45 protein-coding genes and 1 tRNA gene (1 of these 46 running past the window's edge) are annotated in these 57,671 nt (G+C 34.7%); 19 read left to right on the top strand and 27 right to left on the bottom strand.

Annotation, left to right across the window (positions count from 1 at the left end):
* The 4 genes from radA to panC form a co-directional block, all read right to left on the bottom strand.
* Positions 1-688, bottom strand: the 5' portion of a protein-coding gene (radA, locus tag FNW38_RS03795) for a DNA repair protein RadA (protein ID WP_143387142.1). It extends 674 nt beyond the left edge of the window; the window shows 688 of its 1,362 coding nt (coding positions 1-688); the start codon lies at positions 686-688; its stop codon lies beyond the left edge, outside the window.
* Positions 688-1,836: an alpha/beta hydrolase gene (locus FNW38_RS03790; RefSeq protein WP_143387144.1), complete on the bottom strand. Its 1,149-nt coding sequence runs from the start codon at positions 1,834-1,836 to the stop codon at positions 688-690. Before FNW38_RS03790 ends, radA begins: the two co-directional genes overlap by 1 nt.
* A gap of 285 nt (positions 1,837-2,121) precedes the next feature.
* Positions 2,122-2,472, bottom strand: coding sequence for an aspartate 1-decarboxylase (gene panD, locus FNW38_RS03785; protein ID WP_143387146.1), 351 nt, complete (start codon positions 2,470-2,472; stop codon positions 2,122-2,124).
* 14 nt (positions 2,473-2,486) lie between these two features.
* Complete coding sequence (gene panC / locus FNW38_RS03780; protein WP_144064477.1) at positions 2,487-3,365, bottom strand: pantoate--beta-alanine ligase; 879 nt, start codon at positions 3,363-3,365, stop codon at positions 2,487-2,489.
* A 78-nt stretch (positions 3,366-3,443) separates the two neighbouring features.
* Between panC and FNW38_RS03775 the strand changes: the two genes are divergently transcribed.
* From FNW38_RS03775 to FNW38_RS03745, 7 genes are all read left to right on the top strand, one after another.
* Positions 3,444-4,250: a glycogen/starch synthase gene (locus tag FNW38_RS03775; RefSeq protein ID WP_143387150.1), complete on the top strand. Its 807-nt coding sequence runs from the start codon at positions 3,444-3,446 to the stop codon at positions 4,248-4,250.
* Positions 4,251-4,271: 21 nt separating this feature from the next.
* A complete protein-coding gene (locus FNW38_RS03770; protein WP_144064476.1) occupies positions 4,272-5,918 on the top strand; it encodes a DUF4270 domain-containing protein in 1,647 nt (548 codons plus the stop codon).
* 9 nt (positions 5,919-5,927) lie between these two features.
* Entirely contained in the window at positions 5,928-7,775 is a 1,848-nt protein-coding gene (glmS, locus tag FNW38_RS03765; RefSeq protein ID WP_143387153.1) for a glutamine--fructose-6-phosphate transaminase (isomerizing), read from the top strand.
* Between the two features lie 356 nt (positions 7,776-8,131).
* Positions 8,132-10,966, top strand: coding sequence for a TonB-dependent receptor domain-containing protein (locus tag FNW38_RS03760; protein WP_144064475.1), 2,835 nt, complete (start codon positions 8,132-8,134; stop codon positions 10,964-10,966).
* Between the two features lie 30 nt (positions 10,967-10,996).
* Positions 10,997-12,568: an SGNH/GDSL hydrolase family protein gene (locus tag FNW38_RS03755; protein ID WP_143387156.1), complete on the top strand. Its 1,572-nt coding sequence runs from the start codon at positions 10,997-10,999 to the stop codon at positions 12,566-12,568.
* 253 nt (positions 12,569-12,821) lie between these two features.
* Complete coding sequence (gene atpD / locus FNW38_RS03750; protein WP_073204939.1) at positions 12,822-14,333, top strand: F0F1 ATP synthase subunit beta; 1,512 nt, start codon at positions 12,822-12,824, stop codon at positions 14,331-14,333.
* Between the two features lie 69 nt (positions 14,334-14,402).
* Complete coding sequence (locus FNW38_RS03745; RefSeq protein ID WP_143387158.1) at positions 14,403-14,684, top strand: FoF1 ATP synthase subunit delta/epsilon; 282 nt, start codon at positions 14,403-14,405, stop codon at positions 14,682-14,684.
* 51 nt (positions 14,685-14,735) lie between these two features.
* Here FNW38_RS03745 and FNW38_RS03740 read toward each other — a convergent pair whose 3' ends face one another.
* The 10 genes from FNW38_RS03740 to FNW38_RS03695 all read right to left on the bottom strand — a co-directional run bounded on the left by FNW38_RS03740 (position 14,736) and on the right by FNW38_RS03695 (position 26,805).
* Complete coding sequence (locus tag FNW38_RS03740) at positions 14,736-15,278, bottom strand: GNAT family N-acetyltransferase (RefSeq protein ID WP_143387159.1); 543 nt, start codon at positions 15,276-15,278, stop codon at positions 14,736-14,738.
* Between the two features lie 95 nt (positions 15,279-15,373).
* Positions 15,374-15,796, bottom strand: a complete 423-nt coding sequence (locus FNW38_RS03735) for a DoxX family membrane protein (protein ID WP_235890143.1) — start codon at positions 15,794-15,796, stop codon at positions 15,374-15,376.
* A 154-nt stretch (positions 15,797-15,950) separates the two neighbouring features.
* On the bottom strand, positions 15,951-18,134 hold the full coding sequence (locus FNW38_RS03730; protein WP_144064474.1) for a TonB-dependent receptor family protein: 2,184 nt from the start codon (positions 18,132-18,134) through the stop codon (positions 15,951-15,953).
* 155 nt (positions 18,135-18,289) lie between these two features.
* The gene (locus FNW38_RS03725) at positions 18,290-18,961 is read right to left on the bottom strand and encodes a transposase (RefSeq protein ID WP_262710395.1); all 672 of its coding nucleotides are present in this window, start codon (positions 18,959-18,961) and stop codon (positions 18,290-18,292) included.
* Positions 18,962-19,190: 229 nt separating this feature from the next.
* Positions 19,191-19,574, bottom strand: coding sequence for a hypothetical protein (locus FNW38_RS03720; RefSeq protein WP_185963073.1), 384 nt, complete (start codon positions 19,572-19,574; stop codon positions 19,191-19,193).
* 184 nt (positions 19,575-19,758) lie between these two features.
* Entirely contained in the window at positions 19,759-21,315 is a 1,557-nt protein-coding gene (locus FNW38_RS03715) for a phosphatase PAP2 family protein (RefSeq protein ID WP_143387242.1), read from the bottom strand.
* The gene (locus tag FNW38_RS03710; RefSeq protein ID WP_143387241.1) at positions 21,305-22,228 is read right to left on the bottom strand and encodes a hypothetical protein; all 924 of its coding nucleotides are present in this window, start codon (positions 22,226-22,228) and stop codon (positions 21,305-21,307) included. The genes FNW38_RS03715 and FNW38_RS03710 overlap by 11 nt, the downstream gene beginning before the upstream one ends.
* Positions 22,229-22,303: 75 nt before the next feature.
* Entirely contained in the window at positions 22,304-24,532 is a 2,229-nt protein-coding gene (locus tag FNW38_RS03705; RefSeq protein WP_144064991.1) for an FG-GAP-like repeat-containing protein, read from the bottom strand.
* A gap of 40 nt (positions 24,533-24,572) precedes the next feature.
* Positions 24,573-25,778, bottom strand: a complete 1,206-nt coding sequence (locus FNW38_RS03700; RefSeq protein ID WP_144064990.1) for a hypothetical protein — start codon at positions 25,776-25,778, stop codon at positions 24,573-24,575.
* A 487-nt stretch (positions 25,779-26,265) separates the two neighbouring features.
* Complete coding sequence (locus FNW38_RS03695) at positions 26,266-26,805, bottom strand: hypothetical protein (RefSeq protein WP_143387238.1); 540 nt, start codon at positions 26,803-26,805, stop codon at positions 26,266-26,268.
* A 297-nt stretch (positions 26,806-27,102) separates the two neighbouring features.
* Here FNW38_RS03695 and FNW38_RS03690 point away from each other — a divergent pair, with 297 nt between their 5' ends.
* The 5 genes from FNW38_RS03690 (at position 27,103) to FNW38_RS03670 (ending at position 32,049) form a co-directional block, all read left to right on the top strand.
* Positions 27,103-28,248, top strand: a complete 1,146-nt coding sequence (locus FNW38_RS03690) for an aminotransferase class I/II-fold pyridoxal phosphate-dependent enzyme (protein ID WP_143387237.1) — start codon at positions 27,103-27,105, stop codon at positions 28,246-28,248.
* Between the two features lie 123 nt (positions 28,249-28,371).
* The gene (locus tag FNW38_RS03685; RefSeq protein ID WP_143387236.1) at positions 28,372-28,767 is read left to right on the top strand and encodes a GxxExxY protein; all 396 of its coding nucleotides are present in this window, start codon (positions 28,372-28,374) and stop codon (positions 28,765-28,767) included.
* A 53-nt stretch (positions 28,768-28,820) separates the two neighbouring features.
* Positions 28,821-29,438 (top strand): dethiobiotin synthase, encoded by a 618-nt coding sequence (gene bioD, locus FNW38_RS03680; protein WP_143387235.1) that lies wholly within the window; start codon positions 28,821-28,823, stop codon positions 29,436-29,438.
* An 86-nt stretch (positions 29,439-29,524) separates the two neighbouring features.
* A complete protein-coding gene (gene bioA / locus FNW38_RS03675; protein WP_143387234.1) occupies positions 29,525-30,796 on the top strand; it encodes an adenosylmethionine--8-amino-7-oxononanoate transaminase in 1,272 nt (423 codons plus the stop codon).
* Between the two features lie 98 nt (positions 30,797-30,894).
* Positions 30,895-32,049 carry a beta-ketoacyl synthase N-terminal-like domain-containing protein gene (locus FNW38_RS03670; RefSeq protein ID WP_144064989.1) on the top strand — a complete coding sequence of 385 codons (1,155 nt, stop codon included), beginning with the start codon at positions 30,895-30,897 and terminating at the stop codon, positions 32,047-32,049.
* Between the two features lie 87 nt (positions 32,050-32,136).
* On the opposite strand, the gene FNW38_RS03665 is transcribed toward FNW38_RS03670, so the two are convergent.
* On the bottom strand, positions 32,137-32,604 hold the full coding sequence (locus FNW38_RS03665) for a regulatory protein RecX (RefSeq protein WP_143387232.1): 468 nt from the start codon (positions 32,602-32,604) through the stop codon (positions 32,137-32,139).
* Positions 32,605-32,906: 302 nt separating this feature from the next.
* Here FNW38_RS03665 and FNW38_RS03660 point away from each other — a divergent pair, with 302 nt between their 5' ends.
* Entirely contained in the window at positions 32,907-35,570 is a 2,664-nt protein-coding gene (locus FNW38_RS03660; protein WP_144064988.1) for a T9SS sorting signal type C domain-containing protein, read from the top strand.
* A gap of 196 nt (positions 35,571-35,766) precedes the next feature.
* Here FNW38_RS03660 and FNW38_RS03655 read toward each other — a convergent pair whose 3' ends face one another.
* On the bottom strand, positions 35,767-36,144 hold the full coding sequence (locus FNW38_RS03655; RefSeq protein WP_317130174.1) for a regulatory protein RecX: 378 nt from the start codon (positions 36,142-36,144) through the stop codon (positions 35,767-35,769).
* Between the two features lie 298 nt (positions 36,145-36,442).
* On the opposite strand from FNW38_RS03655, the gene FNW38_RS03650 reads away from it, so the two are divergent.
* The 4 genes from FNW38_RS03650 to FNW38_RS03635 all read left to right on the top strand — a co-directional run bounded on the left by FNW38_RS03650 (position 36,443) and on the right by FNW38_RS03635 (position 44,011).
* Positions 36,443-39,175, top strand: coding sequence for a T9SS sorting signal type C domain-containing protein (locus FNW38_RS03650; protein WP_144064987.1), 2,733 nt, complete (start codon positions 36,443-36,445; stop codon positions 39,173-39,175).
* A gap of 58 nt (positions 39,176-39,233) precedes the next feature.
* Entirely contained in the window at positions 39,234-39,536 is a 303-nt protein-coding gene (locus FNW38_RS03645; RefSeq protein ID WP_143387228.1) for a hypothetical protein, read from the top strand.
* Positions 39,511-39,744: a T9SS sorting signal type C domain-containing protein gene (locus tag FNW38_RS03640; RefSeq protein ID WP_143387227.1), complete on the top strand. Its 234-nt coding sequence runs from the start codon at positions 39,511-39,513 to the stop codon at positions 39,742-39,744. The genes FNW38_RS03645 and FNW38_RS03640 overlap by 26 nt, the downstream gene beginning before the upstream one ends.
* A gap of 457 nt (positions 39,745-40,201) precedes the next feature.
* Positions 40,202-44,011, top strand: a complete 3,810-nt coding sequence (locus tag FNW38_RS03635; RefSeq protein WP_144064986.1) for a T9SS sorting signal type C domain-containing protein — start codon at positions 40,202-40,204, stop codon at positions 44,009-44,011.
* A 67-nt stretch (positions 44,012-44,078) separates the two neighbouring features.
* Here the strand turns inward: FNW38_RS03635 and bioB are convergent, their stop codons facing one another.
* The 4 genes from bioB to FNW38_RS03615 all read right to left on the bottom strand — a co-directional run bounded on the left by bioB (position 44,079) and on the right by FNW38_RS03615 (position 47,303).
* Entirely contained in the window at positions 44,079-45,164 is a 1,086-nt protein-coding gene (gene bioB / locus FNW38_RS03630) for a biotin synthase BioB (RefSeq protein WP_143387225.1), read from the bottom strand.
* 98 nt (positions 45,165-45,262) lie between these two features.
* Positions 45,263-45,697: a hypothetical protein gene (locus tag FNW38_RS03625; protein WP_143387224.1), complete on the bottom strand. Its 435-nt coding sequence runs from the start codon at positions 45,695-45,697 to the stop codon at positions 45,263-45,265.
* A 104-nt stretch (positions 45,698-45,801) separates the two neighbouring features.
* On the bottom strand, positions 45,802-46,251 hold the full coding sequence (locus FNW38_RS03620; RefSeq protein ID WP_143387223.1) for a hypothetical protein: 450 nt from the start codon (positions 46,249-46,251) through the stop codon (positions 45,802-45,804).
* Between the two features lie 122 nt (positions 46,252-46,373).
* Positions 46,374-47,303 carry a bifunctional riboflavin kinase/FAD synthetase gene (locus FNW38_RS03615; protein WP_143387247.1) on the bottom strand — a complete coding sequence of 310 codons (930 nt, stop codon included), beginning with the start codon at positions 47,301-47,303 and terminating at the stop codon, positions 46,374-46,376.
* Between the two features lie 161 nt (positions 47,304-47,464).
* Here FNW38_RS03615 and FNW38_RS03610 point away from each other — a divergent pair, with 161 nt between their 5' ends.
* Complete coding sequence (locus FNW38_RS03610; protein ID WP_235890145.1) at positions 47,465-50,200, top strand: zinc-dependent metalloprotease; 2,736 nt, start codon at positions 47,465-47,467, stop codon at positions 50,198-50,200.
* Positions 50,201-50,250: 50 nt separating this feature from the next.
* Here the strand turns inward: FNW38_RS03610 and pth are convergent, their stop codons facing one another.
* The 3 genes from pth to FNW38_RS03595 all read right to left on the bottom strand — a co-directional run bounded on the left by pth (position 50,251) and on the right by FNW38_RS03595 (position 52,922).
* Positions 50,251-50,877 carry an aminoacyl-tRNA hydrolase gene (gene pth, locus FNW38_RS03605; protein ID WP_143387222.1) on the bottom strand — a complete coding sequence of 209 codons (627 nt, stop codon included), beginning with the start codon at positions 50,875-50,877 and terminating at the stop codon, positions 50,251-50,253.
* A 381-nt stretch (positions 50,878-51,258) separates the two neighbouring features.
* Complete coding sequence (locus FNW38_RS03600) at positions 51,259-51,870, bottom strand: 50S ribosomal protein L25/general stress protein Ctc (protein ID WP_143387221.1); 612 nt, start codon at positions 51,868-51,870, stop codon at positions 51,259-51,261.
* Between the two features lie 110 nt (positions 51,871-51,980).
* Complete coding sequence (locus FNW38_RS03595) at positions 51,981-52,922, bottom strand: ribose-phosphate pyrophosphokinase (protein WP_143387220.1); 942 nt, start codon at positions 52,920-52,922, stop codon at positions 51,981-51,983.
* Between the two features lie 291 nt (positions 52,923-53,213).
* Here FNW38_RS03595 and FNW38_RS03590 point away from each other — a divergent pair.
* Positions 53,214-53,293: transfer RNA gene (locus tag FNW38_RS03590), tRNA-Leu, on the top strand.
* A 424-nt stretch (positions 53,294-53,717) separates the two neighbouring features.
* Here the strand turns inward: FNW38_RS03590 and FNW38_RS03585 are convergent.
* From FNW38_RS03585 to FNW38_RS03570, 4 genes are all read right to left on the bottom strand, one after another.
* Positions 53,718-54,674 carry a hypothetical protein gene (locus FNW38_RS03585; protein ID WP_144064985.1) on the bottom strand — a complete coding sequence of 319 codons (957 nt, stop codon included), beginning with the start codon at positions 54,672-54,674 and terminating at the stop codon, positions 53,718-53,720.
* A 19-nt stretch (positions 54,675-54,693) separates the two neighbouring features.
* The gene (locus tag FNW38_RS03580) at positions 54,694-55,932 is read right to left on the bottom strand and encodes a tetratricopeptide repeat protein (RefSeq protein ID WP_185963072.1); all 1,239 of its coding nucleotides are present in this window, start codon (positions 55,930-55,932) and stop codon (positions 54,694-54,696) included.
* 50 nt (positions 55,933-55,982) lie between these two features.
* The gene (locus FNW38_RS03575; RefSeq protein ID WP_144064983.1) at positions 55,983-56,420 is read right to left on the bottom strand and encodes a hypothetical protein; all 438 of its coding nucleotides are present in this window, start codon (positions 56,418-56,420) and stop codon (positions 55,983-55,985) included.
* 843 nt (positions 56,421-57,263) lie between these two features.
* Complete coding sequence (locus FNW38_RS03570; RefSeq protein WP_185963071.1) at positions 57,264-57,500, bottom strand: helix-turn-helix domain-containing protein; 237 nt, start codon at positions 57,498-57,500, stop codon at positions 57,264-57,266.
* Between the last annotated feature and the right edge of the window lie 171 nt (positions 57,501-57,671).

Below are 57,671 nucleotides of genomic sequence, written 5' to 3'. Positions count from 1 at the left end.
TGTGTTCCAGGATTTTTGGTCCGGCAATGTTTCCGTCTTTGGTAATATGACCAATAAGAATCACGGGAATGTTAGTTTCTTTGGCAAATTTTATCAGTTCGGCAGTAGTTTCCCGTATTTGAGAAATACTTCCCGGAGTAGATTCAATATAATCGGTATGAAGCGTTTGAATGGAATCGATAATCACAATTTCAGGCTCTATGGCTTCAATTTGTTTGAAGATATTTTGGGTTTTAGTTTCGGTAAGAATGTAGCAATTGTCTCCGCTTGGCGTGATTCTTTCGGCACGCATTTTTATTTGTTTCTGACTTTCTTCGCCCGAAACATACAAGGTTTTATAAGGTAATTTTAAGGATATTTGAAGCAAAAGTGTGCTTTTTCCTATGCCGGGTTCGCCGCCTAAAAGAATGAGAGAGCCGGGAACTATTCCACCGCCAAGTACCCGATTGAGTTCGCCGTCAGTTGTGTCCATGCGGATTTCCTGAGTCGAATCAATTTCGTTTATTTTTAATGGTTTTGGTGCTTTATTACTAGAAGCGGATTCACTCTTCCAAGCCACTTTTTCTTGTTTTTGAATGATTTCCTCCGCTATGGTATTCCATTCTTTACAGGAATTGCATTGCCCTTGCCATTTGGCATATTGCGCTCCGCAGTTCTGACAAAAAAAAGTAGTTTTTACTTTTGACATTATTTTTTTGGTATTAGACTTTTCATATCATCATATTTTTGATACATCATGTCTTTGGTTAAACTGCCAATCTCTTCCAATTGTGAAGCTGTTTGATATGATTTTGCCGCTTTTTTAGCGTCACCCATTTTTTCATACATAAGCCCCAATTCATAATTGGCAAGCATGGATTTCGGGTAATTTTTCTTGGCAATATCAGATAACTTATCCAATTCCGGGTATGCTTTATTTTTTAGAATAGCGGCTTCAATTGCCTTGAAATCGTTTATTCGAATAGGGATTTTTAAGCCTAAATTTTTGGACATAACATCGTATTTATTCGTCAAATAATCTACATAACCAGCTTGAAGTACAGCAATTTTTTCTGTGTATTCGGTTGATGAAATAGGTTTATAGGAATCAAAAAAATGATACAAAGCATTTGGTATAGAATAAAGTACGAGTGAATAATGTGACGCTCCTTTAAAATTATCAAATTTGTAATTGATTAAAGGATTGGTAACCAGTTTCATATTCTCGTCTAATTTTTTTATAGGCTCCTGAAGCTTTTTCACATCGCCATCTCCAGTGGATTGATAATAAAAAATGGGTTGTTTTAGATTTGAAAGTTTTTCAGAAATACGATTTTCCATCTCAGGAGCAAGTTCTGGACTCAAAGAAATGTAGGCATTAAATAGTGGCACATCTTTGTACAGGAAAAAGTTCAAATAACCAGCTGTGGTATCGTGTCCCGCAATCATTCGGAATGGGGCGATATGGTATTTTTTTTCAAGGTAGGGAAGTAATTCACCGCCAATAAATTCGAAGAATTTTGCTCCTTTTCCTGAAGGTACACCATCTGCCGCATCATAATCGCTGTCGGCTATTCGCTCGTCTTTTTTATTTTGAGTTATACCAACGATTATAGTTTCTGGTAAATCATCCCAATAAGCACCGTAGTTTAAAGCACCATAAAAAGGATCGAACAGGTAATCTCCATCAAGCAAAATGAGTAATGGATATCTTTTGGTAGGATTTTTTTCATAGGATGGGGGTAATCCAATTGTGATTTCTCTACTTTCACCTAGCTTATTTGAATCGAATGGTTGCGTTGTTTTTTGAGAAAATGCTGTAATAGAAAATAGTAATAAGAGTAATACTTGTTTCATGATTCGGGTGTTTTAGAAATTAAATTTATTCTAAATGGAGTAGCAATATAATACTTTTATTTGCTTAAAAGAACAAGAATAGGTAAAGAATGGAGACGTATTTTGGCTTTTTTACAAAATTAAGTATGTTCTGTTTGTGTAAAATAACGTAGAAATTTTTAGTCACTGATTCGCTGATTTCATTGAAAAAATCAGCGAATCAGTGGTTAAAAACAGGATTGTTCGTTATGAAGCAATTGCTTTAGATTCAAAAAAACAAAACAAAAAAAAGGTTTTTTTAAAAGATTAGGTCAAAGAATTATCATTTTCATTAGGGAAAATAATCCAGGGCTTGAAGGTTTTGGCTTCTTCAAATTCTAGGAGGGCATAAGAAATAATGATAATAATATCGTCTCTTTGTACTTTTCTGGCAGCTGGACCGTTTAGGGTTATAATGCCTGAATTTTTTTCGCCTTTGATGGCATAGGTGTCAAAGCGTTCGCCATTGTTGATATTTACAATGAATACCCTTTCTCCTTCAATGATATTGGAGGCTTCCAGTAAAGCTTCGTCAATGGTAATGCTTCCGATATAATTTAAATCGGCTCCAGTTACTTTTACTCGGTGTATTTTTGATTTTACGACTTGAATTTGCATGCTACAAAAGTAAATTAATTTAATGAAATGGTGTCAATCAAACGAATATTGTTGATAAAAACAGCGATAAAAGCGCGGTAATTTTTATTTTTATTTTTTCTTACGCAAGGTAAAAGGGTTGCCTCATCAGCAATTACGAAATATTCTAATGTGAAATGAGTGTTCTTTTCGAATGATTTTTGAATCCATTTCGCTACAGATTTGGCGCTGTTTGTTTCAAATTTTTCTTTCGCAATAGTTAGCGTTTTATAGATTATGGCGGCTTCTTCTCTTTCTGGTGCTGATAAGCGTTCGTTTCGAGAACTCATAGCGAGATTGTTGGATTCTCTAAAAATGGGACAGCCAATTATGTTCACGTTTAAGTTGGTTTTAGCGACCATTTTTTTTACGATTTGCAATTGCTGAAAATCTTTCTCACCAAAATAAGCGTTTGTAGGTTCTACAATTTCAAAGAGACGTTTTACAATAGTCCCAACACCATTAAAATGGCCAGGTCTGAATTCTCCTTCCATTTGATTTTCTAATCCGTCAAAATCAAAAGATTGTGACAGGGGTTGTCCATCATAAATGTCAGCAACAGTTGGAGCATACAAGATGATTTCTGGACTCAAAGCGGTAAGTTTTTTAACATCTTCTTCTAATGTCCTTGGATATTTTGCTAAATCTTCCGGATTGTTGAATTGGGTAGGATTTACAAAAATACTCACTACTGTATTTTCATTTTCCAATAGCGATTTTTGCATTAAAGCCAAATGTCCTTGATGTAAAGCGCCCATAGTTGGAACAAATCCAATAGTGGAATTCGAAGTTTTGATAGATTTCAAATAGTCTCTCAAAGCTGCTTTTCCATAGAAAATATGCATGGTGGTATTATTAAAATTAAATGCAAACATAATATTTTAGTTAATAACTGCATAAATTTTTGTAATTTTGCGTGGTTTTTATTACCAATAAACTAAGTAAATTGCAATATGAAAGATAAGAGGATATTATATGTATCATCTGAAGTGGTGCCTTATCTCGCTGAAAATGAGGTTTCTTTAATGTCTTATGACGTGCCGAAAATGATTAATGATCAAGGAGGACAAATAAGAATTTTCATGCCTAGATATGGAAATATAAATGAAAGAAGACACCAATTACACGAAGTAATTAGGCTTTCGGGGATGAATTTGGTAGTAAATGACTTAGATATGCCATTGATTATAAAAGTGGCTTCAATTCCTAAAGAGAGGATACAAGTTTACTTTATTGATAATGATGAGTATTTCAAACGAAAAGCAACATTTGCAGATGAAGAAGGGGTTATGTATCCAGATAATGATGAGCGGGCTATTTTCTTTGCAAAAGGAGTTGTAGAAACCGTAAAAAAATTGAACTGGGTTCCGGATATTATTCATGTTCACGGATGGATGGCAGCAATGTTGCCTATTTACATGAAACATTTTTATAAAAACGAAGCTTTATTTTCAGAAACAAAGATTGTTACTTCCGTTTACAGCCAGTCTTTCGAAGGAACATTAGACCCAGAAATGATTAATAAGGTGAAGTTTGACGGTATTCCTAATGAAGCAATAGCTGATTTAGAAATTCCTGATTATGAAAACATTATAAAAGCAACCGTTATGCATTCGGATGCCGTAATTATTGCTTCAGAAAACCTGTCTTCAAGTTTAACAAAATTTATAGAATCTTCGGGTAAACCTTTTTTACCTTTCACCCCGAAAGACAAATTCGCGGAAGCGTATACTAATTTCTATAAAAACGAAGTTCTTTAAATTAAACTTTTATTATTAAATATGTACAATATTTCTTTTTTTAAGAAAATGCTTGTTTTAGCAAGCATCATTCTTTTGTATTCATGTGATAAAGATTATAATGCGATTGGTGGTGATTTAATTGGTGACAATCACTTTGATCTTAGCAAGTATACATCAAATGTAATAGCTTACAACCAAAAAATCGGACCGATTCAATCTAATAATTTGGCGGTTAATGCTTTGGGAATATATAAAAATCCCGCTTTTGGTACAACAAACGCAAATTTTGCTACACAATTGGTTTTGGCTTCCCCTAATCCAGAAATAGGTGCCAATCCGGTTATAGACAGTGTTTACTTAACGGTGCCTTATTACAGTACTTTAAAATCAACAAATGCAGATGGAAGCCATGAATACGAGTTGGATTCTATATATGGTGAAAGTAAAGCGAAAATAAAACTAAGTGTTTTTGAATCTGGATATTTCATGAGAGATTTAGATCCTATTGGAGGATTTCAAGAGCCTCAAAAATATTTTACGGATCAAAATGCTGATCTCGATAATGCTAAAGTGGGAAGTCGTTTAAATAATGATGTCAACTTAGCTCAGAATGATGGATTCTTTTTTGATTCTGAAGAAATTGTGGAAACAACCAAAGACGATGCAGGTAAAGTTACCACTACACGTTCAGTTCCTGCAATGCGCCTAAAATTAGATGCAAATTTTTTTAAGAATAAAATCATAAATGCTCCGGCAGGTAAATTGATTACAAATGATGTGTTCAAAGAGTATTTTAGAGGTTTGTATTTTAAAGTGGAAAAAGCAGATGGGAGCGATGGTAGTATGGCTATGTTGAATTTTAAATCAACAAATGCTAAAATTACTATAAAATACAAAGAAGATTTGGCCTCAACAACTGGAGGTTCTCCAACAAGAGTGGAAAAATCGATAGTTCTTAACCTGTCCGGTAATACGGTAAGTTTATTGGAACAGAGTAATACAAATACTGCTTATACTAATGCAATGATTTCTCCTGATACGTCATTAGGTGACGAAAAATTATATCTAAAAGGAGGGGAAGGTTCTCTGGCTATTTTGGATCTTTTTGATAAAAAAGATTTGAAAGGATATGATTCCAATGGAAATCTAACAGGTCCTAATGGCATTTCAGATGAATTAGACGATTTGAGAAATCTAGCTGATGGTAAAAAGTGGTTAATTAATGAAGCGAATCTTGTTTTCCATATTGATGCAAGTGCAATGGCAAATAGCCATGAGCCGAATAGAATTTATTTGTATGATTTAACAAATAATAGACCTCTTGTTGATTATTATGACGCATCAACGAATAGCAATCCTAAAAAAGCAAAAGGAATATTTGATGGTAATATAAATAAAGAAGTTGTGGCCAATGGTAGAGGGTTAAATTATAAAATCAGAATCACAAATCAGATACGAAATCTTATAATGAACGCCGATTCTACAAATGTTAAGTTAGGCCTTGTGGTTACAGAAGATATAAGTACTAGTGCTTCTTCCAAAATGAAAACTCCAAATGCATTTATTTCTCAAGCACCAAAAGCGAGTGTAATGAATCCATTAGGGACAATCCTTTATGGTGGAAAATCAACAGTTCCTGAGGACAAAAGATTAAAACTTGAAATTTTTTATACAAAACCTAATTAAGTAAAAAGTATGTGTGGAATTGTTGGATATATTGGTTATAGAGAAGCTTACCCTATTGTTATAAAAGGGTTGAAACGATTAGAATATAGAGGATATGATAGTGCTGGTGTCATGTTATATGACGGCGAGAACTTAAAAATCTCTAAAACTAAAGGTAAGGTTGCAGATTTAGAAGAGAGAGCATCTAAAGAAATTTCAATAAATGGAACGATAGGAATGGGGCATACGCGTTGGGCAACACATGGTGTTCCAAACGATGTTAATTCTCATCCTCATCTTTCTAATTCAGGTGATTTGGCAATAATTCACAATGGAATTATTGAAAATTATGCGCCTTTGAAAAAAGAATTAATAAAAAGAGGATACGTATTTCATTCTGATACCGATACTGAGGTACTTGTAAATCTTATAGAGGAAGTTCAGATAAAAGAAAAATTGAAAATTGGTAAAGCTGTTCAGCTCGCTTTGAACCAAGTGGTTGGCGCTTATGCGATTGCTGTTTTTGATAAAAAAAATCCGGATGAGATTGTTGCGGCACGTTTAGGAAGTCCTTTGGCAATTGGTGTAGGAGAAGGAGAATATTTTATTGCATCCGATGCCTCACCATTTATTGAATATACATCTAATGCTATTTATTTAGAAGATGGTGAAATGGCAAATATCAGATTGCATAAGCCAATGAAAGTTAGAAAAATTAAAGATGATTCTTTAGTTGATCCTTATATTCAAGAACTTCAAATGAATTTGGAGCAAATTGAAAAAGGAGGTTACGATCACTTTATGTTAAAAGAAATTTATGAACAACCTGATGTTATAAGAGATACATATCGCGGAAGGCTTCACGCAAATGAAGGAATTATTCAGATGTCGGGGGTTGAGGACAATTTAGAGAAATTCTTAAATGCTGACAGAATAATAATTGTGGCCTGTGGTACCTCATGGCACGCGGGTTTAGTGGCAGAATATATATTTGAAGAGTTTGCTCGAATTCCGGTAGAAGTAGAATATGCCTCTGAGTTTAGATATAGAAATCCTATAATAAACAGCCGCGATGTCGTTATTGCAATTTCACAATCTGGTGAAACGGCTGATACAATGGCAGCAATTAAGTTAGCCAAAGAACACGGAGCTTTTGTATTTGGGGTTTGTAATGTTGTTGGTTCTTCTATTTCGAGAGAAACTAACGCAGGTGCTTATACTCATGCTGGGCCTGAAATAGGTGTTGCATCGACAAAAGCATTTACTACACAAATTACTGTATTGACAATGATTGCGCTGCGTTTGGCGAAAGCCAAAGGAACAATGTCTAACACCGACTTTCACAGGTATTTGCAAGAATTAGAAATTATTCCTGAAAAAGTAAAAGAAGCTTTAGAAACAAATGATAGAGCAAAAGAAATTGCTTCTGTGTTTAAAGATGCTCCTAACTGCTTGTATTTAGGAAGAGGATATAACTTTCCTGTGGCTCTGGAAGGTGCATTGAAACTTAAAGAGATATCTTATATTCATGCTGAGGGCTATCCTGCCGCTGAAATGAAACATGGCCCGATAGCATTAATCGACGAACATATGCCTGTGGTGGTTATTGCTCCAAAGCAAGGTCATTATGATAAGATTGTAAGTAATATTCAGGAAATTAAATCCAGAAGTGGAAAAATTATTGCAGTGGTGACCAAAGGCGATACTCAGGTTCGTGAATTGGCGGATTATGTAATTGAAATTCCAGAAACATCAGATGCATTGTCTCCGCTAATCACTACGATTCCTTTACAACTTTTATCCTATCATATTGCCGTGATGAGAGGGTGTAATGTAGATCAACCCCGTAATTTAGCAAAATCAGTTACTGTAGAATAAAAGGCATATTAACTTTAAATAAAAAACCCTCGGAAGATTTTTCTTTCGAGGGTTTTTGTTTGCTTTTACTTGCCAATTTAAAAAATTACCATAAAAATGAATTTTTTTTCCTTTCATTCACTTTTATTGAATAGTTAAAAATTAAGAAAATTATTAAGATTAATGTATTTATTATATGCATGCATAGTGTTATTTTGATTTTTTACTTAATTTTTAACAAAAAATAAAAAACAAAAAATGTAGAATAAGTATAAATGAGTCAAAATCATTGATAATTATTAAATTTTAAAGGCTCTTTTTTATTAATATCAAAAATATTTGTACTTTGGCGTCATAAACCAACAAACTTTAACCCAATGAGAGTGTATTTACTTTTTTTGTCATTGTTTTTTTGTAGCCTAACTTTTGCTCAAAATTCAATTTCAGGCATTGTTACAGACAGTAACAATCAACCTATTCCTGGAGCCAACATCAAAATTGTTGGAGAAACCGCTGGTAGTATTACCGACATCGATGGAAGATTCACTTTAAATTCATCAAAAAAACCACCGTTTGTAATTATTGTTACAAGCGTAGGGTATGGTTCTCAAAAAGTTACGGTTTCATCAAATAATCAAAAAGTAGCGGTTAAACTTGCTGATGAAGAAACTAAACTGAATGAGATTGTAGTTTCTGCTTCAAGAACCCCAGAAAGAGTATTGGAATCTCCAGTTACAATTGAGAGAATGAATATTGCTGATATCAAAAAAACGGCATCTGCAACTTTTTATGATGGTTTAGAAAACTTGAAAGAAGTTCAGATGAATACAAGTAGTTTGTCTTTTAAATCAATAAACACACGTGGTTTTGCTACTGTAGCCAATACACGTTTTATGCAATTGGTTGACGGAATGGATAACTCTTCACCATTATTAAATTTCGTGTTAGGAAATATGATTGGTGTTTCAGAAATTGACGTTCAAAGTGTAGAGTTGTTGCCGGGAGCGTCATCTGCTTTATATGGTGCAAATGCTTTTAATGGTATTTTGTTTATGAATAGTAAAAGTCCATTTACAAGTCAGGGAATTACTGCTTATGCAAAATTTGGACAGACAAGTCAAGAAGCTGCAGGATCAAATGATTTCATTGATTATGGAGTAAGGATGGCTCATGCGTTCAGTTCGAAATTAGCTGGAAAAGTTAATTTTACTTATATGCGAGGTACTGATTGGTATGCTACAAACTATAATGACAAGACCCATTCTGGTATAGATAGAAGTAATGTAAATTATGATGGAATAAATGTATATGGTGATGAAGTTTCAACTAACATAAAAGGAGTTGGGCAAGCATTAGCTTCTTTAGGTTTAATATCTGGTGCAGCGGTAAATTTACTTCCAAATTATAATGTAAGTAGAACAGGGTATAATGAGGTAGATTTAACAGATAACAAAGCGAGTAATACAAAAATCGACTTCTCACTTCATTACAGACCTTTTGGAAATGAAAATTTAGAAGTGATATGGCAAAGTAAATTTGGTTTCGGAAATGCAGTATATCAAGGAGCCAATAGATATTACTTAAATAACTTTTTCATGCAACAGCATAAATTAGAGTTTAAAGGAAAAAACTTTTTTGTAAGAGGTTATACTACTACTGAAGATGGTGGAGAATCATACGATATGCTTTTTACAGGAATTAATATAAATAGAAAATGGAAAGATGATAAAACATGGTTTGGGCAATATGCAGGAGCTTATATTCAATCTACATTAGCAGGAATGACGCCTGAAAATGCGCATATAATAGCAAGGAATACTGCTGATACTGGAAGATTTCTTCCTGGTACTCCAGAATTTAAAGCTGCTTTTAATAGTGTTATTGCTGATCCAAGTGTGCTTTCGGGTTCAAAATTGGTTGATAATTCTAAAATATACCATTCTGACGCCAATTATAATTTTAAAGACATTATAAAATTTGCAGAAATCCAAGTTGGAGGGTCTTTCAGGCTTTATGAATTAAATTCTCACGGTAGAATTTATACGGATGCAAATGGGCCTATTAATTATAATGAATACGGTGCTTATGGCCAGTTAACAAAAAGATTCTTAGAAGATAGATTGAAATTTACAGGTTCTGTTCGTTATGATAAATCAAAAAATTTCGACGGTAGTGTTTCTCCAAGAATATCACTAGTATATTCAGGAGGAGAAAGTAAGAAACACAACTTTAGAGCTTCTTTTCAAACAGGTTTTAGAAACCCGTCAACACAAGATCAATACATTGGTTTTAATGTGGGAAGCGCCATATTGCTTGGTTCGGCTCCGGATAATTTAACAAGATATAGTGAAACTTTACCGGTTTCTACTGCAGTTGGTCAAGCTTTTGCCGGAGGATCATCTGTTGTTATGACTGGTTTGAATGCCTATAATAATTCGTATACCGCATCATCAGTACAGGCGTTTGGTGCATTGGCAGCTAGTGACCCTATTGCAGGATCAGCTTTGTTAAGAAAAACAAATGTAAATTATGTGAAACCAGAACAGGTGAAAGCATTTGAATTAGGATATCGTTCATTGATAAAAGATGTATCAATTGATATTAATGGGTATTATAATATTTACAATGATTTTATTGGGAATCTAAATGTTGTAGCTCCGTTTTATGGTACGGCAAATGATTCGCCAAATCCTCTAGCAGGACCAACAGATTCTGGAGTGCAATCATTACACGCGCTTCAAAATGGCAATTATAGAGCGTATCAATTATATACCAATACTAATATAGAAATCAAATCGCTTGGTTTTGGTCTTGGACTTTCTAAAAAAGTGTATAGAAATTTTGAAGCGGGTGTTAACTATAATTTCGCAGAATTTAATTTCGATCAAGAAAAAGACCCAAGTTTTGAAGCGGGCTTTAATACGCCGAAACATAGAGTAAAAGCATCATTTGGAAACGAAAAGTTATTTGATAATTTTGGATTTAACATAAGTGGAAGATGGAATAGTGAGTATTTGTGGCAATCTACAATGGTAGATGGTATGATCGATGCGGCTACTGTAATTGATGCTCAAGTTAATTATAATATGCCAAAATTAAAATCAACTCTTAAATTGGGAGCTTCAAATATTGGTGGAAAAGAATATACTCAAGTATTAGGTGCTGGATTAATAGGGCATCAATATTTTGCTTCTTGGACAATCAATCCTTAATTGAATCAATAATTTTAAAAAAACACAACCATGATAAAAAATTTCAAATGGCTACTATTGGTTTCTTTAAGCTTTGTAGCATGTAATAATGACGATGAAAATTCGACACCTGTTGAAGTTCCGGTAACATCTGGTACTGCAAGTTTTTCAAAATATGTAGCATTGGGTGATTCGTTCGCAGCGGGATATAGTGATGGGGCTCTTTTCAAAAAAGGACAAGAAGGTTCTTATGTAAATATATTAGCTCAGCAATTTACTACAGCTGGAGGAGGTGACTTCAAAACGCCTTTTACATCGGATAATTTAGGAGGATTGCTATTAGGTGGAAATGTAATTGCTGGTACTCGTTTGTACTTTAAAGTAAGTACTTCTTCTCCGGCTTCAGTAGCAGGAATTCCGACTACGGAGGTTACCAATCATGTGACGGGACCGTTTAATAATTTAGGAGTTCCGGGAGCAAAGAGTTATCATCTTGTAGCGCCAGGATATGGAAATGTTGCGGGTGTTGCCACGGGTGCTGCAAATCCTTATTTCGCGCGATTTGCCACTGCTTCTGGAACAACGGTTTTAGCGGATGCTTTAGTTCAAGTGCCTACTTTCTTTTCATTGTGGATTGGTGTTAATGATGTTTTGAGTTATGCAACATCCGGGGGTGTTGGTGTAAACCAAACAGGGAATTTAAATCCGGCTACTTATGGCGGTAATGATATAACAGATCCTAATGTTTTTGCAAGTGTTTACTCAAGCTTAGTTACTAATTTAACAGCCAACGGCGCAAAAGGAGTAGTTGCAAATCTTCCTTATGTAAATACACTTCCTTATTTTACGACCGTTCCTTACAATCCATTGACTGCTAAAGTTCTGGGTAGTGGTAGTGAAGCTGTAGGCCAAGCTACGATAGCTGCTTTAAATGCTCAGTTATACGGTCCGTTAAAACAAGCATTAACGGCATTTGGAGCAGGAGATAGAATTAACCTTCTTTCTACAACGGTTGCTAATCCAATGTTGATTAAAGATGAGTCTTTGGTAAATTTGTCTGCTCAATTAACAGCTGCTTTTACTCCAAGCTTGGGTGCGGCTACTGCTGCTTTTTACGGAAGCGTTTTTGGACAAGCCCGACAAGCTACTGCTGCGGATTTGGTTGTTTTGCCAACACAATCTGCCATAGGAGCAGCTCCTACTGCCAGTGATTCTGGTATTGGAATGGCACCTCCATCTCCTTTAAATAAATTCGGAATTACCTATCCATTACAAGATAAACATGTGTTAGTACCAACTGAAGTTGCAGAAGTAAAGGTTGCTACAGATGCTTATAATAGCTCTATAAAAACAATTGCTGATGCTAAAGGATTGGCTTTTGTTGATACAAAAGTGATTATGACTCAATTGTCAAGTGGGGGAATTGTAAGTAATAGTTTTACATTAACTTCTGCGTATGTAACTGGTGGAGCATTCTCACTGGATGGTGTTCACCCAAGTCCTAGAGGTTATGCATTAATTGCAAATGCATTTACGGCTGCAATTAACGCTAAATATTCTTCAACATTAAAACCGGTTGATTTAAGTCTTTATCCAATATTATATCCAGCAACAATTCAATAACTTTGTTTTTACAAGGCCTAAACCACCCATTTTATGATGCGGTGGTTTTTTATTTTATGCTAAAAATGGGTTTTTGTTTGTTTCAAAATGGTTTTAAAACAATTCATTAAAATTATCCTGTTTTTTATAAAAAAAATTATTGATTTTATATTTTAAAAATTTATCTTTGCGCACTGAAAAAAGTGTCTAATCGATGAGTTTCGATTGGTTCTGTTTCATAAACCTAAATAGCTATTTAATAAATACATAAGTAATGTCTAAAGTAATAGGAAAAGTTGCCCAGATCATTGGCCCAGTAGTTGACGTTGTTTTCAACGGTAAGGATGTTGAACTTCCAAAAATTTATGATTCATTAGAAATCACAAAAAAAGATGGTACTTTATTAGTACTTGAAGTACAATCTCACATTGGTGAAAACACAGTACGTACCATTTCGATGGACTCAACAGATGGTTTGAGTAGAGGTTATGAAGTGGTTGGAACAGGAAATCCTATCCAAATGCCAATCGGTGCCGATGTTTACGGTCGTTTATTCAACGTAATTGGAGACGCCATTGATGGTTTAGGTAATTTACCAAAAACAGGTGAAAACGGAATGTCAATTCACCGTCAAGCACCAAAATTCGAAGATTTATCTACTTCTTCTGAAGTTTTATTCACAGGTATTAAAGTAATTGATTTAATTGAGCCTTACTCAAAAGGGGGTAAAATTGGATTATTCGGTGGTGCTGGTGTTGGTAAAACAGTATTGATTCAGGAATTGATTAACAATATAGCAAAAGGGCACGGTGGACTTTCAGTATTCGCAGGAGTAGGAGAAAGAACACGTGAAGGAAATGACTTACTTCGTGAGATGTTAGAGTCAGGAATTATAAAATACGGGGATGAATTCATGCACTCTATGGAAAATGGAGGATGGGATTTATCTAAAGTTGATATGCCAGGAATGAGAGAGTCCAAAGCTACTTTCGTTTTCGGTCAAATGAATGAGCCACCAGGAGCTCGTGCTCGTGTGGCACTTTCTGGATTGTCTATCGCTGAATATTTCCGTGATGGTGCAGGTACTGATCAAGGGAAAGATGTATTGTTCTTCGTGGATAATATCTTCCGTTTTACACAAGCAGGTTCTGAGGTTTCGGCACTTTTAGGTCGTATGCCATCTGCGGTAGGCTATCAGCCGACTCTTGCTACTGAAATGGGTGCGATGCAAGAGCGTATTACATCAACAAACAAAGGTTCTATTACATCTGTACAGGCGGTTTACGTTCCTGCGGATGATTTAACTGACCCGGCTCCGGCTACAACATTTGCTCACCTTGATGCAACAACAGTATTGTCTCGTAAAATTGCTGAATTAGGTATTTATCCTGCAGTGGATCCATTGGATTCAACTTCAAGAATCCTTACGCCACAAATTTTAGGTGATGAGCATTATGACTGTGCTCAAAGAGTAAAAGAAATTTTACAAAAATACAAACAATTACAAGATATCATCGCGATCCTTGGTATGGAAGAATTATCAGAAGAGGATAAATTAGCCGTTTCAAGAGCGCGTCGTGTGCAACGTTTCTTATCTCAACCTTTCCATGTTGCTGAGCAATTTACAGGATTAAAAGGAGTTTTAGTTGATATTAAAGATACTATCAAAGGATTTAATATGATTATTGACGGTGAATTAGATCACTTGCCAGAATCAGCTTTTAACCTTAAAGGTACTATCGAAGAAGCTATCGAAGCTGGAGAAAAAATGTTAGCGGAAGCATAAATTAGTATTCAGTGTTCAGTCGCAGTATTCAGTACTGTGACTGTAAACTGTGACTGTAAACTAAAAACCATGATTTTAGAAATAGTATCACCAGAAGCGAAATTATTTTCAGCAGAAGTGACTTCGGTTACATTGCCAGGAGTTGATGGAAGCTTTCAAATTTTGAATAATCACGCACCAATCGTTTCTATTTTAGGAAAAGGAGTTGTGAAAATTGCAGCTTCTAATTTTGCTTTTGCAAAAGAAATAGCAAGTAAATTTACAAAGCTTGATGACCAAAATTATACGCTGGCAATCACTTCAGGGACAATTGAAATGAAAGACAATAAAGTTATTATTTTAGCAGACTAAAGTAATTTCGATTATAAAAAATGAAGGCCTAACACAATCGTTAGGCTTTTTTTATGTCCAATCCCAAAGCATAATATTCCAAACAATTCCATTTTCTTCATAATTATCTATCGTTTTGAAACCAACCGCCTCATGTGCTTGCATGGAACGAAGGTTTATAGCAGCAACTTCTGTTATTAGATAATCAAATTCATGTTGTAGTTCCTCTCTGTAAAAATGATAGAGTCCTCGGAATATTCCTTGTTTTCTATAATTTTTATCTACGCAAATTTGGCCCATTACAACGTATGTTTTATCCTTGGGTACTAATTCATCAATTCTTTCAAACATGGGGATAAGAACCTTAATTTCATTTCTAAAGTCAGAAAGCATTACCAAAGCAAAACCAACCACTGTATTATTATCCTTGGCTATAATATGTGCACAAGCTGCATTCATTTGTTCTAATAATGCAACAGTATGTTGTACAGTGACAAATCCCTCTTGAAGTTTTTCTTCAGAAGTTATATTTTGGGGACTATTTTGTAATTGAAGTGTTCTGATTTGTTCTAGTTCGTCTAGAGTTGACGCTCTTTTATAAGTTATGGATTTCATTTGATTTTATTGATCACGGATTAATTAATTGGTATTTTTCTATCTGTAATTATAAAATTAGGAAATCTTAGATTATGCTTAACAAATTTTTATTTTTATTTTATAATTAGTTTCGAATTAATTTCGGCATAATACTTTTCATTATATTTTGCTGCAATTACAAGGGCTCCAGAAATTAAGATAAGATTTTTAATTATGTATTGGCCAACCAGAGTAGGACAGTAGGGAAAAGCGTCAAAACATATTGTTTTTAGTATAAAAATGGGAAAAAATGTAACAGCCATATGCATCAATAACAATACAATTGTATAAGGAATGAATCGTTTTATGAGCAAACCAAGACCTATAATTACTTCGCAAATGCCAAGAATTGGAATAAATATTTCTGGTTTAAACCAATAAACAGTTTGTTCTACCAGATCATCTGCAGAACTCATACCGAAAATTTTCAAAGCACCAAACCAGATGTAAACTATTGCCAGAGAAATTCGCATCATATTGACACTGTGTTTTTCCATTTTTTTACTAAATCTAAAATAAAGGAGGTTGAATGTTGGTTTCATAATAATGTTTAATATTCGTTTTTTTAGAGTCAAAATTGGAAGTTTATTATTATTTCCAATTGAATAGCATCATATTGCAGGAATTTTAGTTTTTTAAATATACTTTAAACTAAATTTTTATAGAAAGCGTCCCTGAAAATGTTCTTCCGTCTGATGGCCAAATCCCTGGACCTGGGTAGAATTGAGGTCGTTTAGTGAAATAATGCTCATCTAAGATATTGTTAGCGTTGATTTGAAATTTGATCTTATCAGTCAATCGTATTGCAAGATTTAAATCGAGTAACTGATAGGAAGGAACTATACCACTCGCACCACTTATTGACGGTTCAGTCGTATTAATGGCGTCAGCAAAACTATCGGAAGTGTAACTGTAAAGTGCCGAAAGGCTAACGACAGAGTACTTAAGGGTAAATCCATTTCTACTAATCCAATTAGGAACACTTTCTACTTTATTTCCACTAACATTAGTATTTGTATTGCCAGATTTTATTATTGCATCCAGATACTTTGCATCCATATAGGAAGTGGAAGTAAACACGGATAAACTAGCTTGGTTTCCTAAATAGAAATCTTTTTGTAAGAATAACTCAACTCCTTTGGTTCTGGAATTCCCTATGTTTGTTTTGAAAACAATCAGGTCACCTTGTGAATTGGTTTGCGCAATTGTTCCTAATCGATTATTGTACTGAAGATAAAAACCAGTTACATCCCATTTTAAAGACTTCCATTTGCCTCTAAAACCAGCTTCAGCATTATAACCGTAAGCATCTTTTAGATTTTTATCTGAGACTTCGTAAATAGAAGCCGGAATAATATCTTTTAAAATTACAGGGCGATAGGCTTGTGATACACCCCCATAAAAATTTATATTTTCGGTTAAATCATATTGTACACTTACACCAAATAACGGGAATTTATGTTTGATGGTGTTTGGTAACTCGGCATCTGAATAGTAAGTGGTAGTGCCTGTCATATTTGTTTCGCCAATTTCTATTCTTGCTCCAGTGTTAACGGAAAATTTATTGGAGAGTAGCCAACGGTTTTCAGCAAATACAGCAATATTATTTGTTTTGTAATGAAGATCTCTTCCCCATCCAGGAGTGACTAATGATAAATCAAAGTCAGTCCCGGTTGTTCCTTTTCCTTGTTGTTGGCGATGTAAATCGTTATTCATGAGCTGAATCCCTGTTGTAAACGTGTTGGTACGTTCCAAAATTTTATAGGAGTGAAGTCCTCTTAACTCTGTTGTGTAGCTATTAAAATGATCGATATCAACTTGGCGATTGGTGTATTGAAGTGTTGTGGCTGAAATGGCATCTTCAATTGTTACGGGTTTGTCAAACATTACACTGTTTCTCGCTCCAATAACAGCTGATGATGTAAGTTGTAATTGCGTTTTTGGATTGATTTTCCAATCTATCGTCATCGAAGGAATATGGATGTTAGGATTGTAATAATTTCTAGAGCGAGTTGACATTTTTGGATTGCTATTAAACATTGCATCCGTAAGAGGACCCGCAAGATGAGTGATATAATTGGAATGTGTCCATTCTAATTTGAAATGTAGATTTTTTGATGCATCATAGAATAAAGAAACTGCTTCTGAGCCATACTGTGAGTCACTATTGTCCCGGTAGCCTGAAATCCATTTTTTGTTTAACCAAGTAGAGTACCTGAATTTGTCAATTTTGCCAGATGCTCCATTATAAGTACTAACCAATCCATAAGAACCAATCGTATTAATAGTTTCAAAAGTAAAGGCCTTGGTTGTGTCTGGTTGTTTACTAATATAATTAAGCATGCCGCCAAACTGTGCGCCGTATTGTAAAGAACCAGTTCCTCTCACTAATTCTATTCGTTCTACGGCTTCCATAGGAATGTTGTAGTGGCTGGCAGGATAGCCATACATGTCAGAGTTGGTAATGATACCATCTTTACGGATGTTAAATTCCCAACCACGGTGCGGGTCAAGGCCACGAGTAGAAATGTTCATTTGATTGCCTGTACCATCCATATCATACACAAAAACACCTGGAACTTTGGCAAAAATTTGTCTGCCGTATTTCTCAGTCAAAGCAACATTTTTTTGAGTCAGGTCAATCACCTCATTCTTTTTACCGGAATAGATGTACGTTCCTTGTATGGGGGCTAGTCTAAGAATATCCGGATTTATACCTCCTGCTTCAACTTTTACAGTATTTAGATTATGAATTTTTGTAGAATCTATTGGTGTTTGAGCCAGTATTGGTAATGTAAAAAACAAGACTGTTAATATAAGTATGGATGGTCTCATTTTGTCATTTTTGAGGATGAAAACCTGTTTAATATTAAATAATTTGGTCGTAATTTTAATTTTTAAAGGTGCTGATATTAAATCATTTTCTTCAAATTAAAGCAAGAATATGTTCTTACTTACTCATGTTACGCAAAAAAAACATCAAAACGGCATTACGCAGCTCTAGGTGTTGATAACTTTTGAAGTTCAGCATAAGCAGCTTGTTGAGCTGCTAAATAGATTTGAGCTTTCATTGCAAAATGATTTTTGTTAGTTCTTTGTTTTAGCCATTCTAATTTTATGTAAGCCACGATGGATAATACATAATGGTTCATTTGAGTTTTGATTGTTTTTGTTGGTGATTTTGCAAAACCGGTATTACTTTTTATAGATTTATGATACTCTTCCACTCCCCACCGTTTTTTGTAGATTGTAGTGATTTGGTCATACGATAAGTTTAAATCACTACAAGCCAAGTACAACTCGCCGACTGTATCATTCTCGTTTTTGAAAACTTGCTTTGTAAGCAACAGCGGAAAATCTAATTCTTCGAACCAAACCTCCACGGTCTGCTGTCCTGGTTGTAGTGTTTCAATACTTATGTACTCTTTATTGTGTTTGTTTTCCAATGACAAAGCTACTTTACGATTGCTTTTTAGAGCCATTATAAAGTCTGACTTTGATTCTTTTTTGCAACAATTCATATTCTCGACCGAACTGTACCAACTATCGGCTAAAACGTAATCAAATCTAAATTTTCCACAGCATTCACGCAACATTTTTCTAAATAATTCATTTTTAGTGGTGCTGCTTTTTCGTTTTTTCTTGCCCGTTTTAAGGTCAATATTCCATAAATCTTTTTATGACAGTCCGCAATATGTTCCAAAGGATAAAATATGGCACACAGATAACACGGATTGAACGGATTTTGCACAGATTTAAATAACAGTTTGATTCATCAAGTAAAAAAATCCGTGTAAATCGGTATAATCTGTGGGCTAATATTTATGCTTTATAAATGTACAAACGACGAAAATTGTATTCGAAATGATTTTAGTCCGCATTTACGGATAGTCATAAATCTTTTTTCACAAACTCAACACCACAAGGCAGTCGCATACCACCAACTTCTACCAAAGCCGTCAAAAAATTAACGCCTTTTACCGACCTACCAAACACATGGTCAAAATGCCAACAATTGAGTTCGCTCTCATCTGTGTATCGTTTTTCTTCTATCGAATCATCAAAACTCAAGGTTATAATATCTTTCGACTGAGTCATTTCTTGTACATAAACTTTGGATTGTTTCCATAAAAATTTACTGTTGTAATCTCCTTTAGACAACTCCCTTGTGATTTTATCATGCTTAATTGATAGCAAATGAGCCATACCCGTTGAGGTGGCATAAGAACTCGAACTTATCAAATAATCACTGTACAGATCTGCAAAGTTTTTCATCTTTTTAGGAGCTTGAAGTTATCAACTTTTCAAATGTTAAAACTATGAAATTTCATGGTCCTTTTACGTAACGTGAGTTATTTATAATAAAAGCCTAACAGATTTCCAACGTCTGTTAGGCTGTAGTTAATAAAATGAGATGTAAAACAAACCATTAAACAAATTATCAACCTTACTATTTACGCTATTCTGCGCCATCCGTAGTGGCTCTTGCAACGGCAAAGCTGCCTACTTTTTCGCCTAATTGAAGTCCTTTTTCACAATCGCTTCTATAATGAATAGCGCCAAACATTCTAGAATCAGAGGCTTGTTTTGCCATAGCTTTGAAGCTTTCTGCTTTTGCAGGAACAATATGCGATAAAATCGCACAGGCAGCACCACTAAAGGTAGAGTGTCCTGATACATAAGCAGGGAAATTAGGAACTCCAGTCAATGTTTTTATTGATGGATCCATCTGACATGGTCTTGGATTAAAGTAAAAATACTTTGCATCCCAACAGCTGATAGCAGCATCCATCATCGCAATATTTAATAATGCCATATTTCTTGCCCATCGTACTTCACTATAATTTTGTTCTACAAATGACTCTGATGCAATAGCATTCCAGTGGCCAGGTGGTGTATAAGTTCCTACACCATCAGCCCAAAAAGTAACAATTTCCATGTTCTTTCTAGATGGATTTTCACTATAGCTTTTTATTTCAGCTAATTCTTTTGCAAATTGTTCTGATTTTGTAGAAGGTGGCGGAACCGGGCGACTGGCAACAACCATTTCAGGAGTCATTATAAATGACTTTACTTTTCCAAATAATGGTAACATTGGAGGTCTTGCAGGTAAATCTAATGACAACCATGGTGTTTCTCCAGTAGCCGCAGTTTGCGTTTCTAATTGTGTCCAAAGCACTTGATTTCCTATAGCAGCTCCAGTTCCATCAGTAGAGGCTCGGGCAATAAATTTAGCGGCAATTTTTCTGCCTAAAATAATTCCTGCATCAACATCACTTCGAACATTGGCGCCACTGATAATGCGATATAGTTTTTGTTCCTCTGCTTTTCCGTCAATGTATGCGATTTCAGTTGGGAACAATAATTTTAATAATTCAACAGTAACTCCCGCTAAAACACCATCTTCTGATGGGTATGAAGGCATAGTGCTTTTTGGGATTAAAACTTGTAAATTGGCGTCTACCGTAAAAGGCGCTGCTCTGTTGTATAATTTTTTATAATGCCAAGTGGCAATCATGGCATCGTATTGTGCGGCACTTACATAGGCATAAGCTCTTGCTGCATAAGGAGGATTTGAAAATGGAAATTGCGGATTCGCAAAAGGATTCGCCGCAGATGGTGCAGGATAGGTTCCGTCTTCATTTTGATAAGGAGGTCGGTTGTGTCTTGCCACTAAAGTTCGCATGATTTCATTCCAGCGTAAAACGCCACCAGCGCTCCAATATTTTATTATTCTTTTTTGATCTTCTGATATATTGACTTGGTAGCTTTTTATTTCATTGATTTCTCTTGTGAAGGCTGGCGTATTTGTGGCAACGGGTGCATCAAGTGGGAATTCGTTTGGAGTTGTTAATAAAAAAGTTTTCCAAGTTCCGGCTAAATCGTCTGTATTGGTAGGATTTAAAGCGTGAAATTGTTCGTTTTTTTCAGTAATATCATCACTACACGAATAAGTACAGGCAAGAAATAAAGCCAGAAGAGTAGTATAGGCTGTTTTTTGTATATTATTTTTCATCTTGTTTGTTCGTTTTTTTTAAATTAATCACATAAAATAGACCTCCATAGAAGGTGTCCGATTTCCCAACGTTTCTTCCTTCTACTACATAGTTATAACCACCTACAAGAGATAATTCAGGTATTTTTTTAAATGTATATTTAGAACTAACACCATATTTTAACGCATTCATGGTGTTGCTTGGAAAAGGCATATTGTTTTTTGCAATGTCAAATCCTCCAGACTGAGTTACCCAATTGTCTATAACAAATTCGGCTATTAATCTATTAGAACGATAACCTGCTCTGAAATTTACTGAAATGGCATCAGGCATATCGACTTCGTTTGTATAATGGATTTCGTCAGTTAGATAAGCATTTCTATCGATGGTTATGTTCGCTCTTTTTACATAAGCGCCAGAAAATGTAGTAAAGAAATTTCCTCTCTGATAATCTCCCATTAATCGCAATGAAGCTGTTCTGCTACGTAAACCAAGGCTCAACGGTAAATAATCAGCAGGATAATCGGATAGGGGAGTTGTAAAACTTCCCAATGCATAAATGGAATAGGTTGACTGGCCAACTGTTTTTTCCAAAGGCATGTATTTTAGCGTAAGCGAAAGATCTTGTATTCCCTTTTGACCTTTCATGGTTCCGGCAGAAGCATTAGTTTCTACATACGGCACACTAAAAATAGCATTTAATTTATCTGAGATACCATAATTTCCCATAAGTCCAATGGATTTTGTCGATACGGTACCAAGATTTAGATTCTCTCTTTTAAGAGACCCTTCCCAGTATTGATCCCAGCTACTGTATTGATATATTGCTCCAACGCAAAAATTGTTTTTACTCATCATGATACCGTCAATATCTGTTTGAGCATTCATGAAAATAGGTGCTAATAGGAAGCAACTCAGGTAAAATTTTTTCATTTTTAGTAAAAAGGTTAGTTGTTAATGGTATTTGTTTGGTTTGATTTATTGATGCTTTAGCATAAGTGCATTTGTTTATTGCATAGTAACAGGTTTGCATATAATTGAATTCTGACTTTTGTCAGGAAAAATTATCTTATTAAGTTTTACTTTAGTAATAGTAGCACTCCCTTCTTTTATTTTAAGAAATTGATTAGGCTTTATGTTTTTAAAGACTTGTGTTTTTCGGGTTTTGGACCATGTAATCATTATTTCATCAATACTGTTGGCTTGACCGATACCTATTTCTCTTCTCAGTGCTGATGCTCCAAAACTTCCGCCAGAGTTTACTTCTCTGTACACAACTCTTTTAATGCCATTTTCTTTAAAGCTGATCTTAATTCGTGTGCCAATTGCAGAGCGGTTTGTGTTTGTCCCTTCTAATTGTAGCTTGATCCAACGGTTCGTATTCTGACCTGGGTTTAAGTATAGGGAATTGTTGAAAGAATCACCAATATAGGCGCCACCCACTTCTATAAAAATATCGGCATCACCATCATTGTCTAGATCATTAATGGCAACTCCATGGCCTTTCTGTAAATTACCAACTCTACCGGAAACGGTAACATCAGCAAATTTGCCATCACCCATGTTTCTGAAAAGACGATTTGGAACAAGTGATTTATAATCGGGATTCCCAGTTCCCAAATACATGTCTAGATAGCCATCATTGTCAATGTCTCCAAAGTTAGAACCCATTGCAAATACAGATTTATTTAAACCTGCTTTTTCAGAAACATTGGTAAATGTACCATCGTGATTATTGTGGTATAAATACATTTTACTGGCTTTGTTAGGAATGTTTAATGCTTCTGTGCCGGCAGTATAAGCAACGCTAAAATCAAATTTATAACCACATACAAAAAGATCTTGCCATCCATCATTGTCATAATCCCAAAACCAGGTTGGAAATGTTCCGACTTTTATATCTGCTAAACCAGCTTTTTGCGTTACATCTTCAAATTGAGGAATACCATTTTTTATTCCCGTGTTTTTGAGCAGGGTTTTTCTTTCTCTATTACCCGATACATACAAATCTTCTAGACCATCATTGTTATAATCACTAGCTGTAACTCCTTTTACAAAATCTACAACTGCACAATTTGCTTTAACCGAAACTTCTTTAAAAGTGCCATCTTGATTGCTGATGTACAATTCGCAAGGATTAATTTCATTTAATTCTGCTCTGCTTTCATTGCCAATAAATAAATCCAGCCATCCATCATTATTAAAATCTTTCCATACCCCGGTTTGCGTGGGATGTTCAGAATATAAACCACTTTTGATCGTTACATCGGTAAAGGTATTATCGCCGTTATTTCTTAACAAAGAGTTGGGTTGCTTTCCGTAATTTCCCATCCATGCGCCTCTTAAAACAAAAACATCGATATCGCCGTCATTGTCATAATCAGCCTGAATCATGTTTAACCCTCCTTTAAAACGCCCTAATTCGGACTTTTTTGAGGAATCGATAAATCCCCCTTTTTTATCGTTTTGATAATAGTGCATGGTGCCATTTAAACTCCAATCGGAAGTTACGAGATCCAAATAATTATCATTATTAAAATCGTCCATAATAATTCCACCTGCCATATTTCGGTTATTAACCCCTAAATTGGGTGCTACATCTGTAAAAGGCTTAATGGCATAATTAGAGTTGTCTTTGTCTAAGTTCGGAATAAGCCATTTAGCAGGAACTTTTGATGGGTATTCGCCCAGTGTCATATAGGCAATATTTAGCAGCCATCTCGACTCGTAATCCTCAGGAAAGGTATTTAAAAGAAGTTCATAAACTGCAATCGCCTTTTTAGAGCCCAACTGTTTTAGGTGTATTCCTGAATTTCTAATGGGCATGATACAGGATTCAGTCGAATGATTGGTAACACAGTTTTGTCTTTCGCCTAAACGCATATAGGAGAGTGCCATACTTCGTAATACTTCTGGGCTATTATCATTTGACAGGCCTATTCTCTGAATAATAGATTCAAAAGCAGCTACTGCTTCGCTTTCTTTTCCTAGTTTTAAAAGGCTGTTTCCTTTGTAAAAAGTAGCTATAAATCGGTTATTGGTTTCGGCTGGTGCAGTTGATAATGAATCAAAAAAAACTAATTCTGCTTCAGGGCAAAAAGGATTGTCTTTGACACTAAACTGCTTGTATTTTGCAGCTAAAATCTCGACCATTTTGTCATTAGGGTTTCTGAAATAATCACATGATTGTATTAAAAAAGAAAGAAATAACAGTACGAGTATAGATATGGTTTTCATTTTCATTAATTAAAAATTTAGGTTCCTTTTTTAGATGAAATTAATGCTTCATAGTCATTGTCATTTTTTTATTTAAATTGAAACGATACGAATAACCAACATTGATAGAGTAATCAGCAAAAGCTGCATCACCTTGAACATGTACGTATTTACTTGGATCAGTTATTACTGAATTCTGTAAATTTTGGGATGCGATATCAGCAGCACTTTGGATGCGATTTTTGACAACGTTATAAGGTATGAATAGGCTAAATCCATGTTTCCCTAAACGATAAGATAAACCATATTCAACAGCGATAACATATCCCGGACGACGGTATGCCACTTGACCCCCAAAAGCGTCATAAGCAGGGATGCCCTCAAATCTTCCGGCTAATGATACCGTGAAATTTTCTTTTTTGTCAACAGCAGCCATAAAACCTGCGCGTCCAAAATATTGGTCTGGACTAGCGTAGATTTCATATCCTTCCAATCCTGCTTTTGGTGCTGATTTGAAAGTACCATTAGATTCTCTTGGATTAAACAAATAATACCCATTTGCAAAACCATAAAGTCGTCCTGTTAATTGTCGGAATGCTTGAAGTTCTACTGAAAAACCTACGCCTCCGTCTCCCGGTTGAATAGCTTGATCCATTACAACACTTTTGATAGTTCCGTCTGCTTGTGGCGCATCATCCATTTCGTCATGGCTTCCGTTATTTAATTTCACACCCAATCCTATCATAACATTACCTTTTTCGGCCTTTTTTGGGTCAACAACCCAATAATTTACGCTCAATCGGGCATCAGCAATCCCATCAGCATAGACGCTATAACGTAATGTATCGATTACGGGTGTTTTTTGTCTTAGTACTTGTGAGCGCTCATTGTTTACATAAGGTAATGTGGCATTCAACTGGATACGGTTCGTTAATCCATATGAAATATTTAAATCAACAGCATGAGAATAGATATTCACTGCATTGCCACGTTCTTTGCCATTTGCGTCATGTCCACCATTGGTTGTTTGGCGGTGCAGTTGTTCTTCTGTACCAACAAAATGTCTCCAAGAGTGGAAATAGCGATAATTAGCACCTACTTGAAATTCGCCTTCACTTAAATTATAAGAATTTGAAGAATTCATGTTTTGTCCTCCCATCTGACGCACGGCTACACAACCTTGAGCGGTGATGTTTTGAGTATTAAAAGCAATTGTAAGGAATAAAATAAAAATAAAAGCGGAATGTAAAAAGGATAAATTTTTCAAGGTTTGGTTTTTTTGAATGGTTAATAATATAAAATAAGTCAGCAACAGCCTCTTTCTGTAAAGAGGATTGGCGTTAAAAAAAACATAAGTTAGTTGATGTGTTCTTGTTGTAAAACAAGATTCACTTTTGGCTTTCGTCCAAAAAGTTTCGTTTGATTTTACACGGCAAAACAGATAGAGTAAGTGTTTATTTGAAATAAATAGCTCCTTTAGAAATCCATTTTTGAATTTGTAAAAATGAATTTAAGTCATGATTCTGAACGCTAGTTGTACAAAATAGAACAGAATTTAAATGTAAAATATGCCTGTGAATCCTTTAAAAAAAGTGAATTCAGAAAATACAAAAGACTATTTTGTATTTGTAATGGGCTTAATTTTCAATAAAATTGTAATAATTGTACAGTCTTAGCTAAAGCAATCATGAATTATCTTGACTTAACAAATGCCGGATAAATAGTGAATGATTTCACTAAAATAATAGAAAGAATTATACGATGTCTGGTGGGGAATACGATAAGGAAATGTATCCAGAATCTAATGCCTGGTTTGGCGTAATGATAGGTTTAATTGAGCCTATAGCTGTTTTTGGAGAAAAATCAAACGCAACAGTATTGTTTGGAATATAATCTTGAAGGAAAGACTTCATGAATTTTTTTACCGGAGTATCTTTAGAAGAAGATCCGTTAAATAATTGATTGTCAACAATATCTTTTAAATCGTTGCCTATTGCGTCTTGATGTGAATTATGAAGATAATAAAGGCTTAGGATGTTGTTTTGAATTCTTTTTTTGAAAATGTGATAACTTTTATTGTTAATAACCACGTCTTCATTTACATACTCAAAATCAGTGTCTTCAATAAAAGAATATAAAGTGGCATTCAATTGTATTACATGCAACTCTGAACTAGGTGCTTTTTCCATACTACTCACCCATGCCTGCTCTTGTTGATAAGCAAACATCAGATAGTATCCCAGAACATTGTAAAACAATGTTACTAATAAGAAAAGTGATGCAATTCGTTTCATAATTGCCGAAAGTAGAAAACTATTTTATAATGAAATCTCTTTGCTTTAAATTTTAAGTTTTTTTTAACATAATTTTAACAATGCATTGAATCGAAACCGTTTTCGTAAATTTTTATCAATTTTATTTCGACTATTATTTTTCAGTTGTTAATTTTTAAAGAATTTAATTTTTATGAATAATGTAATGCAATTTGGAAGCCGAACCAATAACTTAAAAACAACTTAATTTTAAAAAGGTATTAAACTAAAAATGGTACAAAATATATAAACCGAAAAAGATGCTTATTTTTGTGGCGTATGAGAAAATTTCCACAAAATCTATCCGCTAAATTGGAGAGCCGAAAGCAAAATAATGCTTTGCGACAATTGCCTTTATCCAGTAAAGGGATTGATTTTGCTTCCAATGATTATCTCGGATTGTCTAAATCAGCAACTATTTTTCAGGAAACACACCAGTATTTAATTGAAAATAATGGGGTTCAAAATGGTGCAACAGGTTCCAGATTATTATCCGGAAACCATAAGCTATATCCAGAAACTGAAAACTACATCACACAGTTTCATAAATCGGAATCGGCGTTGATTTTTAATTCAGGTTATGATGCCAATGTTGGATTTTTTAGTTCGCTTCCGCAAAAAGGGGACTTGGTTTTATACGACGAATTGTGTCACGCTTCCATTCGGGATGGAATTCAATTATCGAATGCCAAGGCGTATAAATTCAATCATAATGATTTTGAGGATTTGGAAAGATTAATTCTTCGAAATCAAAACACAGTCATTTATATTGTTACCGAATCTGTTTTTTCGATGGACGGCGATACACCAAATCTTGAAGAATTAGTACAACTATCCGAAAAACACAACAGTTATTTAGTTATTGATGAAGCACATGCTTTGGGCGTTTTTGGTTCAACAGGGGAAGGTTTAGTTCAGGATTTAAACTTGCAAGATCATGTTTTCGCCCGAATTATGACTTTTGGAAAAGGATTGGGATGTCATGGCGCTGCCATTTTAGGCTCTCCAGAATTGAGGGATTATTTAGTGAATTTTTCCCGAAGTTTTATTTACACGACGGGACTTTCGCCACATTCGGTTGCCACGATTTTAATGGGGTACCACTATTTAGACAAAGAAAAACAAAATATAGAACTGCTTCGAGGAAACATTATTCATTTCAATCAAGAGAAGAATTTATTGGGTTTAAAGCAATTATTTGTTCGAAGCAAATCAGCAATTCAATCAGCGATTATTCCGGGAAATGAAAATGTCAAGTCCATAGCCCAAAAGCTACAAGAAAAAGGTTTTGATGTCAAAGCCATACTTTCGCCAACGGTTCCGGAAGGGCAGGAGCGATTGCGATTTTGTTTGCATAGCTTTAATTCAAAAGAAGAAATCTCCGAAGTATTACGATTGTTGAGTACTTTTGTTTTTGAATACTGATTTTATATTTTTTGATAAAAAGTAAGTATTACTGTCTTATTCAAAAATGAAACACAGATTTGACAGATTGAACTGATTTCCACAAATTTCAGAATAAATGTTTTCAATTAAGATAAATTAAATATGGCTAATTTTTTGCATAAAAGTTTGAGTGACTCTATTTTGAAAGCTTATTATGAAGTTTATAATGAATTAGGGTATGGCTTTCTAGAAAAAGTCTATCAAAATGCAATGTATTTTGAATTAAAATCGCAAGGATTTAAAGTAGAAGCGCAGAAACAAATTAAAGTGTATTATAAAAGTCAATTAGTTAGAGAATATTTTGCCGACTTAATAATAGAGGATTCAATAACAGTAGAACTTAAAGCTTGTGAATGTTTAATGGATGAACATAAAGCACAGCTGTTGAATTATCTCAAAGCGACTAAAGTAGAAATTGGAATATTGTTGAATTTCGGGACTACACCAGAATTCAAGAGACTTATTTATACAAATGAGCGAAAAAAAATTAAAGAATAAATTCAAAAATCCGTGTAAATTTGTTCAATCTGTTTAATCTGTGTTCCAAATCTATGAAACTATTCATCACGGGAATTTCAACCGATGTCGGCAAGACTATTGCATCAGCTATTATAACGGAATCACTAGAAGCCGATTATTGGAAACCCATTCAAGCGGGCGATTTAGAAAATTCGGACAGTCATAAAATCAAATCGTTTTTGTCTAATAAAAAGACCGTAGTTTATCCTAATAGTTATGCTTTAAATACACCGGCAAGTCCACATCTCGCAGCAGAATTAGACGGGATTGTTATTGATTTAAAGAATATCACCGAACCCAAGACAGCTAATCATTTAGTAATCGAAGGTGCTGGAGGTATTTTTGTCCCATTAAATGACAAGGATTCGGTTATTGATTTAATCCAACCCGATTATAAAGTGATTGTTGTTTCCAGACATTATTTAGGAAGTATCAATCACACTTTGCTCACGATTGAAGCCTTACAAAATAGAAAAATAAACATTGCAGGAATCATATTTAATGGTGAAGAAAATAAATCTTCGGAAGCAATAATTTTAAATAAAACAGGTATAAAATGCATTGGAAGAATTGAGCAAGAACCGTATTTCGACCAAAATGTAATAAAAGAATATGCTGATTTGTTTCGGGATAATCTATTGGAATTATAAATTAAGAAAAAAGAAACAAGAAGAAAGAATGCTTTGTTATGTGAAGTCTTTTATCTTGTCTCTTACTTCTTTTTATCTAAAATAAAATGAACTTAACAGAAAGAGACAGTCAATATCTTTGGCATCCCTATACACAACACAAAACTGCAGCACTTCCCATTGCCATTAAAAAAGGGGAAGGTGCTTTGCTGTGGGACGAAAATGATAAAGAATACATTGATGCAATCGCCTCTTGGTGGGTGAATCCTTATGGACATTCCAATAAATTTATTGCAGATGCGATTTACAAACAACTCACGACATTAGAACACGTACTTTTTGGTGGATTTACACATGAGCCAGCTGTTTTGGTTGCCGAGAAGTTGATGGAAATTTTACCAAAAAACCAGCAAAAAATATTCTTTTCAGATAATGGTTCTACGGCGGTTGAAGTCGCGATTAAAGTTGCACTGCAATACTTTTTCAATAAAGGGGAAAAGAGAACTACAATAATAGCTTTCGAAAATGCTTTTCATGGCGACACCTTTGCGGCAATGGCGGCAAGCGGAATTTCTTTTTATACGCAGGCCTTTCAAGGGATGTTCATTGATGTGGTTCGGATTCCAGTTCCTGTGAAAGGAAAAGAACAGGAAAGTTATGATACTTTAAAAGAGGTAGTAAAAAACAATAACTGTGCTGGTTTTATTTATGAGCCATTGGTTCAAGGAGCGGCAGGAATGGTGATGTATGAGCCGGAAGCGTTAGATGAATTGATGCGCATCTGTCAGCAAAATAAAGTGCTCACCATTGCTGATGAAGTAATGACCGGTTTTGGAAAAACAGGAAAAACTTTTGCGACAGATTATCAGGTAGAAAAACCAGACATGATGTGTTTGTCAAAAGCGTTGACCGGCGGTACTATTCCTATGGCGATTACGACTTTTACTGCAGCTATTTTCGAGGCGTTTTATGATGAGGATATTAATAAAGCATTATTTCACGGACATACTTTTACGGCAAATCCTACAGGTTGTGCAGCGGCTTTGGCAAGTTTTGAGTTGTTACAAACCGATGAAATGCAAGCTAATATTGCCCGTGTAAATCAAAGTCATCTGGGTTTTCAGGAACACATAAAAAATCATCCAAAAGTAACCACAACGCGTGTTCTCGGAGTTATTTTTGCATTAGAAATAAAAACCGAAAGTTCCGCCAGTTATTATGGAACCTTGCGTAACAAACTCTATGATTTTTTTATCGAAAATGGAATAATCCTGCGCCCTGTTGGTAATATAGTTTACATCTTACCTCCTTATATTATCACCGATGAGCAATTACAAAAAGTGTATCAAGTGGTCGAAAATGCTTTAGAAATAGTTTAAATTTATAACAATAAAGGTGCATTTTGCATGTATAAATTTTCAAACCCTCGTGAACTTTGCGAAAAACTTTGCGACCTTTGCGGTTAAATAACAATATTTTGCCCAAAATAATCTCTATAACCGCTATTGCTTCCATCTCGCCATTAGGGAATACACCAGACGCTATTTGGGAAAATTATCTTAATGCGAATCATTGTTTTACAGAACGCGAATTAGATCATAAAAAAACTTATGTTGCTTCACTAGACGCTATTTCGAAACAAGTTGTTGACATATTACAACAATCGGATAACAAATATAAATTTTTAGATAAGTCGGTTTTGTATGCTATGGCCGCTTCTCGAAAAGCCATGCAAAATGCGGGATGGGCTAAGAACGATATTTTCGGAATAAACATAGGTTCGTCTCGTGGCGCAACTGATTTATTTGAAAAGCACTATCAGGAATATTTAGAAACGGGGAAAGCACAAACTTTGGCATCTCCAACTACAACTTTAGGGAATATTTCTTCTTGGGTTGCCCACGATTTGCAAAGTTCTGGTCCAGAAATATCGCATTCTATAACCTGTTCTACGGCTTTGCATGCAGTTTTAAATGGGGTGGCTTGGCTTCGAGCAGGAATGGCTGATAAATTTCTGGTTGGAGGTAGCGAAGCTCCTTTAACAGATTTTACAATTGCGCAAATGCGGGCTTTGAAAATTTATTCGAATAGTAAAGAGGATTATCCTAACCGAGCTCTTGATTTCGAAAAGAAACAAAGCACCATGATTCTTGGTGAAGGTGCCGGCGTTTGTTGTCTTGAAATAGGTAAAAAAGAAAATGCGTTGGCTTACATAGAAGGGATTGGGTATGCTACGGAAATTTTGGAGCATAATATTTCCATTTCGGCAGATGCGACTTGTTTCCAGAAATCAATGAAAATGGCTTTACAAAATACGGATTTATCCGAAATTGATGCGATTGTGATGCACGCACCAGGAACCATAAAAGGTGATTTGACTGAATACAGAGCGATTGAGAAAGTTTTTGGTTCGAACTTGCCTTTGTTGACCACCAATAAATGGAAAATTGGACACACTTTTGGGGCTTCGGGAATCTTGAGCATGGAACTGGCTATTATGATGATGCAACACAATACCTTCATCGGAGTCCCTTTTGTGGAAGCGCAAATACAAACAAAACCTATTAGAAAAGTATTGATTAATGCAGTTGGTTTTGGAGGTAATGCGGTAAGCGTGCTCTTGAGTTTGTAATTGGCCAAAAAGATAGCCCACGGATTGGAACAGATTTTACAGATTCACACAGATAAAAAATCCGTGCTAATCCGTGCAATCTGTGGCTCAACACTCTAGCTCCTTCAACTTGTCATAAACCAAATTACTTTCAAATCCCCGGCGTAGTATATAATCACAAAATTTCTTTCGTTTTTTTAACGCATTTGTTTCTCGTATGGATTCCCAATGTCTTTCTGCCAGCGTATTGAATGTTGCCGCATATTCCTCAGGTGTAATTTCTTTTAGGGCAATATTAATAAGGGTTTGTGTTATTTTTTTTGACTTTAATTCGTTCACAATTCTAATTTTCCCCCAATGTTTTATGCGGTGTTTGCCTCTTGCAAAACTACAGGCAAAACGTTCTTCGTTGAGAAAATTATCACTGATAAGATGCACCATAATTGAATCAATTTCTTCCCATTCCATCTTCATGCTTCTCAATTTTTGCACCACTTCTTCGTGACAACGTTCCTGATAGGCGCAAAAATGTTCTATTTTTTGTATAGCATCTTTAATTGAGAAAACGTTTTTCATGTGTCGGTTTTGGTTTTTTTGGAATTGTAATTTAACTATTAATAACGAACAAAACAGGTATTTATAAATAAATTATCTTATTCAAACTAGATGATATTTTTTATTATGTAAAGGTTTCCTGCCTATTTTTAAAATACAAAAATATAGAATTTACATATAGCAGCAGTACAACGGACAAAGAGGTATTTGAACGGTTTATTTTTATTTTCATTACAAGGTTTCTTAACTTTACAGTAGCCTTATCTTGTTTATTATCAATAACATAGACTGTTTTTTTTTATAAAAATAATACACAAATAGTCATGAAAACACTATTACATAAATCAGGGGTTTTCATCATTGTGTTGCTGTTGTTCGCTTTTTCCGGAATTGTAAATGCCCAATGTCCAACAATTACAGGTAATGTGAATTCGAGTACACTAACCAGTAGCTCGTTTGCTAGTTGCGGTGGGATTATAAATATCGGCAATGGGTCAACTCCGACGACCTTATACATGAATGCAGAATTAAATCTAACCAGTTTAGGGGCTATTCAATTAATTGTTAGAAGCGGAGCAACACTCGATTTTTCTTCGGGGAATAACCGTTTGTATCTTAAGGAAGGATCTTCAATAATTATTCAGTCTGGGGGAGGTTTGGTTGGGGGTTCGTGTAATGCATCGGAACGGATATATATCGGTACCAATTTACTTGCGAGTTGCAACGGTGGTGCCGGGGCGGATGTCAGTTTTGCTGATATAGTGACTTTAGGCGGGACAGGGAGTGCAACATCGAACTCCCCTGTTTGCGTTGGGAATCCCATCAATCTTTCGGCTGCTCCACCACCAAATGGAGGTCCCTATACTTATTCATGGTCCGGCCCTGGGATTACTGCTCCAACATACAGTAACAGTCCGAATTATACTTTGTCAGCTACGGTTAGTGGGATTTATCAAGTAAAAATGAAAAGCACAATGCTTAATACTAGTGTTACTCCTAATGTGCCTTTTATAATGATTGCTGAAACCACAGTAACTGTAAATACTGGGTTGTCGACAGCGGCGCCAACAGCAAGTGTAACATTACAGCCCACCTGTTCCACGCCAACAGGAACGATAACCATAACAGCACCAACTGCTGTCGGAATGACCTACAGTATTAATGGATTAACATATACAAACACAACAGGAGTTTTTACTTCAGTTGCTATAGGGACATATAGTGTGACAGCAAAGAATTCGTCTGGATGTATCTCACCAGGAACAAGTGTGACTATCGCTCAGCCTAGTACTATCTGGGATGGAACTTTATGGTCGAATGGCGTGCCAACATCCTCGACTGTGGCTATACTTAATGGAAGTTATACTACCAATGCTACCAATGGCAATATAGATGCTTGCAGTTTGACCATCAATAGTGGTACGCTTACTATTGGCAGCCAATACTTTGTCACGATTCAAAATAATTTAACCGTAAATGCAGGAGCAACCTTGGACGTTTTGCATGAAGGTTCTTTAGTAATGATAAACGATTCAGGTACGGTTACAAACAGCGGTACAATAAACGTACACAAAACCACCACACCGTTTGAATTATATGATTATACCTATTGGTCTACGCCAATTGTTTCTACTACTATAGCTACAACATTCCCAACATGGAATTTTGGAAATGCCTTTGGATTTTCCCCTGCCAATTTTATTGACGCTAATAATGATGGTTTTGATGACAACGGAGACGATTGGGTATATGCATCCACTATGACTCCCGGCAAAGGTTATATAATCATGGGACCAACCACTGGATCATTTTCTAGAACCGAATCTGTGGTTTTTTCCGGTAAAGTAAATAACGGTGTGGTGACCACGGGTATTGCTTTGTCTCCAGGGACTGATCCTGGGGATGACTTTAACCTGGTTGGCAATCCATATCCATCAGCAATTTCTGCGGATGTTTTTATAAATGCTAATATTATTAGTACAGGGACAATTAATAAAACTATTGAAGGGACTTTGTATTTTTGGACCCATAAAGGGGATATTTCTGTGAGTAATCCAGGGCCTGATACGTCTAATTATTCTCAGGATGATTATGCAGTGTACACGCTAGCCGGTGGAGTCGGGACATTAGGAAGCGTTTCGGGAGGGGCCAAACCTTCAGGATATATCGCCTCGGGGCAAGGTTTTTTTGTAGAAGCCGATGCAGCTGGATCATTAACCTTTAACAACGCCATGCGTGTGAATTTGCCGGCTACTGCGAATACCCAATTTTATAAAACAGTTTCAATTAAGGACAAGCCCAAAGCCAAAGAACGAGACCGAGTCTGGTTGAATCTGGAAAATGCAGATGGCATGTTCAGTCAGCAATTAGTAGGCTATTTTGATAATACGACTTTAGGCTACGATAAGGGTTATGATGGTTTGGTAAATGATGCGGGCAATTACGTAAGTTTTTATTCTTTTATAAATGAAGATGCCTACAGAATACAAGGTAGGGTAGCATTCAACGAAAATGATCAGGTGCGTCTGGGTTATTTCAGTGCCGTAGCGGGAACATTCAACATTAATATTGATTCGAAAGAAGGGGTATTTAACCAAAGCGATACAGGAATTTATCTAGAAGATAAGTTGCTGAATGCTATCCATGACCTGAAACAAGGCCCTTATAGCTTTACCACCGAGAAAGGAACATTCAATGATCGATTTGTATTGCGTTATACGAATAAAGCTGAAATAGGGAAAAGTTTTAATATACAAGAAAATGTAGTTTTGGTTTCCAATAAAAACAGGCAAATAGAAATCAATTCATCAGTTGAAACGATAAATAAAGTTCAGATGTATGACTTGTCAGGAAGATTAATATATCAAAAAAGAAATGTAAATACCAATGAATTGGCTATTTTTAATTTAGTGCAAAATCATCAAACTTTGTTGATTAAAATTGTATTGCAAAACGGTCAAACGGTCACTAAAAAAATTGTTAATTAATGAGAATTAGAAAAGGCATTTATTCGGATGATTTGATGTTTAAATACTGTTTATTACGCTTAAAGGCATATTTTAATCCATGAATTGAATCCGTGTTATCCGTATTCCAAATGCTCCAACTCTTTTACTTTCTCAAAGACTAAATTATTTTCATAACCCCGACGTAACATGTAGTCGCAAAATTTATTTCGTTTTTTTAACGTATCTCTTTCCGTATGGATTCCCAGTGTCTTTCTGCCAGCGCATTAAAAGTTGCGTCATATTCATCGGGATAAATTTCCTTTAGCACAATAGTAATAAGGGTTTGTGTTATTCTTTTTGACTTTAATTCGTTTGCAATTCTAATTTTACCCCAATGTTTCTTACGGTGTTTGCCTCTGCCAAAACTACAGGTAAAACGTTCCTCATTGAGAAAATTATCGGGAATAAGATGCACCATAATTCTATCAATTTCTTCAGGGTCCATTTTTAGGGCTCTTAATTTTTGCACCACTTCTTCATGGCAACGCTTTTGATAGGTACAAAAATGTTCTATCTTATTTGTGACCTCTTTTATGGAAAAAATAGTATTCATTTTTGGTTATTGAAATGGGAAATTTAAGTATTTATTATCAATAAAAGAGGAGCTTGATGTGTTAATAAATTAAGTGTTCTTAAGTCAAATAAATCTTTCACAGAGTAAAAGGCGTGAAATTTTTCAATAAACACAATTTCCAGTCTCTCATGAAACAGTAATACAACGGATAAATATGCGTATAGTCGACTTTATTGTGTTTTTAAAATCTGTTTTTTTTATTTTGTTTTTAATGTAAGTTTTTTTTTAGAAGAACACTGGTTTAAGATTGAATTTATTTAAATGCCACATAAAATGCATGATTAAAAAACTACTCTTTACTATTTTTTTACTTTTGGTTCAAACTGTGGTTTTAGCCCAAACTTTAGGAGATTATCGCTCTAATGTAACTAGTGGAAACTGGACTACCCTTGCCAGCTGGCAGTATTATAATGGTTCTTCATGGGTTACTCCTTCAGGAACATCACCACAAGGTTATCCGGGACAGTTTACGGGTACAGGCACTGTAACAATTCGGAATTCTCACACCATAACAATAAGTGCTTCAACATCAAATAACTTTACTGCATTAATTATTGGAGAGGGAATCTCTGGGACTTTAGTTATTGGCGCAGATGTTAATGTTGAAACTTTAAGTACAAAAATTAATGCAGGAGGGATAATTACATTTTCAGGTAATAATGAAATTCGTTTTCCTGTAAATGCTACAATTATAATTGATTCTCCAGGAAAAATAGATAACGGAGGGACATGTAACAACAATGTTGCTGTTTATATTGGAGATACAAAATATGCTGTGTGTAAAGGTTCGGGAAATGCAGAATTCTCATTTGAAGAAATTAATTTAGGTGGAGGTAGTATAATAGCTAATCCTGTTTACAGTTTTCCTATTTGTGGTAATACGACAGTTTTATCAGGTTCTTATTCTGGTGCAAAATTAGCGGTCTATCCTGTTACATATAAATGGTCTGGTTCAGGTTTAACTTTTAGCCCATCAGATACAGCTCAGTCACCAACAGTGTCCACATCTACTTCAGGTACTTATTCATTAAGATTAACGGTAACAAATGGTAACTATAGTAATTATAAAGAGATTACCATAATTTTTAATGCTTTGCCAACGACACCAACAGTTACTCCTACTCAACCAACTTGTTCATTAGTAACTGGAAAAATAACTGTGAATACTCCTGTGCCAGCTTCAGGGATTACCTATACTGTTACTGGAACAAGTCCAGTAGTAGCGTCAGTAAGCAATACAACAGGTTTGTTTTCTGGATTAACTGTTGGGAATTATACTGTTACGACAACAAATGCATCAGGCTGTATTTCATCAGGAACAAGTATAACGATTAATACTCAGGTTATTAAGACATGGAATGGTTCGGCATGGTCTACTGGATCTGTACCAACAAGTTCAGAGAAAATTATTTTTGCTGGGAATTATTCTTCTTCATCTGATTTAGTGGCTTGTTCCTGTCAGGTGAATTCGGGGGCTGTAGTTATTAATTCAAGTAATACATTGACCCTAACCAATGAACTTGTTGTTTCTGGGGGATCATTGACATTTGAGAATAATTCGAGTTTAGTTCAAATTAATAATACTGTGGTAAACACAGGAGTTATCACTTATAAACGAAATAACACTACAACTAGGGAAACTGATTACACCTATTGGTCATCACCAGTAGCAGGACAAACATTGAAAAATGCCTCTCCAGATACACTTTCTGATAAATATTATTCCTTTGATGCAGTTGCTGATGATTGGAATCAGGAAGATTCGGCCAATGTTATGTTGGTTGGTATTGGTTACATTATTAGAGGACCACATTATACATCAATACCACCACCAGGTTTTTATGAAGCTCCTTTTAATGGTACTCCAAATAACGGTGCTTTCTCTCTTACGGGTATTATTGCAGATAAATCGTATCTTATAGGCAACCCATATCCATCTGCTTTAGATGCGGATAAATTTTTAACGGACAATAATTCGGTTTTAGATGGAACTCTTTATTTCTGGACTCACAATACAGCAATTGGCATTGGTGTTAGTAATCCAGGAACGGGTATTTATGCTTATTCATCAGATGATTATGCCTCTTATAATCTTACAGGAGGAGTTGGGACAGGAAACTTTGTAGGACTTGATGAGCAAATCTCTAACAAACCCTCTGGTAAAATTGCGTCAGGACAAGGATTTTTTGCTAGCAGTAAGCTTGTTCCAGCCAGTAGTGAAATTGTATTCAATAATAGTATGAGGATAGGTGTAGGAGGTATCACAGGTAATAATTCCCAGTTTTTCAAGATAACTAAAAGTTCGAAAACGACAAGTGCAATCGAAAAGCATAGAGTTTGGCTTAATCTTACTAATGCGCAAGGGGCTTTCAAACAAGCCCTAGTGGGTTATGTTACCAATGCTACTAATGAGTATGATAATGCATTTGATGGGGAGAGTTTTGATGGGAATCAGTTTGTTGATTTTTATAGTGTCAATGAAGATAAAAATTTAACAATACAGGGAAGGGCTTTGCCTTTTAAAGAGAATGATGAAGTACCATTGGGTTATAGTTCTACCATAAATGGTACTTTTTCAATAGCTATTGATCAAGTAGATGGGGTACTCTCATCTCAGAATGTTTTTATTGAAGATAAGCTGACAAATGTGATTCATGACTTGAAAGAATCATCGTATAGTTTTGTTACTGAAGCCGGAATTTTCAACAATCGTTTTGTTTTGCGATATACTAATACAATTACCAATAAAACTTTAGGAACAGGTGATTTTGAGACATTAGATAATACAGTTTTGGTTTCTAATAAAAATAAACAAATAAAAATTAATTCATCAGTTCAAACAATAGATAAAGTTCAGGTGTATGACTTGTTGGGAAGATCAATATATCAAAAAATAAATGTAGATGCCAATGAATTAGCCATATCTAATTTAGTTATAAACCATCAGGTATTGTTAGTTAAAATTGGATTACAAAACGGCAAAATTGTTACAAAGAAAATAGGTTATTAAAACGACTTAAAGCGAGAATCAACCCTTTTCCTTATATAATTTCATAGGAACTGATAAAATGGCTATTCAAAATAAAGCCTTGCCATTTGCAGATACAGATGCAATTCTTCTTGGATACAGTATAAATGTCAACGGAAATGCAACAATTAGTATTGATAAAGTTGATGGATTATTTTTAGAAGATCAAAATATTTATCTCGAAGATAAATTACTTAATGTCGTTCATAATATTAAACAAGATTCTTATAATTTTAGTTCTGATACAGGTACTTTTGATGATCGTTTTGTGTTACGCTATACTAATGGAAGCCTTGGTACTGATAATTTGGAATTAAATGATTACCAGTATTTTAATTTCTAAAGACAAAAATGAATTAAAAATAAAATCAGAACTTGAAAATATAAAACGAATTACCGTTTTTGATTTGCTCGGAAGAAAAGTATTTGATAAAGAAGCTATAGATGATAATGAATTCCATACTTCAAATATTACTTTGAATAAGCAAACGATAATAGTAAAAGTAACTTTAACAAATGGTAAAATGATTTCTAAAAAAGTGATTTATTAGAAATATTTAATCAATTTAATACTTATAACGACGTCCCATTCTGTTTCTACAGAATGGGATTTTTTTTGAATCCAGCAATAAAATTACTGTCATTTGGTCAGTTATCTGCTTACTGAAGCCAGGTCTGCCGTGAAATTCCAATTCCTCATTACATTTTGTAATTAGTATCACTTTCTAAGAAATTATATTTTCGTTTAAATAACTCCGTTTGAAAATTGTAAGTAAATATCACTAAATGTGGGTATTGTAAGACATAAAGATTGTCTATACTTTTATATATGTTGTTAGCGTACTTATTATTAGACTTAAAAACTAGCCAATAATTTATTAAATGAAAGCTATCAATTTTATAAACTAAAATTATGAATTTTTTTTCGATTCATATGGAAACCATAAATTCAATTTAGATTTGGGAGTAAAAATACATTTCGCCGTCATTTTATTTAGTCTTTTTTTTATGAGTGCTGTCCATTCCCAACAAGGAAAAGTAGATTTAGCTTTTAATACCTTTGATGATGGGCTTCAAGGCGATGGTTTTGACAATACAGTCAGGACCGTTTCTTTACAAACAGATGGCAGATTGATTGTAGGAGGAGATTATTTGAATTTTAATGGCGCATCAACTCCGTATCTATGTAGATTGTATTCAGATGGTTCTAAAGATACTTCCTTTGGATTAGGCACAGGTTTTAATAACAAAGTGTATTGTTCTTTACAGCAGCCGGATGGGAAGATAGTTTTAGGCGGATCTTTCACTTCTTTTGATGGCTCAACTGTAGGACGATTAATTCGGCTGAATAGCGATGGTTCCCATGATATCACTTTTAATACTACAATAGCCGCAAGTACAGGGATAGTGCATAGTGCTGCTTTGCAAACTGATGGAAGCATAATCGTTGTAGGTAGTTTTACTAAATACAATGGGGTAAATGCTTATCGTGTAGCCCGAATTTTATCAAACGGATATTTAGACACTACTTTTGTAACCGGAACTGGCGCAAGTGGGCTTGTACAGGAAGTAGAAATTCAAGCAGATGGAAAAATAATTTTAGCAGGATCATTTATTTCATTTAATGGGACTAGTTGCAACGGAATAATCAGATTAAATAATAACGGAAGTGTAGATGCTTCTTTTGTAATTGGAACAAGTTTTAATGATGATATTGCTGCGCTTACTATACAATCCGATGGGAAAATTTTGGTTGGGGGTGATTTTACCAGTTTTAATGGGGTTTTATCAAATAGAATAATTCGTTTAAATACTGATGGATCTATTGATACTGCTTTTACTTCTGGTATAGGATTCAGTAATGGTGGAGTAGATGTTATTAAAGTAAATTCTGTGGGTGCTATTATGGCTGGCGGCTCATTTACCGGAACTTATAATGGAACCGATGTAAATCGATTGGTTTTGTTGGATTCTAATGGAGTAATCAATCCAATGTTTGATATTGGGTCTGGACCAGCAACTGCAACTGTGTATGCTTTGGCTGAAGATTTAGATGGCTCTTGGTATGTAGGCGGTTCTTTTTCTGTTTTTGATTCCCAAAATCAAGGAAGGCTTGTCAAAATTGATGCTGTTGGAACTTTAGATATTGGTTATCTTACTGCTGGTGTAGGTTTTGATAATTCAGTTTTAAAAATTATTCCCTTACCGGATAATAAAACGATGGCTTTTGGAAGTTTTTCCAAGTTTAATGGAACGAATGTAGCAAGGATTACTAGATTATTAGAAGATGGAGCATTAGATGCGACTTTCAATATATCAGGTTCTGGCGCTGATGGAATAATTAAGAATGCGGTAATTCAGCCCGATAATAAAATCGTTTTTGCAGGGGCTTTTACAAGTTATAACGGAGTTTTTGCAAATAGGATAACAAGAATTTCATCGGATGGTTTAATCGATCCAACATTTAATATTGGAACAGGCTCAAATAATCAGATTTATGCATTGGCGCTTCAGCCCGATGGAAAAATAATAATCGCTGGAAATTTTACAAATTACAATGGTATTTTGGTTAATAGAATTGCTCGGTTATTGTCTGATGGAACTCTTGATTCCAGTTTTAATATAGGTTTGGGTGCAGATGCTATAGTGGAAGCGGTTTTATTGCAACCGGACGGGAAGATAGTTTTAGGGGGGCGGTTCTCAACTTTCAATGGGATTTCTTATAATCGGATGGTTCGTTTGAATACGGATGGAAGTATAGATTCAGGATTTTCTATTGGTGCTGGTTTTGATAAATATGTATATACGATTGCTATACAATCCGATAATAAACTGATTGTTGGCGGGAGGTTTTTAAATTATGCAGGCGCTTCCGCAAAAAGAGTTCTCAGACTGAATAGTAATGGCAGTTTAGATACTTCTTTTATAACAGGAACGGGATTTAGTAGCGGAGAAGTTAGAACAATTTTGGTTCAGCCAGACGACCGACTTTTGTTAGGCGGTACTTTTTCCGGAACTTATAATGGAATTGCTGTCAAACGTATGGCCCGATTACTCGCTACCGGAGTTTATGACGATACTTTTTCAGTGAATTTAAATAGTACTTTGTATAGTATTTGTTTTACTCCAAATAATAAGGTAATGATTGGCGGGAATTTTAACTCGGTTTCTGGTATAACCAAACATCGTGTGGCTCGAGTTAAACTGTGTACGAATAGTTCCATTTGGAACGGGATTGCTTGGAGTAATGGATTGCCTTCGGCCGAAAGGACAATTACTTTTAATATGGATCATCTGTTCTTGACTTCTGTAAACGCATGTTCTTGCTCTATCAGCTCAGGAAATACGGTAACAATCCCGAATGGCAACACACTGGGATTGGTTTTTGAATATTCAGGCACAGGGACATTAGTCCTCGAAAATAATGCAGCTCTTTATCAATCCGAAGATCAAATCATTAATACAGGGAGTATTCAGCTAAAAAGAAAAACAACACCTATCCTTAAAACGGATTATACGTATTGGTCTTCACCAGTTTCAAATCAAAAATTAATTGATGTATCTCCTTTCACACTTTCAGATAAGTTTTATTCTTTTAACGCATCTGCAAATGAATGGCACAACGAAACGCCAACAAATGTAATGGGTATAGGGAATGGTTACATCATCCGGGGACCTGAGAGTTTCTCGACAATAATTCCAGCTATTTATGAAGCTGCTTTTACAGGAGTTCCAAATAACGGAATAATGGCTATTCCAATTGCAACAACCGATACTTCAAATCTTATAGGAAATCCATATCCTTCAGCAATTGATGCCGATGTTTTTATAACAACAAATGCAGGAGTCACTGATGGAACTATTTATCTCTGGACGCATAATACGCCTATTACAAATAATGTGTATACCTCCGATGATTATGCTGTTTATAACTTATCAGGAGGAGTTGGAACTAGTGCCGCTTTAAAATTGGGAGTAAATAATACTAAACCAGATGGTAAAATTGCTTCTGGTCAGGCATTCTTTGTAACGAGTACCAATGGTGGTGGGACTGCTATTTTTAATAACAGTATGCGCATTGTTGGAGATAATACAAGTTTTTTCAAATCGGGTTCAATAAAAAAACAGAATCAGATAAATAGGGAGAAAGACCGAATTTGGTTGAATCTATCCAATAGTCAAGGTGCTTTCAAGCAAACTTTAATAGGTTATATAGAAGGAGCAACTAACGATTATGATACTAGTTTTGATGGGGAAAGTTTTGATGGGAATGAATACATAGATTTTTATAGTATTAATCAGGACAAGAATTTAGTAATTCAGGGAAGGGCTTTACCATTTCAGCAAACAGATGTTGTACCGCTGGGTTATAGCACTACTATTAAAGGGGTTTTTACAATAAATATAGATGCCGTTGATGGCTTACTTTCCAATCAGGCTGTCTTTATTGAAGATAAGTTAAACAATACAATCTTTGATTTAAAAAGCGAAAATTATACTTTCAATACAGAAACGGGAATTTTTAATGATCGCTTTGTATTGCATTATACTGATAAAACTTTAGCTACGGATGAATTTGAAATAGATAAAGAATCAGTTGCGGTATTCAATAAAAATAAACAATTACAAATAAATTCAGCTACAGCAGTGATAGATAAAGTTATGATATACGATTTGTCAGGAAGAAAAGTATATCAAAAAAACAATATAAATGCCGTCAAATTTCCTGTGCTTAATTTGGTTTCAAGCCAACACGTTTTACTGGTGAAAATTGTATTGCAAAACGGTCAGACGGTTGCTAAGAAAATTATTTATTAAAATAAAAGGGAAACAAAAAAACACCATCTAATACAGCAGATAGTGTTAGTCGTATATTTAGAAAAGTCTATTTTTCTTTAGCAGATGCTTCAAGATTTCTGTCTATTGTATGTCCTGGTCTCGACCATTTTGGTTTTTCGCCAAGAGGAGCAAATTGAGAATCTGCAGCTTCAACCGTTTGTGGTTGAGAAACTTTTGTAAATGGTTTTTGAGGATTCAAACCTAACATTTCAAACATTTTCATGTCTTCATTTACATCAGGATTTGGGGTAGTTAACAGTTTATCACCTGCAAAAATAGAATTGGCACCGGCAAAGAAACACATGGCTTGTCCCTCGCGGCTCATGTTCATTCTACCTGCTGATAGACGCACTTGAGTTTCCGGCATGATAATTCTGGTGGTAGCTACCATTCGTATCATTTCCCATATTTCTACTGGTTTTTCTTCTTCCATCGGGGTTCCTTCAACAGCAACCAATGCATTTATTGGCACTGATTCAGGTTGTGGATTTAATGTAGAAAGTGCTACAAGCATTCCTGCTCTGTCTTCGATACTTTCTCCCATCCCGATTATTCCACCACTACAAACAGTAACATTCGTTTTACGAACATTCTCTATGGTTTGCAAACGGTCTTCAAATCCGCGTGTTGAGATTACTTCTTTATAATATTCTTCTGAAGTGTCTAAATTGTGGTTGTAAGCATATAAACCTGCTTCTGCCAAACGGTGTGCCTGGTTTTCAGTGATCATTCCAAGTGTACAGCACACTTCCATATCCAGTTTGTTTATGGTACGAACCATTTCAAGAACTTGGTCAAATTCAGGACCGTCTTTTACATTTCTCCAAGCCGCTCCCATACAAACACGAGAAGATCCGCTTGATTTTGCGCGCAAAGCTTGTGCTTTTACTTGACTTACGGACATTAAATCATTGCCTTCAATTTCGGTATGATAACGGGCAGCTTGTGGACAATAGCCGCAATCTTCCGGGCATCCACCAGTTTTTATTGACAATAAGGTCGAAACTTGAACAACATTGGGGTCATGATGTTCTCTATGAATTGAAGCTGCTTCAAAAAGCAAATCCATCATAGGTTTGTTATATATTGCGATAATTTCGTCTTTCGTCCAGTTATGTTTTGTAATGCTCATCGATACGATTTTTTGATGCGCCAAAAGTAGTCAAATTGTTCTAAAGAAGCAATGTAATAGCCTTGAAAAACCAATTAGAAACAATTTAATGGCTAAAATTAATCCGTTGCATGGCGGTTGTTCCAATATAACATTAATAACATGGTAACAATTACTGAAGATGCGATTCCTTCAAAAAGCAAACAAATGGAATAAGTGTTGACGGATGGATTTCCGCCAAACAAAAAGGTTTTGGGCAATGATTTTACATAGGAACCACCATTCATGGAACTGTAAATAACTAATCCAATGATGCTTAAAAATACTCCTATGAGTGAAGTGATCATTGCCGAAATAGCATTAGCAACAAAATTTTTTTTGCCTTCTGCGAGATTCATTTCGATGGTCCTGTTTACGCCATAAAAAACAAAAAATACATTAATGAGGCGCAAATAAAATACATCGGCGAATCCCAATGCATTCATTAGCAAAAAATAAACTCCAATTCCGATGAAAATAATACATCCGTTCAATAATTCTTTTGGTAGTTTCATGCGCTAGTTTTTAAAATTTAAAAATAGAATACATGTTTGAATTAAAAAAGGTATGTCTTTTTTGAAATCGATACAAATCAGTAAAATTTTGATTTCTTATTGATTTAATTTTGGTGTTTATCGGAAGTATAACGAGTGTCCCAATACAACATTAGCATAAATGTTACAATTACGGCTGATACGATTCCTTCGAAAAGCAAAGAAATGGAATAGGTCATCACTGATGGATTTCCTCCGAATAAAAAAGTTTTTGACAATGATTCCACATAGGAATCACCACCTTTTGAAAAACTGTAAATGATTAGTCCAATGATGCTTAAAAACACCCCTGTGAGCGATGTGATCAATGCTGAAACAGCATTTGAAACAAGAATTGTGTTACCTTCTGCAAAATTTGCTTTTAAGGTTCTGTTGGTTCCATAAAATACAAACAAGATGTTAAATAGGCGTAAGTAAAGCACGTCGGCAAGACCCAAAAGCTCCATTGACAAAAAGTAAAGTCCAATTCCGATGAAAATAATAAATCCGTTGTAAAATTCTTTTGGCAGTTTCATATGATTAGTTTTTAAAAAAGTTAAAAATAATACCGCTATGATAAACAATACATTATGTATCAAATTTACAGAAAATATGACAATATTTTATGAAATGTGTTAAAAAATAATTTATGAAAAATCTAAATTTTATTTAGATAGGCTATCGCAGTTTTTTTGTCTTTTTCAAGTTGCTCTTTTAAAAGTGCAACAGATTCAAATTTTTGCTCTGAACGAATTCTGTGTAAGATAGAAACCCTTATTTTTTGATTGTATAAATCTTCATTGAAATCAAAATAATGGATTTCTATAGATTGACTTTCTCCATCAACAGTAGGGTTGAATCCAATATTCATCATACCAAAAACGGTTTTTTGATTGATGGTGCTTTTTACAATATAGACCCCGTTTTGTGGGATAAGCTTGTAGTTTTCTTCGATTTTTAAGTTAGCCGTTGGAAAATTTATAGTTCTTCCCAATTGTTTTCCTTTGATAATAATTCCGGTCAGAAAATAATCGTATCCTAAATAGTTATTGGCCAAAGCCATATCTCCTTCTAATAAAGCTTTCCTGATTTTGGTAGAACTCACGGAAATATCATTTATTTCCTGAACGGATATTTGCTCCACTTCAAAATCATATTGTTTTCCAAAAGCTATAAGATCGTCAATGTTAGCAGTACGATTTCTTCCAAAACGGTGGTCGTAACCAATAATTATTTTTTGGATATGAAACCGATCCACAAGAACAGTTCTCACGAAATCTTCGGCAGTTAATCTGGAAAAAGTTTCATCAAAAGGATGGATGACAAGATTTTCAATGCCTATTTGTTCCAATAAGTCTATTTTTTCGTCTATGGTATTGAGTAGTTTTATGTCAGAATGTTCCTGTAAAACCATTCTGGGATGAGGAAAAAAAGTAAGAACTAAACTTTCGTAATTCTCATTTTTAGTTTTTTGAATTACTCTCTCCAGAATTTTTTTGTGACCAATATGAACTCCGTCAAAAGTACCCAAAGTTAGGATTGTTTTTTTTGTGGAACTGAAATCGTTTATAGAATGAAAAATCTTCAAAGCAAATATTTTATAATAGTGCAAATTTATACTATCTATTTTAAAAGTAACGGTATGAGGAATTGATTTTCGATAGAATTTAGCGTGGGATTCTAAAAAAAAGGGATTAAAAACCAAAAAGCGATATATTGAAACTAATATTTCATTTAAAATATTAGCTAATGGATCCATACATTAACATAAATGCTTTAATTTTGAAGTACAAATATTTTCAAATCATGAAAAGAATTATACTATTCTTTATAATTGTTCTTTCTAATTCAACCATCCATGCTCAAAATGGCTCTCCTTGGAAAAGAATTAATCAAGATATGGTTGGTGTTTCAGATAGAAACAGTGCGAAGCCAAGTGCTGATAATCAATTGTTATTCAAATTAGACGAAGTTGCTATAAAACAATCTTTGGAGCCACTTCAGAATAAAACAGCCAAGGAAAACAGAATCGAAATTGCTGTTCCAAATAGGAATGGTGTTTTAGAAAAATTTTTGGTGTGGGAGTATTCTAATTTTGAACCGGAATTGCAAGCTAAATATCCAGATATACGGGCTTATGCCGGTATTGGAATTACAGATCGTAATGCGTCACTTTATTTCAGTTTGTCACCCAAAGGAATTCAGACCATGATTCTAAGAGGGGACAGTGGATCAGAATTTATTGAGCGGTATTCTAAAGACAAAACGGTTTATGTTCTTTTTGAGGCTAAAAGCAGAATTAGAGGAAGTTTGCCTTTTAGTTGCAAAACTGAAGATGTAGCTTTAAACAAACAGTTACTAAATAAAACCGGTAAAATTTCAGCGAGCAACCAAGTTTTTAAAACTTTAAAGCTTGCTTTGTCCTGTACGGGTGAATATACTGCTTATTTTGGGGGAACTGCAGCTGGTGCTCTGGCCGGAATGAATGCAACCATGAGCAGAGTGAATGGTATTTTCAATAAAGATTTGGCCGTAAAATTAAGCATTATCGCAAATGATACCGATATAATTTATACTGATGCCGCTACCGATCCATATTCTACAGTGGTTGATGAAGCTCCAGTAGAGTGGAGCCAAGAAGTACAGACCACTTTGACTACTGTTATTGGAAATGGAAATTATGATGTAGGACATTTATTTGGTGCCACAGGTAGCGGTGGAAATGCTGGCTGCATTGGCTGTGTGTGTGTAAATCCTACAATTGATAATCCTTTAGCAAAAGGGAGTGCTTATACTTCACCAAGCGATGCGAAACCAGAAGGTGATGCGTTTGATATAGATTTTGTAGCTCATGAAATGGGGCATCAGCTGGGTGCAGAACACACCTTTTCATATGTCCTTGAAGGTTCTGGAGTTAGTGTCGAGCCAGGAAGCGGTTCTACGATCATGGGGTATGCAGGAATTACTACAAATTATGATGTTCAAGCTAATTCAGATGATTATTTTACTTATGTAAGCATTAAACAAATTCAAGATAATCTTTCTTTAAAAACTTGCGGAACAAGTACACTAATAAGTAATAACCCTCCAACGATTAGTGCCGGTTTAGATTATACTATTCCTAATGGAACAGCTTTTAAGTTGATAGGAACGGGTTCTGATGTTGATGGTAATACTATTACTTATTGTTGGGAACAAAATGACACGGCTACCGCAACGAGTGGAGCAAATAGTGTTGCTTTCTCAACTAAATTAGATGGCCCGCTTTTTAGATCTATGTATCCAAGCAGTTCCCCAATTCGCTATATGCCTGCTTACAGTACGGTGTTGTCTAATAAATTGACTACGACTTGGGAATCTGTTTCTACTATTGCGAGAACACTCCATTTTACCTTAACCGGCAGGGATAATGCGGCTCTTGGAACAGCACAAACCAATACCGATGAAATGATTGTAAATGTAAGCGGAACAGTTGGTCCATTTGCAGTTACGTCACAAAACACAGAAAATTCAAGTTGGTTTCAAGGAACAACACAAACGGTAACTTGGAGTGTAAATGGTTCAAATGCTTTGGTTGGATCAACAAATGTGAATATTAAGCTTTCTACGGATGGAGGGCTGACTTTTCCTACAATATTGGTTTCTAATACTCCAAATGATGGTTCTCAAACAATCACGGTTCCAAATATTACAGCAAAAAATTGCAGGATTTTAATTGAGCCAACAGGGAATATTTATTATGCTGTAAATGGCAAGTCATTTGCAATTGGATATTCGATTACTTCTTCTTGTGCTACTTATACTTTTGCAGCTCCTTTCTCCATACCGGAATCGCAGACTTATACCTCTAAAACAATTAGTGTTCCTAGTACAACTGGAACTATAGCAGATGTAAATTTTGCAGTAGGTCTTACCCATTCGTATTTATCAGATGTGCAAATAGAGGTGGTAAGTCCGCAAGGGACTACTGTGAAATTATTTGAAAGAAGTTGTGCAGCTATGAATAGTAGTTTGTCGTTGAATTACGATGATTTGGGAGGTTCGCTTGTTTGTGGAACAACTACCGCTCAAACTGTATCTCCATTTGAACCATTAGCGACTTTTAATGGGGAAAACCCTCAAGGTATTTGGACTTTTAGAGTTCGTGATGCTTATACAGGAGATACTGGTACATTGGATTCGGCATCAATAACTATTTGTACACAAACGTTTACTTTAGCGACATCTGATTTTAAAATTACTGATGTTGTCTTGTATCCAAATCCCAACAAAGGTAATTTTAACTTAAAATTTACCAGTGATTCTACTAGTAGAATAAAAGTACTAGTGCACGATTTGTCAGGTAGAAAAATTTTCGAAAAAGAATATGGAATTCAACAAAATTTCAATGAAAATATCCAATTGAAAAATGCTCAACCCGGACTTTATTTATTGACAGTGATTGATGGAGATAGGAAAGAATCGAAAAAAATAGTGATTGAATAATCAAAATAGAATTTACTAAAAAAGGGAAACGTGATTATGTTTCCCTTTTTTTATTTTCCATTAAATGTGGTCATGGTATTTTCTAATCCTGCAGTTCCAAAAGATTTTATAATCTCTGAAGCTAATTCTAATCGCTCCGGAAGTGCCGTTTTTTCAGCATCGTCCCAGTCGCCAAGGACATAATCAACTTGTTTTCCTTTCTTGAATTCGTCGCTAATCCCAAAACGAAATCGGGTGTAGTTCTGCGTATTCAGGACAAGATTGATGTTTTTCAATCCATTGTGTCCGCCATCGCTTCCTTTTGGTTTGATGCGAATAGTCCCAAAAGAAAGATTCAAATCATCTGTAATGACTAAAATATTTTCCAAAGGAATATTTGCTGCCGTCATCCAGTATTTAACGGCTTTTCCGCTCAAGTTCATATAGGTATTGGGTTTCAAAAGTAAAAAGGTTCTTCCCTTGAATTTATATTCGGCAAGGGAGCCCAGTTTTACGGTTTCGAAGTTGATTCCTTCTTTTCTGGCAAAGAAATCGACTATTTTAAAACCGATGTTGTGTCTCGTGTTTACATATTCGGCGCCAATGTTGCCGAGTCCAACTATTAAAAATTTCTTCATACAATCCGTATTGTCTTCTATTTTTGTTGATGAGAATAAATTTGAAATCCATTTTATCATGCTGCAAAAATAGACTTAATCTGTTAATTAAGGAAACTTGTGTGTTGGAAAATGTTTTGTGGGTAGCGGAAGAGGCCACCCCGCCCGTTGGGCACCCCTCCAGAGGAGGGGAATGCGCACGACTTCCCCTCCTCTGGAGGGGTGCCTGCAAGGCGGGGTGGTTTTTTTGCCAATCTTGTAATAATCCCAAGAACAAAACCATAAAACCCAATTAGCCCCGATGGAAGGGAAAATCCTTTTTTGAGGCGATTTTTTTTCGACTCAAAAAAGATTGGAATGACAGTGGGAAACCTATTTCCTAAAAAGCCTAATCTTTCGCTACTATTCAAAAAAAAAGCACCAGTTTTACAACTGATGCTTTCTTGAATGATTGAAAAAATATTATTTTTTCTTTCCTTTTGCAGGAGCTTTCGCTGCTTTTGCTGCTTCTTGAGCTGCTTTCATAGCCGCACGAGAAATTCTTACTTGAGCAACAACAGTGTTGTCAGGGTGAATCAATTTGTAGTTGTCAGAAACAAGTTTCGTAACGTACAATTTGTTACCCATTTCAAGTGGAGTAATGTCAGCTTCAATAAAATCCGGAAGATTTTTTGGTAAAGCTTTTACTTTAAGTTTACGAGTGTTCAAGCGTAAAACACCACCAGCAAGAACTCCTTTAGAAGTTCCAACCACTTTTACAGGAACTTCCATAGTGATTTCTTTGTCATCAAATAATTGAAAGAAGTCAATATGTAAAATCTTGTCAGACACCGGGTGAACCTGAATGTCTTGTAAAACAGCGTTAAATGATTTTCCTTTTCCAAGATCGATCTCAACTGTGTGAGCGTTTGGAGTGTAAACCAAGTTTTTGAAAGCCATAACTTCTGCTGAGAAATGAACTGCCTGATTTCCTCCGTATAATACGCAAGGAACCAATCCAGCATTACGTAAGGCTTTAGTCGCAACTTTGCCCACGCTTTCTCTTTCTGATCCTTTAATTGTAATCGATTTCATTGTAAAAAAATATAGTTATTAAATAATATTCATGCTTTAGGCAATAAGCTTTATGCTTTATGCGAATGTAGTAAACTTAAGGCTTAAAGCCTTTGGCATAGTGCCACTTATTACATTATAAATTTTCCACTAATGGAATTGTTGTGGTGCACCATGTGCATAACTTCAGCAAAAAGAGGTGCACAACTCAACACTCTTATTTTGTTTGATTCTTTCTTTAATGGAATAGAATCGGTAACTATTAATTCGCTCAATTGCGATTTTTCTATTTTTTCGTAAGCATCACCTGATAAAATGGCGTGTGTACAAATGGCTCTTACGCTTAATGCTCCTTTTTCGATCATTAAATCTGCGGCTTTCGCCAAAGTGCCTCCGGTATCAATCATGTCATCCACTAGGATTACATTTCGGCCTTTTACCTCACCAATTAATTCCATGGTGTCAATAATGTTTGCCTCTTTTCTTTGTTTGTAACAAATAACTACGTCAGATTCTAAGAATTTAGAATAGGCATAGGCTCTTTTTGAACCACCCATATCTGGTGAAGCAATCGTCAAATTATCTAAACCTAAACTTTCTACATAAGGTATAAAGATAGTTGAAGCAAAAAGATGATCTACTGGTTTTTCAAAGAATCCTTGAATTTGATCGGCATGCAAATCCATGGTCATTACTCTTGTTGCGCCTGCAGCATCTAATAAATTAGCTACTAATTTAGCTCCTATCGGAACTCTTGGCTTGTCTTTTCTGTCTTGTCTAGCCCAACCAAAGTAAGGAATTACTGCAGTAATGTGTCTTGCCGAAGCCCGTTTTGCAGCATCAATCATCAGTAACAATTCCATCAAATTATCTGCAGTTGGAAAAGTAGAACAAACAATAAAAACGCGTAAACCTCTGATAGACTCTTCGTAAGAAGGTTGAAATTCGCCATCGCTGTATTTAGCCATGGTAATTTTGCCTAACGGAATTCCGTATTTCTCAGCTATTTTTTCTGCAAGATAGACACTTTGTGAACAAGCAAAAATTTTAGCTTCTGGTTCTAGGTGTGACATTTAATTTGTTGTTTTTATTCCGCTACGCTCCATACAATTCGGCTTTGTCATTCTTTTAAAGCCGGATGTTTGTATACGCCTCGGGTGTAGTTAGTTGTGTGTTCCGTTTTTAGCGAGGTGCAAATTTATAAAATTTATTCAACTCTGAAAGGAAAATTTTAAGTATTTTTAGTTGAACATTTAATATTATTTTTTACATTTGCACCGTGTTAAAGGAATTGATGGTTGATTTAAACACAATCACATCTTTTATTGCGTTGAAATAACTGTCGTTATTTCATGTCTAGCTAAGCCCGGATGGCGGAATTGGTAGACGCGCTGGTCTCAAACACCTGTGGGAAACCGTGCCGGTTCGACTCCGGCTCCGGGTACAAAAACCGCTTCGAAAGAAGCGGTTTTTTTGGTTTTTGGTTTTTGTTAAATTTGACATAAGTATTTGCAAGTGTGTAGAGTAGACAAACGAAATAATAGATTGTTGCGTAATGATAATAGTCTAATAAATCGGGGTCGATTATTCGAACTATTATTGTTAAGTTCTGAATAATTGATGAAATTACCCCAATTATTTTCTTTCTCCTTTTTATTTTGCAGGTTTTTTGTAATTGATGTTTGGGATTGAAGTTTTTTTGAAAATCTTCTAAAATAATTTTTACGCCTTTAGTAATCTCGCTTTGTAGTTGTTGAGGCGTTGTTTGAATGAATTGAATTTGTTGCATATCTTTTTTTTAAATGATATGCAAATGTTTAAATACGGTCGTACTATGAGAAGTACGTAATTGTACTTTTTACGGTACGTTAACGATGTTGTTGTTTAAACCATTCTAATGCAGTTGCGTAATGGATTTTTCGGTCAAGGTTTTCTACTTCTTTTAAAGTTTTTATTTTTCCTAAATCTTCTTTTTTGTATGTTTCGAAAAACCAAGTTTTAAACCGTTCCGGTCTTTGGTGGATAAAATCATCCTCGTACATTTTCCGGTAATAATAATGAATCTCACTTAAACGCCCTTTTTTTCCAATGGGCTTAACATATTCCGATAAAATATCTTCAAACAGTTCAAAACCATTATTGGAAAAAATAGGTTCATGTTTTGGTTTTAGTATATCTATTTTATCTTGAACTAAATTTTCTTTTAATATATTAAGAAAATTTATGCTGTCAGTAAAGGTATTTGTGTTATTTGAGTAATCAAGTTTTAAACAATTAGTTATCCAAATGCTAATTGCATCTTTTTGTTCTTTTAATGGTAACATCTCAATGCTATTAACAAATGATAGAGTTCCTTTTCTTTCTAGCGAATTTATAACTGCAGGTAAGTTGTGCTTGATTATCCTATCTTTTATTGTAATGTCGAACAATGGTTCTCCACTATTTGGAGGATTAATTGTTTTCATCAAAACCTCGTAGCGAGAGGTTAAAGAATATAAGATTGCTTTTATCTTGATTAAATCAGTATCAGAATAAGAACTAATTGAATTGTTTTTAAACTCTTCAAATTTCGCATCCACATTTTTTAACAGACCACAATGTTTTAAGTAAGCAGCTGTATGGTTTAGTAATTTTTCATCTGTTATATAAGATATTATGACACATACATAGCGGAGTCTGTCAAGATTATCGAATTCAACACCAGAATCATTATAGATTACTTCTTTAGTTTCAATATAATATTTTAAAGTAAGGAAAATACCCTTATTAGGGTAATTGTTTTCTCTATTGTCAATGTCAATTTGCTCTATATCTTTATTAATCATTTTGAACTTTTTAAATGCCTTAATTACAATATTTTTTTATCATTTCATAAGCTTGTTCATCGCCTAATTCTCCTGCTTTGCTTAAATCTAAGCATCCACTGTTTTTTTGTTTTAATTTTACTTTGACGAGCCCTCTTCTGTAATAAGTATAAGCGTAATTTGTGTCTAGTTCTATTGCTTTAGTGTAATCTAATATTGCGCCCTGATAGTCTTTTAAATCCTCCTTTGCGCTTGCTCTTAAGTGATAAGCCCCTTTAGTAGGAGTAATTGATATTGCCTTCGTATAGTCTGCTATTGCTCCTCTATAATCTTGCAAATAGTACTTTGCATATCCTCTATTTTTGTACGCATTTCCATTATTAGGGTCAATTGCTATTGCCTTGTTGTAGTCGGTTATTGATCCTCGATAGTCTTCTAAATCACTTTTACTGTCTCCTCTCTTGCGATAGGTTTCAGGATTATTTGGGTCAATTTCTATTGCTTTTGTGTAATCTAATATTGCACCTTGATAGTCTTCTAAATTGGTTTTTGCATTACCTCTATTATGATAAAAGGCTCCAAAGTTTGGGTTAATTTCTATTGCTTTGGTGTAATCATCTATTGCACCTTGATAATCTTCTAAATTGGCTTTTGCAATTCCTCGGTTATTATAGTTACTATCGTTATTTGGGTTAAGCTCTATTGCTTTATTAAAATCAGCAATTCCGCCTTGATAATCTGCTAAATTAGCTTTTGAGTTTCCTCTAATGATATAAGCATAATCGTCATTAATGTTATAAGGATTATCTTCATTAGGGTCAATTTCTATTACTTTGGTATAATCAGCAATTGCACCTTGATAGTCTTCTAACTTATCCCTTGTGTTTCCTCTGCCATAATAAGCAAAATCATTACTAGGGTCAATTGCAATTGCTTTGGTAAAGTCAGTAATTGCACCTTTATAATCTTTTAGATAAGACTTAATCCATCCTCTTTTGGAATAAGCAATATTATTATTAGGATCAATCTCTATTGCTTTATTAAAATCGGCTATTGCACCTTGAATGTCTTCAAGTGCAACTTTTGTAGTTCCTCTTTTGGAATAAGCATCAGTGTATTTTACACCCATTTCTATTGCTTTAGTATAATCTGCAATTGCACCTTTGTAATCTTCTAGGCTGTCTTTTACAATCCCTCTCTTGTAAAACTCTTCACTTGTCTGGCTGTAGCCATTTGCAATTGTATTTAAAGTAAGAATTAATAATAATATTTTTTTCATAATGTTCATATTTTACCTCTCTATTTAGTTTCCGAGTAACCTATTTATATTTAATTATCAATTTGTATTTCATAGGTTTTTCCGTCTTCTCCATCGACATTTGCATTTCCATCTTCATCAATATCAGCAGCTGATATATGATCCTGATCTAAATAGCCATCATTTGGAAAGTTTATTTGGATTACTTGACAATCTTCAACATCTACATCTAAAGTGTAAGTAGCTGAATATCCCGTTTCCGGATTGTTGTACCCAACAGTTGCTGAATAAGTTCCGTCAGCTAAACCGCAACCTGATGATAATGTGTTAGTTTCGATATTTGTTTCATCAATATTTTCGTTAGAAATGTCTTCATTGTCAACTTCCCCATCATATGTGTTAACAGAGGAGTTTGATACATCGTTGTTTTCACTATCACTTTTTGTTTTTGCCGAGCAAGAAAATAAAAGTAAACTTAAAATGAATAAAAGAGATAATTTTAAATTCATAGCACCGTTTTTAAATTATTAAAACCAAATGTAGCCTATTGATAATTATTTGCTTTGAGGTTTTCCGTAAAACCAACAATATTTTGGTAATTTATTATGTTTGAAGTATGCAAACCCTCTGGTGCTCGTTTGCAACGAGTACCCACTTACTTTAAAAAAATAAAACAGAGCGTTTGCAACGCCTGCTGTTTTAGGCTTTTGCCAATGCTTCTGCAACACATTGTTTTTTTATCTTTCTTTAATATTTAAAATTTGGTAAGATAGAAAAAACAATAAGTTGCACCCAACGCTCAAAAGCCTAAAACTGCCCCTAGCTAAGTTACATAATAAGTCATTATAGTGCAGAAAAATCACCATAAACTTATTATGTAAAATATCCCTTTCCAACGCTCAACTTCGAAACCCACCACTTCTGCCAACGCACTACGATTGTTAATTATGATATTCAATCGCCATATCAGGCTATGATTATTAAAACCGAAGATTGCCCAATGCTCCTGCCACTCCTTTAAATCTTCGTTCTTTAATAACCACATAATTAAAGACAATTGGAAAATGGTTTTAAATTTTTTTAATTTAATTTCAATTGATAATTGCCTTTTATATTCCGGCTATAAAAACTCCCTTTCGAATCTGCTTATTTTAAATGTTTTCCCATAAAATATAAAAAAAATGCATTCTTTGCGGGAAACCGTAAGGAATGCATTTTTTTAGGATTTAGTTTTACCCAAACTTAAATTAAGTATTATGAAAATACACTTTTATTCAAGGACTTATAATATTTGTGCAGTCTTGTTTGTTTAAAACATTTTTCTTGCCAACAAGTGATTCTGTTTTTGTTTTTTATGGAATATTATCAAAAGCAAATAATTCAGAAGCTTCAATTTTTAAAGTTTTGGAAATAGCATATAAGGTCGTAACCGAGGTATTAATAACACCTCTTTCAATTCTGCTGATTTGAGAAATTTCAACACCTAATTCATTTGCAAGTTGCTCTTGGGTTAATCCTTTTGCTAAACGAAGTTTTCGGAGGGTATTTCCAAACTCAATTAAAATGATTTTTTTATCCAGTTTATTCACAGAATAAAATTCTATTAATAAACTTATTTCAGTATAAGCATATTTGCCTATATTTGCAATAAATAAAAAAAATCCTAATATTTTAAAATAACTCTTAACCCAACTTGCAGGATTGAACGGCAATAAAGGTTAATTATTTGTTAAACAAGTCATTTTTTCAATAATCTTTGT

Source organism: Flavobacterium gawalongense (assembly GCF_007097265.1).
Classification (GTDB): Bacteria; Bacteroidota; Bacteroidia; order Flavobacteriales; family Flavobacteriaceae; genus Flavobacterium; species Flavobacterium gawalongense.
The sequence above is the reverse complement of the archived record's forward strand: the minus strand, read 5'-3'. Positions and strand labels throughout refer to the sequence as shown.

What these genes read in the sequence shown, in the direction of transcription:
- FNW38_RS03790 (WP_143387144.1), bottom strand. Translation starts at nt 1,836, where the DNA reads ATGAAACAAGTATTACTCTTATTACTATTTTCTATTACAGCATTTTCT.
- panD (WP_143387146.1), bottom strand. Translation starts at nt 2,472, where the DNA reads ATGCAAATTCAAGTCGTAAAATCAAAAATACACCGAGTAAAAGTAACT.
- panC (WP_144064477.1), bottom strand. Translation starts at nt 3,365, where the DNA reads ATGTTTGCATTTAATTTTAATAATACCACCATGCATATTTTCTATGGA.
- FNW38_RS03775 (WP_143387150.1), top strand. Translation starts at nt 3,444, where the DNA reads ATGAAAGATAAGAGGATATTATATGTATCATCTGAAGTGGTGCCTTAT.
- FNW38_RS03770 (WP_144064476.1), top strand. Translation starts at nt 4,272, where the DNA reads ATGTACAATATTTCTTTTTTTAAGAAAATGCTTGTTTTAGCAAGCATC.
- glmS (WP_143387153.1), top strand. Translation starts at nt 5,928, where the DNA reads ATGTGTGGAATTGTTGGATATATTGGTTATAGAGAAGCTTACCCTATT.
- FNW38_RS03760 (WP_144064475.1), top strand. Translation starts at nt 8,132, where the DNA reads ATGAGAGTGTATTTACTTTTTTTGTCATTGTTTTTTTGTAGCCTAACT.
- FNW38_RS03755 (WP_143387156.1), top strand. Translation starts at nt 10,997, where the DNA reads ATGATAAAAAATTTCAAATGGCTACTATTGGTTTCTTTAAGCTTTGTA.
- atpD (WP_073204939.1), top strand. Translation starts at nt 12,822, where the DNA reads ATGTCTAAAGTAATAGGAAAAGTTGCCCAGATCATTGGCCCAGTAGTT.
- FNW38_RS03745 (WP_143387158.1), top strand. Translation starts at nt 14,403, where the DNA reads ATGATTTTAGAAATAGTATCACCAGAAGCGAAATTATTTTCAGCAGAA.
- FNW38_RS03740 (WP_143387159.1), bottom strand. Translation starts at nt 15,278, where the DNA reads ATGAAATCCATAACTTATAAAAGAGCGTCAACTCTAGACGAACTAGAA.
- FNW38_RS03735 (WP_235890143.1), bottom strand. Translation starts at nt 15,796, where the DNA reads ATGGAAAAACACAGTGTCAATATGATGCGAATTTCTCTGGCAATAGTT.
- FNW38_RS03730 (WP_144064474.1), bottom strand. Translation starts at nt 18,134, where the DNA reads ATGAGACCATCCATACTTATATTAACAGTCTTGTTTTTTACATTACCA.
- FNW38_RS03720 (WP_185963073.1), bottom strand. Translation starts at nt 19,574, where the DNA reads ATGAAAAACTTTGCAGATCTGTACAGTGATTATTTGATAAGTTCGAGT.
- FNW38_RS03715 (WP_143387242.1), bottom strand. Translation starts at nt 21,315, where the DNA reads ATGAAAAATAATATACAAAAAACAGCCTATACTACTCTTCTGGCTTTA.
- FNW38_RS03710 (WP_143387241.1), bottom strand. Translation starts at nt 22,228, where the DNA reads ATGAAAAAATTTTACCTGAGTTGCTTCCTATTAGCACCTATTTTCATG.
- FNW38_RS03705 (WP_144064991.1), bottom strand. Translation starts at nt 24,532, where the DNA reads ATGAAAACCATATCTATACTCGTACTGTTATTTCTTTCTTTTTTAATA.
- FNW38_RS03695 (WP_143387238.1), bottom strand. Translation starts at nt 26,805, where the DNA reads ATGAAACGAATTGCATCACTTTTCTTATTAGTAACATTGTTTTACAAT.
- FNW38_RS03690 (WP_143387237.1), top strand. Translation starts at nt 27,103, where the DNA reads ATGAGAAAATTTCCACAAAATCTATCCGCTAAATTGGAGAGCCGAAAG.
- FNW38_RS03685 (WP_143387236.1), top strand. Translation starts at nt 28,372, where the DNA reads ATGGCTAATTTTTTGCATAAAAGTTTGAGTGACTCTATTTTGAAAGCT.
- bioD (WP_143387235.1), top strand. Translation starts at nt 28,821, where the DNA reads ATGAAACTATTCATCACGGGAATTTCAACCGATGTCGGCAAGACTATT.
- bioA (WP_143387234.1), top strand. Translation starts at nt 29,525, where the DNA reads ATGAACTTAACAGAAAGAGACAGTCAATATCTTTGGCATCCCTATACA.
- FNW38_RS03665 (WP_143387232.1), bottom strand. Translation starts at nt 32,604, where the DNA reads ATGAAAAACGTTTTCTCAATTAAAGATGCTATACAAAAAATAGAACAT.
- FNW38_RS03660 (WP_144064988.1), top strand. Translation starts at nt 32,907, where the DNA reads ATGAAAACACTATTACATAAATCAGGGGTTTTCATCATTGTGTTGCTG.
- FNW38_RS03655 (WP_317130174.1), bottom strand. Translation starts at nt 36,144, where the DNA reads ATGAATACTATTTTTTCCATAAAAGAGGTCACAAATAAGATAGAACAT.
- FNW38_RS03650 (WP_144064987.1), top strand. Translation starts at nt 36,443, where the DNA reads ATGATTAAAAAACTACTCTTTACTATTTTTTTACTTTTGGTTCAAACT.
- FNW38_RS03645 (WP_143387228.1), top strand. Translation starts at nt 39,234, where the DNA reads ATGGCTATTCAAAATAAAGCCTTGCCATTTGCAGATACAGATGCAATT.
- FNW38_RS03640 (WP_143387227.1), top strand. Translation starts at nt 39,511, where the DNA reads ATGATTACCAGTATTTTAATTTCTAAAGACAAAAATGAATTAAAAATA.
- FNW38_RS03635 (WP_144064986.1), top strand. Translation starts at nt 40,202, where the DNA reads ATGAGTGCTGTCCATTCCCAACAAGGAAAAGTAGATTTAGCTTTTAAT.
- bioB (WP_143387225.1), bottom strand. Translation starts at nt 45,164, where the DNA reads ATGAGCATTACAAAACATAACTGGACGAAAGACGAAATTATCGCAATA.
- FNW38_RS03625 (WP_143387224.1), bottom strand. Translation starts at nt 45,697, where the DNA reads ATGAAACTACCAAAAGAATTATTGAACGGATGTATTATTTTCATCGGA.
- FNW38_RS03620 (WP_143387223.1), bottom strand. Translation starts at nt 46,251, where the DNA reads ATGAAACTGCCAAAAGAATTTTACAACGGATTTATTATTTTCATCGGA.
- FNW38_RS03610 (WP_235890145.1), top strand. Translation starts at nt 47,465, where the DNA reads ATGGATCCATACATTAACATAAATGCTTTAATTTTGAAGTACAAATAT.
- pth (WP_143387222.1), bottom strand. Translation starts at nt 50,877, where the DNA reads ATGATAAAATGGATTTCAAATTTATTCTCATCAACAAAAATAGAAGAC.
- FNW38_RS03600 (WP_143387221.1), bottom strand. Translation starts at nt 51,870, where the DNA reads ATGAAATCGATTACAATTAAAGGATCAGAAAGAGAAAGCGTGGGCAAA.
- FNW38_RS03595 (WP_143387220.1), bottom strand. Translation starts at nt 52,922, where the DNA reads ATGTCACACCTAGAACCAGAAGCTAAAATTTTTGCTTGTTCACAAAGT.
- FNW38_RS03585 (WP_144064985.1), bottom strand. Translation starts at nt 54,674, where the DNA reads ATGATTAATAAAGATATAGAGCAAATTGACATTGACAATAGAGAAAAC.
- FNW38_RS03580 (WP_185963072.1), bottom strand. Translation starts at nt 55,932, where the DNA reads ATGAAAAAAATATTATTATTAATTCTTACTTTAAATACAATTGCAAAT.
- FNW38_RS03575 (WP_144064983.1), bottom strand. Translation starts at nt 56,420, where the DNA reads ATGAATTTAAAATTATCTCTTTTATTCATTTTAAGTTTACTTTTATTT.